Source organism: Phycisphaerae bacterium (assembly GCA_035275405.1).
Taxonomy (GTDB): domain Bacteria; phylum Planctomycetota; class Phycisphaerae; order UBA1845; family UTPLA1; genus DATEMU01.
This window is the reverse complement of the sequence record DATEMU010000005.1, coordinates 1-57,671: the sequence shown is the minus strand read 5'-3', so window position 1 is coordinate 57,671 and position 57,671 is coordinate 1. Positions and strand designations below refer to the sequence as shown.

The 57,671-nt window shown below is 62.2% G+C and carries 48 protein-coding genes and 1 pseudogene (1 of these 49 running past the window's edge); 23 read left to right on the top strand and 26 right to left on the bottom strand.

What is annotated here, in order from left to right; genetic code table 11:
• Positions 1–206: the beginning of a nucleoside hydrolase gene (locus tag VJZ71_08070; protein ID HKQ48008.1), read on the bottom strand. 721 nt of this gene lie to the left of the window's left edge; the window shows 206 of its 927 coding nt (coding positions 1–206); the start codon lies at positions 204–206; its stop codon lies beyond the left edge, outside the window.
• A 91-nt stretch (positions 207–297) separates the two neighbouring features.
• Here VJZ71_08070 and galK point away from each other — a divergent pair, with 91 nt between their 5' ends.
• From galK to VJZ71_08035, 7 genes are all read left to right on the top strand, one after another.
• Positions 298–1,488, top strand: a complete 1,191-nt coding sequence (gene galK, locus VJZ71_08065) for a galactokinase (protein HKQ48007.1) — start codon at positions 298–300, stop codon at positions 1,486–1,488.
• A complete protein-coding gene (gene trpD / locus VJZ71_08060) occupies positions 1,485–2,510 on the top strand; it encodes an anthranilate phosphoribosyltransferase (protein ID HKQ48006.1) in 1,026 nt (341 codons plus the stop codon). The genes galK and trpD overlap by 4 nt, the downstream gene beginning before the upstream one ends.
• Complete coding sequence (locus tag VJZ71_08055; GenBank protein HKQ48005.1) at positions 2,507–2,797, top strand: hypothetical protein; 291 nt, start codon at positions 2,507–2,509, stop codon at positions 2,795–2,797. The genes trpD and VJZ71_08055 overlap by 4 nt, the downstream gene beginning before the upstream one ends.
• Before the next feature lie 100 nt (positions 2,798–2,897).
• On the top strand, positions 2,898–3,365 hold the full coding sequence (locus tag VJZ71_08050; protein HKQ48004.1) for a hypothetical protein: 468 nt from the start codon (positions 2,898–2,900) through the stop codon (positions 3,363–3,365).
• A 158-nt stretch (positions 3,366–3,523) separates the two neighbouring features.
• Positions 3,524–4,564, top strand: coding sequence for an ornithine carbamoyltransferase (locus VJZ71_08045; GenBank protein ID HKQ48003.1), 1,041 nt, complete (start codon positions 3,524–3,526; stop codon positions 4,562–4,564).
• A gap of 27 nt (positions 4,565–4,591) precedes the next feature.
• Complete coding sequence (locus VJZ71_08040; protein ID HKQ48002.1) at positions 4,592–5,536, top strand: carbamate kinase; 945 nt, start codon at positions 4,592–4,594, stop codon at positions 5,534–5,536.
• 288 nt (positions 5,537–5,824) lie between these two features.
• Positions 5,825–6,379 carry a hypothetical protein gene (locus VJZ71_08035; protein HKQ48001.1) on the top strand — a complete coding sequence of 185 codons (555 nt, stop codon included), beginning with the start codon at positions 5,825–5,827 and terminating at the stop codon, positions 6,377–6,379.
• Here VJZ71_08035 and VJZ71_08030 read toward each other — a convergent pair.
• On the bottom strand, positions 6,346–8,493 hold the full coding sequence (locus VJZ71_08030; protein HKQ48000.1) for a serine/threonine-protein kinase: 2,148 nt from the start codon (positions 8,491–8,493) through the stop codon (positions 6,346–6,348). The genes VJZ71_08035 and VJZ71_08030 overlap by 34 nt on opposite strands.
• 61 nt (positions 8,494–8,554) lie before the next feature.
• On the bottom strand, positions 8,555–9,166 hold the full coding sequence (locus tag VJZ71_08025) for an RNA polymerase sigma factor (protein ID HKQ47999.1): 612 nt from the start codon (positions 9,164–9,166) through the stop codon (positions 8,555–8,557).
• A 906-nt stretch (positions 9,167–10,072) separates the two neighbouring features.
• Here VJZ71_08025 and VJZ71_08020 point away from each other — a divergent pair.
• A complete protein-coding gene (locus VJZ71_08020) occupies positions 10,073–11,479 on the top strand; it encodes a tetratricopeptide repeat protein (GenBank protein ID HKQ47998.1) in 1,407 nt (468 codons plus the stop codon).
• On the opposite strand, the gene VJZ71_08015 is transcribed toward VJZ71_08020, so the two are convergent.
• On the bottom strand, positions 11,480–13,579 hold the full coding sequence (locus VJZ71_08015; protein ID HKQ47997.1) for a tetratricopeptide repeat protein: 2,100 nt from the start codon (positions 13,577–13,579) through the stop codon (positions 11,480–11,482).
• Positions 13,580–13,938: 359 nt separating this feature from the next.
• Between VJZ71_08015 and VJZ71_08010 the strand changes: the two genes are divergently transcribed.
• Positions 13,939–15,777: a hypothetical protein gene (locus VJZ71_08010; protein HKQ47996.1), complete on the top strand. Its 1,839-nt coding sequence runs from the start codon at positions 13,939–13,941 to the stop codon at positions 15,775–15,777.
• Between the two features lie 127 nt (positions 15,778–15,904).
• The gene (gene metG, locus VJZ71_08005) at positions 15,905–16,258 is read left to right on the top strand and encodes a methionine--tRNA ligase subunit beta (protein ID HKQ47995.1); all 354 of its coding nucleotides are present in this window, start codon (positions 15,905–15,907) and stop codon (positions 16,256–16,258) included.
• A gap of 34 nt (positions 16,259–16,292) precedes the next feature.
• Here metG and rmuC read toward each other — a convergent pair whose 3' ends face one another.
• Positions 16,293–17,594: a DNA recombination protein RmuC gene (gene rmuC, locus VJZ71_08000; protein ID HKQ47994.1), complete on the bottom strand. Its 1,302-nt coding sequence runs from the start codon at positions 17,592–17,594 to the stop codon at positions 16,293–16,295.
• A 541-nt stretch (positions 17,595–18,135) separates the two neighbouring features.
• On the opposite strand from rmuC, the gene VJZ71_07995 reads away from it, so the two are divergent.
• Together VJZ71_07995 and VJZ71_07990 are read left to right on the top strand one after the other, a co-directional pair.
• A complete protein-coding gene (locus VJZ71_07995) occupies positions 18,136–20,778 on the top strand; it encodes a vitamin B12-dependent ribonucleotide reductase (GenBank protein ID HKQ47993.1) in 2,643 nt (880 codons plus the stop codon).
• Between the two features lie 165 nt (positions 20,779–20,943).
• Positions 20,944–22,950, top strand: a complete 2,007-nt coding sequence (locus VJZ71_07990) for a hypothetical protein (GenBank protein HKQ47992.1) — start codon at positions 20,944–20,946, stop codon at positions 22,948–22,950.
• On the opposite strand, the gene VJZ71_07985 is transcribed toward VJZ71_07990, so the two are convergent.
• Complete coding sequence (locus VJZ71_07985; GenBank protein ID HKQ47991.1) at positions 22,947–23,768, bottom strand: alpha/beta hydrolase; 822 nt, start codon at positions 23,766–23,768, stop codon at positions 22,947–22,949. The genes VJZ71_07990 and VJZ71_07985 overlap by 4 nt on opposite strands.
• A gap of 151 nt (positions 23,769–23,919) precedes the next feature.
• Here VJZ71_07985 and ligA point away from each other — a divergent pair, with 151 nt between their 5' ends.
• Positions 23,920–25,938 (top strand): NAD-dependent DNA ligase LigA, encoded by a 2,019-nt coding sequence (ligA, locus tag VJZ71_07980; GenBank protein HKQ47990.1) that lies wholly within the window; start codon positions 23,920–23,922, stop codon positions 25,936–25,938.
• Between the two features lie 4 nt (positions 25,939–25,942).
• On the opposite strand, the gene VJZ71_07975 is transcribed toward ligA, so the two are convergent.
• The 4 genes from VJZ71_07975 to galE all read right to left on the bottom strand — a co-directional run bounded on the left by VJZ71_07975 (position 25,943) and on the right by galE (position 28,695).
• Positions 25,943–26,152 carry a type II toxin-antitoxin system HicB family antitoxin gene (locus tag VJZ71_07975; GenBank protein HKQ47989.1) on the bottom strand — a complete coding sequence of 70 codons (210 nt, stop codon included), beginning with the start codon at positions 26,150–26,152 and terminating at the stop codon, positions 25,943–25,945.
• Positions 26,149–26,343 carry a type II toxin-antitoxin system HicA family toxin gene (locus tag VJZ71_07970; protein HKQ47988.1) on the bottom strand — a complete coding sequence of 65 codons (195 nt, stop codon included), beginning with the start codon at positions 26,341–26,343 and terminating at the stop codon, positions 26,149–26,151. Before VJZ71_07970 ends, VJZ71_07975 begins: the two co-directional genes overlap by 4 nt.
• 98 nt (positions 26,344–26,441) lie before the next feature.
• On the bottom strand, positions 26,442–27,353 hold the full coding sequence (locus VJZ71_07965; GenBank protein HKQ47987.1) for a hypothetical protein: 912 nt from the start codon (positions 27,351–27,353) through the stop codon (positions 26,442–26,444).
• 343 nt (positions 27,354–27,696) lie between these two features.
• Positions 27,697–28,695, bottom strand: a complete 999-nt coding sequence (galE, locus tag VJZ71_07960) for a UDP-glucose 4-epimerase GalE (GenBank protein ID HKQ47986.1) — start codon at positions 28,693–28,695, stop codon at positions 27,697–27,699.
• A 224-nt stretch (positions 28,696–28,919) separates the two neighbouring features.
• Here galE and VJZ71_07955 point away from each other — a divergent pair, with 224 nt between their 5' ends.
• Positions 28,920–29,072: a hypothetical protein gene (locus tag VJZ71_07955; protein HKQ47985.1), complete on the top strand. Its 153-nt coding sequence runs from the start codon at positions 28,920–28,922 to the stop codon at positions 29,070–29,072.
• 54 nt (positions 29,073–29,126) lie between these two features.
• On the opposite strand, the gene VJZ71_07950 is transcribed toward VJZ71_07955, so the two are convergent.
• Positions 29,127–29,690 (bottom strand): hypothetical protein, encoded by a 564-nt coding sequence (locus VJZ71_07950; protein HKQ47984.1) that lies wholly within the window; start codon positions 29,688–29,690, stop codon positions 29,127–29,129.
• Between the two features lie 198 nt (positions 29,691–29,888).
• On the opposite strand from VJZ71_07950, the gene VJZ71_07945 reads away from it, so the two are divergent.
• Complete coding sequence (locus VJZ71_07945) at positions 29,889–30,947, top strand: PilT/PilU family type 4a pilus ATPase (GenBank protein HKQ47983.1); 1,059 nt, start codon at positions 29,889–29,891, stop codon at positions 30,945–30,947.
• Between the two features lie 26 nt (positions 30,948–30,973).
• Here VJZ71_07945 and VJZ71_07940 read toward each other — a convergent pair whose 3' ends face one another.
• From VJZ71_07940 to VJZ71_07890, 11 genes and pseudogenes are all read right to left on the bottom strand, one after another.
• Entirely contained in the window at positions 30,974–33,790 is a 2,817-nt protein-coding gene (locus tag VJZ71_07940; protein HKQ47982.1) for a pitrilysin family protein, read from the bottom strand.
• Positions 33,791–33,854: 64 nt separating this feature from the next.
• On the bottom strand, positions 33,855–34,232 hold the full coding sequence (locus tag VJZ71_07935) for a transposase (protein HKQ47981.1): 378 nt from the start codon (positions 34,230–34,232) through the stop codon (positions 33,855–33,857).
• A gap of 200 nt (positions 34,233–34,432) precedes the next feature.
• Positions 34,433–36,148 (bottom strand): glutamine--tRNA ligase/YqeY domain fusion protein, encoded by a 1,716-nt coding sequence (locus VJZ71_07930; protein ID HKQ47980.1) that lies wholly within the window; start codon positions 36,146–36,148, stop codon positions 34,433–34,435.
• Positions 36,149–36,219: 71 nt separating this feature from the next.
• Positions 36,220–36,945, bottom strand: coding sequence for a hypothetical protein (locus tag VJZ71_07925; GenBank protein ID HKQ47979.1), 726 nt, complete (start codon positions 36,943–36,945; stop codon positions 36,220–36,222).
• 33 nt (positions 36,946–36,978) lie between these two features.
• Positions 36,979–37,356 (bottom strand): annotated as a pseudogene (locus VJZ71_07920) (deiodinase-like protein).
• A gap of 12 nt (positions 37,357–37,368) precedes the next feature.
• Complete coding sequence (locus VJZ71_07915; GenBank protein ID HKQ47978.1) at positions 37,369–37,659, bottom strand: hypothetical protein; 291 nt, start codon at positions 37,657–37,659, stop codon at positions 37,369–37,371.
• 14 nt (positions 37,660–37,673) lie between these two features.
• A complete protein-coding gene (gene gltX / locus VJZ71_07910; GenBank protein HKQ47977.1) occupies positions 37,674–39,332 on the bottom strand; it encodes a glutamate--tRNA ligase in 1,659 nt (552 codons plus the stop codon).
• 51 nt (positions 39,333–39,383) lie between these two features.
• On the bottom strand, positions 39,384–39,836 hold the full coding sequence (locus VJZ71_07905) for an Rrf2 family transcriptional regulator (GenBank protein HKQ47976.1): 453 nt from the start codon (positions 39,834–39,836) through the stop codon (positions 39,384–39,386).
• A gap of 82 nt (positions 39,837–39,918) precedes the next feature.
• Positions 39,919–41,469, bottom strand: coding sequence for a glutamine-hydrolyzing GMP synthase (gene guaA, locus VJZ71_07900; GenBank protein ID HKQ47975.1), 1,551 nt, complete (start codon positions 41,467–41,469; stop codon positions 39,919–39,921).
• Between the two features lie 172 nt (positions 41,470–41,641).
• Positions 41,642–44,428, bottom strand: a complete 2,787-nt coding sequence (locus VJZ71_07895; protein HKQ47974.1) for a CHRD domain-containing protein — start codon at positions 44,426–44,428, stop codon at positions 41,642–41,644.
• A 407-nt stretch (positions 44,429–44,835) separates the two neighbouring features.
• A complete protein-coding gene (locus VJZ71_07890; GenBank protein ID HKQ47973.1) occupies positions 44,836–45,195 on the bottom strand; it encodes a hypothetical protein in 360 nt (119 codons plus the stop codon).
• Positions 45,196–45,476: 281 nt separating this feature from the next.
• Between VJZ71_07890 and VJZ71_07885 the strand changes: the two genes are divergently transcribed.
• The 4 genes from VJZ71_07885 (at position 45,477) to VJZ71_07870 (ending at position 50,433) form a co-directional block, all read left to right on the top strand.
• A complete protein-coding gene (locus VJZ71_07885; protein ID HKQ47972.1) occupies positions 45,477–46,382 on the top strand; it encodes a DMT family transporter in 906 nt (301 codons plus the stop codon).
• Positions 46,383–46,565: 183 nt separating this feature from the next.
• Positions 46,566–48,791: a S8 family serine peptidase gene (locus tag VJZ71_07880; GenBank protein ID HKQ47971.1), complete on the top strand. Its 2,226-nt coding sequence runs from the start codon at positions 46,566–46,568 to the stop codon at positions 48,789–48,791.
• Between the two features lie 146 nt (positions 48,792–48,937).
• Positions 48,938–49,621 (top strand): PAS domain S-box protein, encoded by a 684-nt coding sequence (locus VJZ71_07875; protein ID HKQ47970.1) that lies wholly within the window; start codon positions 48,938–48,940, stop codon positions 49,619–49,621.
• The gene (locus VJZ71_07870; GenBank protein HKQ47969.1) at positions 49,618–50,433 is read left to right on the top strand and encodes a site-specific DNA-methyltransferase; all 816 of its coding nucleotides are present in this window, start codon (positions 49,618–49,620) and stop codon (positions 50,431–50,433) included. Before VJZ71_07875 ends, VJZ71_07870 begins: the two co-directional genes overlap by 4 nt.
• Positions 50,434–50,622: 189 nt before the next feature.
• On the opposite strand, the gene VJZ71_07865 is transcribed toward VJZ71_07870, so the two are convergent.
• Complete coding sequence (locus tag VJZ71_07865; protein HKQ47968.1) at positions 50,623–51,168, bottom strand: hypothetical protein; 546 nt, start codon at positions 51,166–51,168, stop codon at positions 50,623–50,625.
• Between the two features lie 377 nt (positions 51,169–51,545).
• On the opposite strand from VJZ71_07865, the gene VJZ71_07860 reads away from it, so the two are divergent.
• On the top strand, positions 51,546–52,367 hold the full coding sequence (locus tag VJZ71_07860; GenBank protein HKQ47967.1) for a CPBP family intramembrane glutamic endopeptidase: 822 nt from the start codon (positions 51,546–51,548) through the stop codon (positions 52,365–52,367).
• 483 nt (positions 52,368–52,850) lie between these two features.
• A complete protein-coding gene (locus VJZ71_07855; protein HKQ47966.1) occupies positions 52,851–53,318 on the top strand; it encodes a hypothetical protein in 468 nt (155 codons plus the stop codon).
• Positions 53,319–53,431: 113 nt separating this feature from the next.
• Here VJZ71_07855 and VJZ71_07850 read toward each other — a convergent pair whose 3' ends face one another.
• The 3 genes from VJZ71_07850 to VJZ71_07840 all read right to left on the bottom strand — a co-directional run bounded on the left by VJZ71_07850 (position 53,432) and on the right by VJZ71_07840 (position 54,731).
• Entirely contained in the window at positions 53,432–53,641 is a 210-nt protein-coding gene (locus tag VJZ71_07850) for a hypothetical protein (protein HKQ47965.1), read from the bottom strand.
• Positions 53,642–53,730: 89 nt separating this feature from the next.
• Positions 53,731–54,261 (bottom strand): YkgJ family cysteine cluster protein, encoded by a 531-nt coding sequence (locus VJZ71_07845; protein HKQ47964.1) that lies wholly within the window; start codon positions 54,259–54,261, stop codon positions 53,731–53,733.
• Entirely contained in the window at positions 54,258–54,731 is a 474-nt protein-coding gene (locus VJZ71_07840) for a YkgJ family cysteine cluster protein (GenBank protein HKQ47963.1), read from the bottom strand. Before VJZ71_07840 ends, VJZ71_07845 begins: the two co-directional genes overlap by 4 nt.
• An 11-nt stretch (positions 54,732–54,742) precedes the next feature.
• Here VJZ71_07840 and VJZ71_07835 point away from each other — a divergent pair, with 11 nt between their 5' ends.
• Positions 54,743–55,438 (top strand): biotin--[acetyl-CoA-carboxylase] ligase, encoded by a 696-nt coding sequence (locus VJZ71_07835; GenBank protein HKQ47962.1) that lies wholly within the window; start codon positions 54,743–54,745, stop codon positions 55,436–55,438.
• A gap of 144 nt (positions 55,439–55,582) precedes the next feature.
• Positions 55,583–57,671, top strand: a 2,089-nt coding sequence (locus tag VJZ71_07830; protein HKQ47961.1) for a hypothetical protein, incomplete at its 3' end; no start/stop codon positions are given.

The following is a 57,671-nucleotide window of genomic DNA, read 5'->3' as shown; positions in this document are numbered from 1 at the left end:
TCGAGGCCGACGCCCACGATCGGCGCGGTGGGCGGCGAAAGCGCCTTAAGAAGCCGGCCGATGTTCTTGACCACCTGTGCGACCGGGGTGTTTCCGCCGACGGCGACGAGGGCGCGAACATCGAGGGCTTTGGATGCCAGCGCGAGGCTGACGGCGACGGCGTCGTCGATGCCCATGTCCGTGTCAATGAGAACGGGCGTCGCCATGGTCACTCCGTACGCCGCGGCGCGGCTGATTCGGCGAAATGCCGTACAATGAAGTCGGACTGTTCGCGGCTCGCGACGATGGAAGGAAATTATGACGCGGCAATCTGCGGGGGTCAACGAATCGCCGGCAATTGCGGCGTTTTGCCGCCGGTTTCCGGGGGTTGCGCCAACAGCTTCGATCGTGGTGCCGGGCCGCGTCAATCTGATCGGCGAGCATGTGGACTATTGCGGCGGGATTGTGCTGCCGATGGCCATTGAGTCCTCCCTGCGCATTCTGACGGCACCCGCGTCAAAGTCATACCTGAGCGTTTTCAGTGAGACCCACGACGAGTTCTTTGAGTGTTACCTCAGTGATCTCGAACGGCCGGTCAATGGATGGCCCGCCTACGTCGTCGGCGTGGCGCGCGAACTACGCCGCCGAGACGTTATGTTGGGCGGCATCGCGCTAGCCATCGGCGGCGACATTCCGATCGGTGCGGGGCTCTCGAGCAGCGCGGCGCTCTGCGCGGGCATCGCCATGGCGATACTGAACGTCGCCGGCGTCACGTTGCCGTCCTTTGAGCTGGCGATTCTTTGCCAAGATGCCGAGCACTTTTCGGTCGGAGTGCCCTGCGGCATTATGGACCCGCTGGTTTGTCTCTCCGCCCGCCGAGACAATGCCTTGCGCATCGACTGTCGCACGGGCGAGAGCCGGCATGTCCCGTGGCCCAGCCGCGACCTCGTCGCCATCGTCGTCGACAGCCGCATCCGCCGCGAACTGGCGGAGGCTGAGTATGCGGTGCGCGAGAGTCAATGCCGCGTGGCGGAAACGAGCCTGATGCAGCTTGATCCCCGCGTCGGCAGTCTTCGCGATCTCGCGGCGGCGGCGCTGATTTCGTATCAGGATCGCCTCGACCCCGTCGAATTCCGCCGTGCTCGCCATGTCGTGACGGAGATAAACCGGGCAGATCGGGCTACTGACGCGTTGGTAGTCGGCGATGCCGACTTGTTTGGCCGCTTGATGAATGAAAGTCATGCCTCGCTGCGCGACGATTTTGAATGCTGCCCGCCGCAGATTGACGATCTGGCTACGGTGGTTCGAGACTGCAGCGGCGTCTATGGTGCGCGGATGACTGGCGGGGGTTTTGGCGGGTGCGTCGTTGCACTGGCCCGGCGCGCGGCGATGCCGTCGGTCGAACAGGCGGTCCGCGAGCGCTACGATCGGAGGTACGGCGTGACGGCCCAAGCGTGGTGCTGCACGCCCTGCCAGGGAGCGACGTTGACGCCGCTTGACCATCCATGACGACCAACCCGGACAGTTTGGTCGACGCCGTCCTCGGCGGCCGCACGCTTTCGGAGGGCGAGAGTGCGGCGGTCTTTGAGGCGATCATGGGCGGGGCGCTTTCCGACGAGCGGATCGAGCAGCTTCTACTCAAGATGGCCGATCGCGGCGAGACGATCGACGAGATCGTCGGCGCGGCCCGGGTCCTGCGGTCGCACGCGACGCCGATCGCCTGCGACGCGCCCAACGCCATCGACACTTGCGGGACCGGTGGCGACGGAATCAACACGTTCAACGTCTCGACGGCCGCGGCGCTGGTCGCGGCCGGGGCGGGGGCCGTCGTGGCCAAGCACGGCAATCGCAGCAACTCGCGGGCGAGCGGCTCGGCCGAGGTGATGGCGGCGCTCGGTGTGAATGTCGAGGCCCCCCCGCCGGTCGTCGAGCGATGTCTGCGCGAGATCGGCTTCGGCTTTCTCCACGCTGCACGGTTGCATCCGGCGATGGGCCGTGTCGCCGCTATTCGCAAAAAGATCGGCCGACCGACGATCTTCAATCTGCTCGGGCCGCTGGCCAATCCGGCGCGGGTGCGACGGCAGGTGGTCGGCGTGCCGCGGAGCGAACTTCTGCGGAAGATCGCGACGGCTTTGCAAAGGCTTGGCGCGATCCACGTTTTTGTCGTGCATGGCGAAGACGGTCTTTGCGATCTGACGATCACGGGTCCGACTCAAATCATGGAACTTTCCGACGATCAATTGCGCGAATCCACGGTTCGGCCGCAAGATGTGGGATTGGCGCCCGCCCCCCTGGATGTTTTGCGGGTGACCAGCGCGCACGAAAGCGCGGATGCCATCCGCGCGATCCTGGGCGGCGAGAAGGGGCCGCGGCGCGACCACACACTGCTGAACGCCGCTGCCGCGCTCGTCGTCGCGGGGGTTGCGGAGAAGTTTGGCGACGGCGTCCGCCGTGCGGGCGAGGCGATCGACTCGGGCGCGGCCGCGAAGGTACTCGACCGGCTGGTCGAACTCACGAGGGACGCACGATGATCCGCTATCGCTGCGACGGCTGCAGTCAGGACCTCGCCCCGGACGGGTCCAACCACTACATCGTGAAGATCGAGGCCTTCGCCGCCGCCGGGCGGCTCGAATTCACGCGCGAGGACCTGGAAAAGGACCACGAGGCGGAGATGCGCAAGCTCTTGGCGCAGGCGGAGCGTCGGTCGCCGGATGAATTGGAGGATCAGGTGTATCGGAGTTTTCGGTATGATCTGTGCCCGGCGTGTCATCATAGGTTCTTGAAGAACCCAATGGGTTTCGGCCATAACAGTGCTTAGCGATAATACCAGGAGGATCAGCGTTGTGGGGATCAGACTGCCGATCTTTGTCTTGGTAGTTTACATGAGCATGGCCTCGGTAGCGTGTCGAACAGCTTCCGTGCACAGAATTGAATCGTCTTTGGAGGGTGTGTGGATCCCGGAAAGCGAGGCACGGCGCCGGGGATCACTAGATGGGCATCAACATGACGAAATCGCGCGTAACGATGCCATAGTTCGAATCGAACGTGACGGAACGATGGATTTGTCGGGAACCATGTTTGGTGTCATCCTTGGGAAGCTAAAACGCGAAGGGGACCAATTTGAATCGCATCCCTATCGGTATGAAATTGTGTGGACCAAGTTCTTGCCGTCGCGCAGCATCGTCGCCCTAAAGGTCACGGATAGGAACGATGAAAACTCGAATCTCGTCCTGATTGTCGCTAAACTTATGGCCAACGGGTTGATGAACTATTGCGAGTGCTTCGTCGATCCCGACCCTGAAGGAGTCGGAAAGGCCGGAGATTCGAATCGAAAGTACCTACTCTGCGGAGATAGCAATCTGATGTATCGAACAAGCCGTAACTAGGATCACGCCGAGCTAAATCTCGCCTCCTCTGACGCGACTTCTTCCCGCCCGCTGTTTTGTTTATAGTACCCGTGAATTGGGGCTAGTCCTGCACCGGCTAAGAGCCGGTGCCACAAGGGGCGAGCAGCCCAGCGCAATTAGTCGGGAGTATCGAGATCATGACCATGCTGACCGGACGGGATTACATTGAGACGCAGGATCTGACGACGGAGGAGATCAACTTTCTCCTGGAGACGGCCAAGGACCTCAAGGCGAAGTATCATCGCGGGGAGCCGACGCGGCTACTGACGGACCAGACCGTGTTCCTGCTGTTCTTCGACAACAGCACGCGGACGCGAAATGCCTTTGAGGCCGGGGCGACGCAGCTTGGGGCGCACGCCCATTTTCTGGACAGCAAGGTCACGCAGATCTCGCACGGCGAGACGGCCAAGGACACCGGCATCATTCTCGGCTCGATGGGCCACGGCATCGCCATCCGCCACGACCTGATCCTCGACGAGGGGAACAAGTACATGCGCCAGGTCGCCGCGGCGACGGATGTGCCGGTCATCAACATGCAGTGCGACATCGACCATCCGACGCAGACGTTGGCGGATTTGATGACGATCCGCGAGGTGTTCGGCGACGATCTGCGCGGGCGAAAGATCGCCGTGTCGTGGGCGTATTCGCCGTCGTATGCCAAGCCGCTCTCCGTGCCGCAGGGGCTGATCACGCTGATGACGCGGTTCGGGATGGATGTCACGCTGGCCCATCCGCCGGAGTACAAGCTGATGGACAAGTGCATGCGCACCGCGCGGGAGAACGCCAAGGCGGCGGGGACGAAGTTCGAGGTCGTGGACAGCATGGACGCGGCGTTCAAGAACGCGGACATCGTCTACCCCAAGAGCTGGGGACCGTACGATCTGATGCTCAAGCGGCGCGACGCCAAGGGCGACGTCGAGATGAAGGGGATCGAGGAGCAGATGCTGGCCATGAACGCCCGGTACAAGCCGTGGATCTGCAACGCCGAGCGGATGCGGCTGGCCAAGACCAAGACGGCGATCTACATGCACTGCCTGCCCGCCGACCGCAACGCGGAGGTGACGGACGACGTCATCGACGGGCCGCAGTCGGTCGTGTTCCAGGAGGCGGAGAACCGGCTGCACACGGCGAAGGCGATCATGGCATCGACGATGCGGCAGCGGCCGTTTGCGAAGTAGGCCTACGGCACGGAGGCCCGCGATTCCATGAAAGTCGTCGTCGCTATCGGCGGGAATGCGCTGGTCACGCCCGGGGGGCCGGGCGATGTGGCCGATCAGTTTGCCCACAGCCGCCAGATGGTTCGGCCGCTGGCCGATCTCGTTGAGCGCGGCTGGCAGGTGACCGTGACGCACGGCAACGGGCCGCAGGTCGGCAACGTCATGCGGCGTGTCGAGCTTTCGTCGCATGTGGTCTATCCGATCGACCTGGGGCTGGCGGTCGCCGATACGCAGGCGGGCATGGGGTACATGATTGCCCAGACGCTGATGAATGAGCTGCTGCAACGGGGCATCGGGCGGCTTTGCGTTGCGCTGGTCACCAGCGTCATCGTGAATGACGACGATCCGGCATTTGCGAAGCCGACGAAGCCCATCGGACCGTTTCTCGATGCCGAATCGGCGCGGCGGCATCGCGAGAAGGACGGCTGGATCATTATCGAGGACGCGGGGCGGGGTTATCGCCGCGTCGTACCGTCGCCGCCGCCGCAACATATCGTGGAGATCGACGCTATTCGCCAGATCGTCGACGCGGGGTGGCTGCTCGTGGCGGGGGGCGGCGGGGGAATTCCGGTCATCGTGAACAAGAAGGGCGAGCTTCACGGCGTTGAGGCGGTCATCGACAAGGATCTGACCAGCGCGATGATCGCGGCCGAGGTCAAGGCCGATGTGCTGGTGCTGCTGACGGGCGTGGCGAGCGTTTTTGTGAATTTCGGAAAGCCCGATCAGAAGCCGCTGCACCGGGCAACGATCAGCGAGGTCGAAAAGCTCGTCGCCCAGAAGCAGTTCCCCGAGGGCTCGATGCTTCCCAAGATCCGCGCGGCCGTTCAATTCCTGCAAGACCGCGACGATACCGAGGCCCGGGCTATCATCACCGACTGGTCTGACCTGCCGGCGGCGCTCGAAGGCCGAACGGGAACGACGATCACGCGCTAGGCCGCAAATCGGTTTTTCACCTCCCCACTCGCGCGCACAAAAAGTTCTCCAAAAAACATGAGCGCCGCGCGCGCCGTTGTCTATATGTAAATAGAGGAGTCGGGTTTCGCCTCATGACAGGAGCGGGGCACCCCGGACACCGTCGAGCGGTCCATTGGAGAGTCGCCCCTTCTCGGCTCTCTTTCCGCCCTCACATCGCGACCAAGGGAAATCGCGTCTCGCGGTGAGACGCCAACCGTGCTTGCGCGCGGGCCGGCCGGTCCGCGCGCCCAGATAAGGGAGAATTTTATGAAAACCAGGAGTCTTGCATGGATCGTGTCGGCTGCTTTTCCGGTCCTGACCGGAGGCGCCGTGGCGCAGGCCGATCTGCCTGCCGATCGCGACGTGGTGTATTCCATCCGGGCGACGCCGGGCGACCCGCAGAGCCCGGTGACGTTCACGGTGACGCTGCACCTGGTCGCGGATCATGCCGATGGGGATTTTGTTTCCTGGACCATCGAGACCGCGACGTTTGACCGGCTCGGATCTTCGCCGAAGCAGTGGGTGAAAGACCACCCGCCGATCGCCGAGAGTCCGGACGACTATTGGACGATCGAACATGCCGATCCGATGAATCCGGCGCTCATGGAGTTCGCGGTCCCGCCGCAGATCATCGGCACCGCAATAGCCCAGAGTTCGGCGTATGACGATCTGGACTATGCGTTCGACACCGTTTATGACGCGGAACTCATCGCGCAGGGACAGACCGCGGCGGCGTATCATTTTCAGATGGTGGCTGCGCCCGAGCCGGAGGAAGAGTCGGAAGAGAATCACGAGCCGGTGGATTTTGAAGAGTCGGCCTGATCGCTTCGGTCGATCGGCGTCATTTGGGGGCCGGATTTTGCGGCACGGCGATCGAGTACCGCCAAATCCTCGCGCGTGTACTTAAGGACATTGAAAATTTCAAACGCGCGGCTGTTCTCCCTCGCGTCCGCCTCGTACTTCTCGAAGCGCGCCTTGATCTTCTCCAGAAGCTCGCGCGCTTCGAGATCGTACGGGTGGCCCTTTTGGACCATGTACCAGCCCGCGAGACCTCGTTCGGCAATCCCCAGACTGATCCCCAGCTCGAGGGATTGGGGATCGGCCTCAAAAAGCGCGCGATGGATGTCGAGGGAAGCCTGGTAATGGCGGCGGGACTGCTCCTGACGCTTCAGTCTTCGATAGCAATGTCCGAGATTTCGCTCTGCGGCGGCCCAACTCGATTTCAAGTTGACGTTGGTCGGGTTTTCCCTAGCCAAGGCTTCGCGAATCGTCTGGGCTTCCTTGAAACTCTTCAGGGCCTCGTCATACTTTTCCTCATCCATTTGCAATCTGCCTTGGATGATATAGGCCGACCCCAGCAGCCGCCGCCATTCCGGATCTTCAGGATGAGCATCCGACCCGCGGCGCGCGTAATCCAGAGCCGACCCGATGTGAGACCAGGCGGCGGGCATGTCCTTAAACCCCTGGCATAGCTCTGCCAGGTGGTAGTGGGCGTCGGCGGTCAATTTGAGAATCGAATCGTCCTTCACGGGGGCCAGCTTCGACATCTCGATCACCTGTCGACAAAGGGCGGCCGCGTCATCCAGGCGGCCCGCATCGCGATCAACCGCGCCCAGCCGCAGGTACGATCCCATCTGCAGCCCCGCCAGGTAAGTCGAGGCCAGTTGGTCCGCCCGCCGCCACATGAAGAACATCCCCGCCAGCGCTACCACGAGAACGAAAACAAACGCCCCCGCGACGGCGAACTGCACGCGATATCGGCGGATCGTCTTGCGCAAGATGTACATCGCGCTGTCGGCCTTGGCGCCGACCGGCTGGCCGGCAAGGAATCGCTCCAGATCCTCGGCCAGGGCGTCGGCCGACTGGTAGCGGCGGGCCTTGTCCTTGGCTAGGGCCTTGCGCACGATCTGTTCGAGGTCGTCGGGCAACTTCACCTCGCCGTCGTAGGGCGTGGAAACGGCGTCGGCGAGCGCCTTACGAAAACTGGTCGGATCGTCGCGGGCGATCCGGCCGCGGATCGTGTCCGACGTGCCATCCAGCGGATAGGGCATGGCCCCGGTGAGCATCTGGTAGAGGATCACGCCGAGCGAATAGACATCCGAGCGGGTGTCGACGTCATCGGCTCGTCCGAGGGCTTGTTCGGGGCTGAGGTAGGGGAGCGTCCCCACGACCTGGCCCGGCAAGGAGAGGTTCAAATCATCGCGGGTCTCCAGGGTTCCGTCGAAGCACTTGGCGAGGCCGAAGTCCAGGACGTGCGGCTTGCCGTCGAGATCGACAAGGATGTTGGGGCTCTTCAAGTCGCGGTGGATGACGCCGCGCTGATGGGCGTGGCTGACGGCGCGGCACACCTCCACAAACAGCCGGACGCGATCCTCGACCGAGGGCCTTTGACGAAGGATGAAGTCGTCGATGGGATCGCCGTCGACAAATTCCATGGCGAAGTAGGGGCGGCCGAGGACGAATCCGCCGTCGAAGACGCGAACGATGTTCTCGTGCTGAAGTTGCGAGGCAATCTCGACTTCGCGGGCGAAACGATGGGTGTGGTTGGTGGAGGTCAGCCGGCTGCCCAGGAGGATCTTCAGCGCGACGGTTCGATGCGTGGACTTCTGGACAGCCTTGTAAACCGCGCCCTGACCGCCCGAGCCCAGGGTGTCGAGAATTTCGTATCCCGAGAGCGCCTGCTGCAGAAGGGAGAAGTCTTCCTGGTTTTCGAACTCCGGCGGGGAATCGTCGTAGGCCTGTCGGGCGCGCTCCGCGGCGGCGGCGATGGCCCGCGCATCGTGAACCGCCTGAAGCAAGGCCGGACAGTCATCCGGATACCGTCGTCGAAGCTCTTCGTCGGACAGGGGGATGCCGGCGCGCTCCTCTTCGAGGATGCGCGCAACCAGATCGTCCAGGGATGGAGAAGCGCACGGCGCGGAAGCGAATGGTTCCAATGGAATACCCGACGTCTTTCTCCTGACAGCACGGCTCGCCACCGGGAGGTTTCCGCGAACCTCACGGCAGGACATCGCTAAAGAACCGGTCTCCGCTCGAACCGAGCTTTTTCCTCAGCCGCTGCAATCCGTGGTAGATCAGCGAGCCCACGGCGGACTCGGACTTTTGCATGACCCGGGCGATGTCCGGGCGTTGGAATCCTTCGATGTACTTGAGCCGAATGGCCTCGCGCATCGACTCCGGGAGCGTTTCCAGCGCGTCGTTTATCGCGTGGGCCGCTTCAGAGGAGGCGGCCACACGGCTGGGCGTCTTCTCGGGAGAGATGACCATCGCCGCCAGGTTGGCGATGGAAGAGGCATCGGCGTCCGCATTCGCCATGATGTGGTGATCGCCCTTGCGTTTCTGCCGGTTGACGTATTTCAGCTTGTCAATCAGCGCTCGATTGACGATGCTGGTCAGCCAGCGGTCGAGCGAATCGCTTCTCTCTCCTCGAAAGGAACGATAGGTTCGAAAAGCGGTCATCCAGACATCCTGGAGGATGTCGTCCGGGGAAATCTGCGCGCGCAGCGCGCGGGGGATTTGCGCTTCCAGTGTGTCCCGCATCTGAGGCGCACGGGTCCGCAGGCGTTCTTGAAGGGTTTTCTCGTCCAGAACCGTGACAACCTGGTTCATAGTCTGATTTCCCATCGACAATCGCGTTCCGCCCCGACTGAGATTCGCTTCCTGCAGGAGGATTCTGTCATTATCCCAGATTTTTCGTTGCGAGAGTAGATGGGGAGCAGTTTTCTTTTATAACATATTATCAATCATATATTTACGATTTATATGGCGCTGTTTGACACCACACAGCGAGGAGGCCGTTGCCGCGTTCAAAAAAATAATTTTCAAAAAGTCCGAGCGCGGCGCGCGCATTTGTCTATATGACCCTAGAGCGACGCGCTTTTGGGAGGCTGCGCGTTGGGGTGATGAGATAGTGTCCGAGCCGCCGGTCGAAACCCGGCATGTCTCCGACTCTCTTGGTATGCGCCCCCAGTCAGACGGGATTTTCCCGATCGGGCAGTAGATCGGCTGGCTTGAAAGTTGAGGTATGAGGCTCTCATTAGACGCAGGAGATTGCTGCGTCGCTAGTTGGACCTGACATCGCACGCGACCCGCGCCCGGGAATCCGGAGCCCGGGGCGGTCGCGTGACGGTACGGGAAACGGCGCGGTTTCAAAGGCTCCCCCTCCTTTGCAGCCGCGCCCTCCATTTTCTGAAGAAAGTGCCGCGGGCCCGCCCCAGTTTCCCCCATGTCCATTTCCGCTGGCCATGACCTCGGGCAGGGCCCCGGCCTGCGCATCGCATCAATCCCAAGTGCAGTATTCCGCACAACCGCAATTCCGACGGTTGGTGTTACAATAGCCCCTCGGCGGATGGGGCCAGCCCGCCCTGAGGCTTCGCGATGGAGCACGGCATCCTCAACGCATCTGGAAAAAACACCGGCCTCAGTCTAGTTCGATGGGCAACGGTACGGGTAATCCCCAGAACGGCCTTTAGAGCCCTTTCGGCGGCGTTGGCGGCCTTTTTGACCTTGCCCACGATGTCATCGTCGGCGGGTCCGCCGCTCGAGACGCTGAAGGTCGGCCGACCTCATCCGCCCCTTGCCCTGTGGACGATCGAGCGCGACCGGCCGGTTTCGCTGGACGCGCTGCGCGGGCAGAAGGTGCTGTTGGTCCATTTTGCTTCGTGGTGCGAGGCGAGCCGGGAACCGGTTTCGGCGTGGTTCGAGCGGACCAGGACGCACGTCGCCGCGAAAAAAGTGGTCGTTCTAGGAGTTGATCATGAACAGCATGCCGACCGGGGCCGGCTCTTTGCGCAATGGCGGGGGCTGACCGGGCCGATTCTTCACGATCCGCTCGATCTGTCGCTCGTTACCGAATTGCCGATGGTGGTGGCGATCGACGAGGAGGGCGTGGTGCGCGCGATTCAGCCGTCGCTCGACAAGATTGAAAAGACCTTCATTAACAAGAAGTCGAAGAAGAAAAACATCCCCAAACCGGAAGAGGCGGAGCTTCCGGACCCGCGGGTGACGCGGCGTACGGCGGAAGAGGCGCGGGAGCCGTCGGCGTCGCGGGCGCATGCCGACGCGTTAGTCCTGTCGGGCCTTCCGCCCCAGATCGACGAAGCCATCAAGGTGTATCGCGAGGTGATCGCGATCGATCCCAAGGAGGCGTGGTCGCTCTTTCGACTCGGCGTCGCCTACCGCATCCGGTACGAGCGGGAGGAGCGTCAACCGGATGATTTTCAGGCGGCGGTCGATGCCTGGTCCCAGGCCGTTCGCTTTGCACCGACGAACGCGATCTTTCGACAGCGATTGCAGCAATACGGCCCGGCCATCGAGGACAGCCGCCCCTCTTATGAATGGATACTGGCGGCGCGACAAGACCTGGCGCGGCGCGGTCAGCAACCCATCGCACTGGAGAACGAGCCGCTGGCGATGGAGTTGAGCGCCGGCCCGGTACGAGGCTCGAAAAACGCAGCGCCCACAAAGGGCAAACACCCCTCGGACCACGGTGGCCAGATGATGATCGAGACGACCGTGGTGCGCGCCGCGGACGCCAAGCACGCGAACAAGGCAGAGGTTCATGTGACGCTTCGGCCCAGCGGCGTGCAGTGGGAGGACGGGAAGGCTCCCCTTCGCATCTGGTTTGAAAAATCCAAGTCGGCGCGGCCCGAGCGAGCGTACCTGGAGTTTCCCAAGGCGAATCCGGCGTCGGGCAGCGAGGCGCGGACCATCAGCTTCTTGGTCGAACTGACAAGCAAATCGAAGACGCCGCGCGGGACGCTGAAAGGCGAAGCCGTTTATAGTTTTCGTTCAGGCGATGAGGTGAAGACGGTTCGCCAGGAGTTCAAAGTGTCCATCGGGGGCAAGCCGGAGGGGACGTTGGCCGGTACGGATGCGCCGACGGCGGCCAATGGTGGAAACGACGGCGCCCGAGGTCGATAGTCATTTCGGGGGCGCCGGGGCGCGGAGGTTTCGCCAGTCGTCGGTGTCCTTCAACGAATCAAATGCGCGGTTCTTCTCGGCTTGTTCCAGGAGCTCAGGCTTTTCTTGCAGGGCGAGCCGGAGGTTTTCCATCGCGGCGGGGAGATCGCCGACGATCGCCAGGGCCCCGGCCAGCGTGTAGCGCGCATCGGCCAGGTTGGACGCTTGTGCGGCCTGACGATCGTCGGATAGGTGGATCACGAGCGACGCGCGCACCGCGATAACGTCCTGCAGAATTTTGATCGCGCCCTGCGCATCGCCGACGGCAATCCGCGCGACGGCCCAGTTCTGCCGGCCGTCCAGGTCGGCGGGGTTCAGTTCGTACAAGCGTTGGTAATGGGGAAGGGCCTCGGCGGCACGTCCCGTGCGGAGCAGGGCATTGGCGAGGTTGCGGTGGACTTCGATCCACGAAGCGCGCTGGGCGAGACACGCCTGGTAGTGCGGGATGGATTCCGCATACGCTCCGACATGGGTGTAGGCGAGGGCGAGGAAAAAGTGTCCCTCGGGGTCGGCGCGCGGCAGACTCAGGCCCTTTTTGATCACGTCGATGCCTTCGGCGGTATGCCCCTGAACGATCAGGATATGCCCGACGCGATAATAAGATCGCGCGTACAAGGGATCGATCGCGACGGCCTTCCGGTGCGCTTGCAGCGCCTGGTCGATCCAATCCCGCCCGTCGGCGCCTTCCGTGCCGGCGCGGGGGCTGAGCGATTCATCGTATTTGTCGAGATAAGCATTGCCCAGACCGTAGTATCCGCCGGGCGAGTCGGGAAAGCGGGCAATGACGGCCTGGTAAAAGGAAGCACTGTTTTGCCAGACGGCCTGCTGTCGCCAGGTCGCCGCCGCGAACACGACGAGGACGACGATCGCGCACGCGAAAATAAACCGTTGCACCTCTCTTGCGCACCGCGCGGCGAGGTGGCCCGCCAGGATCAGCACGGCGATCATGGGGAGATAGACGAAACGATCGGCGGCGATGGTGCCGGTGAAGCGGACCGGACCGAGCGTGGGTCCGAGGAGGAGGACAAACGCAACGAGCATGGTCCATACGGCGTCATGGCGTCTTCGATAGGCAAAGTAGCCGATCAGCGCCAAGGCGGTGGTGAAAACGAGGCCCGCGGCAAAAGGCCAGTTCAGCGCGGTAATTTCATATTCCGGCGGCAGGATGTATTGCGGGCAGAGCCGAATCGGCAGGACGATCTTGGCCAGATAAAAGACAAGGTTGTGACCGGCGATCAGGGCGGTCAGTAAGAGGCCGCGATGGTGTCCGGCGTCCGTGAGATCGACGGTGGACGTTTGGGATTCGTAGGCGATCCAACCGCCCACCATTGCAAGGCCAAGGAGCGGGAGTTTTTCCAAGACGGCTCGGCGTGACCAGCGGCGCAGCGGCCAGACGTCGAGCAGCAGAAGCACCAGCGGCAGCAAAAGCCCTGTCGGCTTGGAAAGCAGGCCGAAAATGAAGGACAGAATTGTGAGAACATACCAAACCGATCGATGCGTCGCAGCGTACCTCAGGTAAGCCAGCAACATGCACAGGGCGAACAGCGTGGAGAGCAACGCCTTGCGCTGGCTGATCCAGGCGACGACTTCGACGTTCAGGGGATGAACGGCGAAGACGAGCCCGCAAAGGAATGCCGCCCATCGATGGGTCGTTACTTCGAGTACAAGAACAAACACCAGGCCGGCGCAGAGGCTGTGCAGCAGGACATTGGTGAGATGAAATACCGACGGATCGATTCGTGACGCCAAAGCGCCCGCCAGCCGGGCCTCTATGACGCGATCCAGCATCAGGGAGGCCATGGTGAGAGGCTGGTAGTAACCCGCCACCACTGACGGCTTGAGGACTTCGGTGAAAAAAGCAGCCAGATTCCGCCAACTTGGATAGAGGATGTAGGGATGGCCGGTCACGTACGACGAATCGTCGAGAATAAGAAACTCAGCGCGGAGGGCAGGGAGATAAACGACAACGGCCGCGAGCAGGACCAGAAGAAAAAAAGGGAGTCGTGTCAGGCGTCGCGAAGAAGCCGCTGGGAGACGAGATGCGGATAAGAATGGTTGCATAGCCTCGGTTCCCGGGGACCCTGCCTCTTATAAAAAGAGCTTAACGGGATTTTTGAGCGATATGGGCGGCTGGTATTGCGACGGAAAAAGTTCTATAATTTCGGGGTTGGACAGGCCCGGACAACGGGCCATCCCTCGCCCCATAAGCGCGGCCGCGGGATTTTTTTTGGGGTCAACGGTCCGGGAAAAACCCCCTGGATGTTCGGATTGCCTTATTGGCAGCCTGTTGTTTGCTCATACCGGCGCAAGATGGTACATCCTGACCCGGCCATGGATCATACGTTCATATTGACGGCGGAGCCGATAGATCAGGAGAAAGACCTGTTAACGTGGGGCGGACTTTTCGGACCAGATTTCTGATGCACAAGACCGGATTTTTCGTGCTCGCGCTGGTGGGATCGGGCCTGGGACTTTCGTCCGGCTGCGCCGTCCCCCAGCCCCGGGGCGAAGGTCTTTATTCGCACGTTCAGGAACCCACGACGAAGGCATGGTACCACCTCTACCTGCCGGTCGATTACGTCAAGAACAACGGGCGCCATCCGGACCCGCGAATGGAGCGCTGGCCGCTGGTGATGACTTTTCACGGGATGAAGCCCTACGACAACGCGCGGCCGCAGGAGCGGGAATGGGAGAAGCAGGCCGACATCTACGGATACATCGTTTGCGCACCGGAGCTGGAAACGTGCGATTCATTTATGGAGTATCCGCTGACGCGCGAGCACGGTTATGTTCTGGAAGATAAGAAAAGCGTCATCGCCATCATGGATCACGTCTTTGCGACGACGTTGGCAGATCCTCGGCGAGTGTTGGCCACGAGCTGGTCGTGCGGCGGATATTTCGCCCACTATTTCCCGAACCGCTTCCCGGACCGGTTCTCATGCATCGCGACGCGCCTGTCGAACTTTTCGGCCAAGCTGCTGGCGGAGGAAACGGTCCCGTTCTATCGCAACCGGATGCCGGTGGCCATTTTCATCGGCGACGGCGACTTCCCGGCGTGCAAGTCGGAGAGCGAGGAAGCGGTCGCGTGGTACACGGCGCGGGGCTTCCGAACGGTGCGCGGCAAGATGATCGATGCCATGGGGCATCGGCGCATCCCGCAGACTGCCGCCGCTTTCTTTGCCGAGCAGGAGGGCATCGAGCCCTTGCGCCCGCTGGAGGCGGCGCAGACGGTGGCGCAGGTGCAGATGACCGAATATTATCCGGCGCAGGAGATGATCGCGAGGTTCTCACCGCCCATCTCGCCGGAGGTGATGGGAACGGCGATGGTGCGGACGGACCGGACCTCGCGCCGAAACTCGCCGCCGCTCACCCCCGCGGTAGTGCCGCCGACACGCGGCGAAACCGTCGCCCGTTCGCCGACCAGCCCGCCCGCGCGAACGACAGCATATGCCAACTCCTCAGCGGGAAAGCGGTATCCGTTCGATCGCCGGCCTGCGTACGATCCCCTCCCCGGCGGGGAAGGGCTCCCCGAATCGGCTTCGGTACCGCCATCGCAGCAAAAGGCTCCGTCCAATCAACGTGGAAACTGGTTGAGCCAGACTCAAGCGCCGCCGGCCGTCAAGGAGGCGGCACCTGGATCCCGCCCACCCTCCAAGACACCGTCGCCGCGCAATCCCGCGGATCGGGGGCTCGCCTCGTCGAGTCGCCCACCGTCAGAGGGATCGAAATCCACCGGTCAGCCGGCGGCCAGTGATGAAAAGGCGAATCCTCGTCCCGGCATGGCGTCCCCCTCGCCGACACTGGCATCGAACACCCCGCGCAAGTCGTTCTCGCCGAGCAGCGCGGGCGGCCGTTCGTACGTTTCTCCGGTGGCCGCCAAATCGCCGGCCAGCGCGGCAAAGTCCATTGGGCGACCCCCAGCGGCAAATGATCCGACCCTGGATGGCGGTTCACCGGCGCGAGCGCAAGCGCCGCGGGCACGGCGGGTCAACGTCCGACTTGGCGGGCCGGCCATCGGAACCAGCCCGCATTACCTGGCCTACAGCGCCGACCTTCCCGCGGACCTGACCAACGGCGCCGATTTCCTGTGGATGGACAACGGCGTGTGGATCGGCGATGAGCAGCGCGGCGTAAAGATTCTGGAGTCCCCGGGGCTGCATCGCATTTCGGTGCTTATCGTAACGCCTGACAACATCGAGTATCGCGGCAGTGCGACCGTGCAGGTGCTCGACCGCGGGCCAACGGCTTCCGCCAACTGATTCCCCGTTCACGGGCTAGCCCTTAAGATTGAGATTATTGTACGAACAAGGGGCGGTGGATCGCGCGCCGCCCGATTGTCATGACGCCGGTCCTGCCATAAGGTTTAGCGTTCGCGGAGGATGAACCATGAGCGACACGCCAACGACAACAGATACGATTACCTTTGATGATTTCTGCAAGATCGATCTCCGGGTGGCGAGAATCCTGGAAGCCCGACCGCACCCGAACGCGGACAAGCTGCTCGTGCTGCAGATCGACCTGGGGACGGAGCAGCGGCAGATCGTCGCGGGGATCCGCGGCTATTACGAGCCGGAACAACTGGTCGGCAGGTCGATCGTCGTGGTCAAGAATCTCGCCCCCCGGACCATGCGCGGCGAGACGAGCCAGGGCATGCTGCTCGCCGCGTCCAATGAGGATCGGTCGCAGGTGATTTTGCTGACGCCGATGGCGGAGATTGGCCCAGGGGCAAAGGTGAGCTAAGGATAGGAGGCTCCCGCCGAGCCTTGGCCGCTGATTAACCGACCAAGCGGGCCTGATTTTCTTCGTGCTCTTCGATCCGGGGGACTGCACGAAGAGAAACATCGATGAGATCAGCCTCGGGGATTTCCTTCCCCGTCTCCGTCGCGCCGAGGTCCTTGAGTTTCTTCGCGCTCGGAAGCGTGCGGCCCGACCAGTTGCCGACGGCCTTGTTGTAGGAGTCGGCGGCCTTCTGAATCCCCCCGCGAACATCGTCGAGATAACCGGCGAATCCGCACAGCCGGTCGTACAATTCGCGCCCGGCATCGGCGATTCGCTGGGCATTGTCGGCGACTTGCTGCTGCTGCCAGCCGTGTCGGACGGCCATGAGCAGGGCGATGAGCGTCGTCGGCGACGCGAGCAGGACGCCGCTCGAAATCCCCTGCACGAGCAAGTCCGGGTCGGCCGACAGCGCCGCCGCAAAAAACGCCTCGCCGGGCATGAACATCACCACAAATTCCGGCGAAGGTGTGAACTGCTTCCAGTATTCCTTGCCGGAGAGGCAGCGCAGCGTCGTGCGCACCTCGGTCGTGAACCGCGTGAGGTGCGCGCGCCGACCGGCCTCGTCCGCGTGGTTGATGGCATCGAGGTATGCGGAGGTATTGACCTTGGCGTCGATCGCCAGCATCCGACCGCCGGGCAGCTTGACGACGAGATCGGGCCGGCGGCCGCTGTCGGTCGAGACCTGCGTGGCGAAATCACAGTGCTCGGTGAGGCCGGCGAGTTCGACGATCCGCTGGAGTGTGACTTCGCCCCATTTGCCCTTGGCTCCGGGTGAGCGGAGCGCGGCGACAAGCTGCGTCGCCTGCGACTTGAGCGCCTCGGCCCCCTGCTTCATGTCATCCAGCCGCTCGGAGAGACCGCCGTACGCCTTGGCCCGTGCCTCTTCCAGGTCTTTGATCTGCTTTTCGTAGCGCTCCATCAATTCGCGGACCGGCTTGAGCCGCGTCTCGGCGAGCGTCAGGAACTGCTCATTGTTGCTCTTGAGCGCGGTCGCCGACAGGGCCCCAAAGGTCTCCTTGACCCTGGTCTGCATCTCGTCGATTTGTCTGCGCTGCTCTGCGAAATGTTCGCGGGCCGATTCCAGCCGCGCCCGCGATTCCGCACCGGCGACTTTTTCGATTTCGAGCGTCCGGCGAATGGCCGCCAGCTCCGCGTCCTTGGCGGCGATCTGGCCGCGCACTTCGTTGAGCGCCGCCGCCTCACCCGCGACCGCCGAGCGGCCGCGCAAGACGCCGATGTACCAGCCCAAGGCCAAGCCCCCGCCCAGGCATGCCAACATCAGTAGAGCTTGAGTCAACCTGTGCCCTCCATGCCGCTGCGGAACCAGCGACGAATGCTCTCGATCGTAATCACTTTTGTCCCGCAGAGGGTGATGCCGGCCCCTCTCTTGGACACCAAGGGGGAAAAAATTGCGCTTTTTTTGAGGCCGATGCACCCGCTTTCGCCGCAAGCTGATGAGCCGTCGAGGGTTGCACAAATTGATGCTATGGATGCTCGAAAACTCGGGTTTTTCATGCTAAGAGAATAGCCTCCCGAAGGTTAGGGAACTACAATATTTTGTGAAGAATTTGTTGACACACACAAGATGTTGGGGTATTAAAGCAATTGTCCTCAAGACTCAGTTGAGGACGACCCGAAATTGCTAACGGATCGAACCCGGCAGCGGGGCCGCCAATGGACTAGGCAGTAAGGCCTCCGCTCGGGGCTTCGTTTTGCGATTCGGACCGGTCTGGCTCGAACCCGTTCTCGCGGCAGGGATCGAGCCTCGTGGCGCATCGCCGCGAGTTGGCGCAGCCGACCCGCCTCGGGCGGACGGCGAACAGGAGTCTGGTGGAGCCATGGCCACGGCGTTGACGGATCGAATGGTTGGATTCGACACGGATGTCGAAGTCTCTGCCCGCCGCGACGCGCAGGGACTGACGGATAACGCCCTGCGGGTTCTGCGCGCGCGTTATTTGGAAAAGGATGAATCCGGCCGTCCGACCGAGACGCCGGACGACCTTTTCGAGCGCGTGGCCCGTGTGATTGCCGATGTCGAGATTTCTTATGGGGGCACTCCGGGTTGCCGCAACGAGTGGAAGGCGAAGTTTAAGCGGTTGATGACCTCGCGCGAGTTCGTCCCCAATAGCCCGACCCTAATGAACGCCGGTCGATCGATGGGGATGCTGAGCGCCTGTTTTGTTCTGCCGGTGCCGGATTCGATCGAGGGGATTTTCGATTCGATCAAGCACACGGCCCTGATTCAAAAGGCCGGCGGGGGCACGGGTTTTGCGTTCGACGCGCTGCGTCCGACCGGGGATTACATCAAGTCGAGCGGCGGGACGACGAGCGGGCCGATCTCGTTCTGGCGGGCTTTCAGCGAGGCGACGAACGCCATTCAGCAAGGGGCGTTTCGCCGCGGGGCGAACATGGGTATGATGTATGTCCATCATCCCGACATCGTGAAGTTCCTTTACGCCAAGCAGGACCTCGGCCAGTTCACGAATTACAACATCTCCGTGAAGATCACCGACGAGTGGATGGAGGGTTTCCTCCGCGAACCGGACGCCCCGCACGTGACGCGCAACCCGCGCAACGGGCAGGAATTTCTCGTCCCCAAGGACGTCACCATCGGCACGTACACGGTGAAGGATCTGATCGTCGCGTCGCGTTACGACGGCAAGACGCCGGTTTACACGCGCCGCGACATCTGGGACATCATCATCAAGCACGCCTGGCAGACGGGCGAACCCGGCGTCGTGTTTATCGACCGGATTAACGAGGCCAACCCGACGCCGCACGTGGGGCGGATCGAGGCGACGAACCCGTGCGGCGAGCAGCCGTTGCTGCCGTACGAGGCGTGCAACCTCGGCAGCATCAACCTCGGGCTGTTCGTCAAGGATGAATGCACCCCGCAGGCGGAGGTGGATTGGGACGCGCTCCGCAATTGCGTGCACGACTCGACCCGCTTCCTCGACAACGTCATCGACGCGAACAACTACCCCTTGCCGCAGATCGACGACGTCTGCAAGGCGAACCGCAAGATCGGCCTCGGCGTCATGGGGTTCGCCGACGCGCTCTACAAGCTGGGCGTCCCCTACAACAGTGACGAGGGCGTGGCCTGGGGCGAGCGGTTCATGAAGTTCCTCAACGATGAGTCCCACAACTATTCGGAGAAGCTGGCCCTGGAGCGCGGCAACTTCCCGAACTGGGCCAACAGCATCTGGGACACGCAGTATCACCGGCCGATGCGAAACAGTTGCGCGACGACGGTCGCCCCGACCGGGACGATCAGCATCATCGCGGACTGTTCCGGGGGCGTGGAGCCGATGTTCAGCCTGGCCTTTTTCCGCAACGTCCTCAAGGGGCAGGACGAAGGCAAGGCGCCGATGATCGAAATTAACGAGACGTTTGAGCGCGTGGCAAAGCGCCGCGGCTTTTACAGCGAGGGACTGATGGAACAGATTGCCAAGGAAGGCACCCTCGCTCATATTGAGTCCGTCCCCGAGGATGTAAAGCGCGTGTTCGTCAGCGCGCACGACATTGAGCCGGCCTGGCACATCCAAATGCAGGCGGCCTTCCAGAAGCACTGCGATTCGTCGATCAGCAAGACGATCAATTTTCCGACCGGAGCGACGCCGGCGGACGTTGAAACCATTTATCGGTTGGGCTATACCCTGCGGTGCAAGGGGGTGACGGTGTATCGAGACGGCTGCCGGGCGAGTCAGCCGATGGCGCTTTCGACGTCCGAGCAGAAGCACGAAGCCATGACGTCGCCGCCGCCCCAGGAGGAAGTCGTCGTGAAGAGCGAGATCCCGCAACGGATTACCACGCAGACGAATTTGTTCGGCGAGCGGGTCACCGAGGTGAAGCCGACGCAGTCGATCCTGGAACCGCGAGAATTGCCCGCGATCACCAGCGGCATCCGCGTCCGTCAGCAAACGCCTTTCGGCAACATGCACATCCAGATTACCGTCGATCCGCGGGAACACCGCGAGATGGAAGTCTTCGCGCAACTCGGCAAGGGCGGCGATCTGGCCAACAGTGATCTGGAGGCGATCTGCCGGATGATCAGCCTGTGGCTGCGGGCCGGCGGTACGCTGAACCACGTCATCAAGCAGCTTTCGGGCATCGGCTCGACGCTGCAAATCCCCACACGCGACGGGAAGATCATGTCGCTGGGCGACGGCCTGGCGAAGGCCCTGAAGCGTTACGTTCGCGCCAAGGAGCGGCATGGCCTGAAGGCGCTGCTCCTCGGCGAGATCGATCCCAGCGAAATAGAAAACGAAGCCGGGGCCGGCGGAAACGGCCATGGTAAGAACGGAAATGGCGGCGACAGCGGCGATATCACACTGGCGGCCAGCAGCCGCCTGGCGGAGCTCGGTCTGCGAACGCGCGACATGGGCTCGACCTACCGCCTGAAGTGCCCCGAGTGCAGCAGCGACCTCGATATGGGCGAGGGTTGTATGAAGTGTCACGGCTGCGGATACGCGCAGTGCTAAAGGGAGATTGTTTGCCGGATCCATAGCAGGCTATTAAGCCTGATGTCGCGAAGGAGACGGGTTTGAGGCATGGCTTCTTTCCCCTCCGGAAAGCGTCGAGTTACCCTAGCGGTGCCCGGCGCTTTCTTTTTTGTTGCGCGCGGCCCCTTCGGGTAAGTTGCGCGGATGTCATCCTCCATTGAACCCCGCGCCGCATTCTTCCGTCCCTGGCTCGGATGGTTGGCGGCGCTGGCTATCGCCGGGGTGGGGGTGGGGTTGGAATGGCGGCGCGCCCCGGCGATCTTCACTCCCAGCGGCGTACTGTTCGTCGACCCGGACGATTTTATGCGCCTGGTCCGCGTGCGCTCGATCCTGGAAGGCGGGCCAAGGATCATTCGACACGATTCGCAGGTCAACTGGCCGCACGGCGTCGACCCGCACTGGACTGCGCCAATGGACTACCTCCTCGTCGCGGCGAATTCGCTGTTTGGCGGGCTTTCACAGACGAGCGATCGACTCGCGGGCACCGCCGCATGGGTTCCCGTCTGGCTGGGAATGGCCTACAGCCTGGTGATGATGGCGATGATTCGTCGAGCCTGCGGCTGGGGTCCGGCGCTGCTTGCCGGGTGCATGATCGTTTTTTCACCGGCGTATCATCGCGTCTTTCAACTTGGTCATCCTGATCATCATTGCCTGTTGGAATTGCTTTTTGCAGTCAGCGTTGCAGCGTGGGTCCCCCGGCTTGGAATCAACGGCGAACAGCGGGTTCCTTCGCATGCGGCTGTGGTGATGGGTGGGATAGCGATCGGACTGGCGATCTGGGTCGCGGCGCAGGCCCTGGCGGTCTGGGCCGCTATCCTGGCCGGCGCGACCTTTGCCAGCTTTCACGCATCGCCGGAGGATCGGCCGATTTGGGCGGCGCGCCGGCGGCAGTGGAGCCTCGCCGTTCTGGGTGTGGTGTTTTGCGGACACGTCGTCGAGAACGCGGGCCAAATTGGAGCGGCGGCAGTTGACAAGATCGGACTTTTTCACGTTGCGCTGGCCGTGCTCGCATTGCTCGTGCCGACGGGTTCGGGTAAAGCACCGCGCGATGAGACCAAGGATCTCGTAAGGAGATGGGGCCCCTTTGCACTCGTCGCAGTCGCGTTCGTCGCATGGGTCGCTCTTGATCGAGCGAGGATCTTCCGCTATTCCCAACGAGACGAACTGCGGCGATGGTGGGAAGTCGTGGCGGAACTTCTGCCGCTCTACACTCACGCCGGCGGTCAATGGTCGCTGTTTCCCCTTCATGTTCATCTCGGCTACGCCGTTTATGCCCTGCCCTTGACGTTGGTGTTCTTCGTTCGCAGCAAGGCGCTGCCGTGTGGGGCGAAGCTCACGCTCGCGCTGCTCGCGTTAGGAATGACCGCGCTGGCGATCTATCAACGCCGCTGGCTGGATCATGTGAACATCGGGCTGATTTCGGTGACCGTGATCGGGATTTGGGAATTTGCCGGCGCGATTTTGACGGCGAGAAAGGTGGACCGCAATGCGCGGGCGAACGGCGGGCGGAGCCCGCCCTACGTTAGGCTCGCCGTGGCCGCGGTTCTACTGGGCATGGTTAGTTTCCCCTACGCGTGGGCGGTGATGACGCAGGAAATACCGAGTCCCAGAGCCGAGGCGGTCAGAACGGCCTACCTCGCGGACCGGATCAATGCCTACGAGTCTGCACATGCGCCTGACGTCGCTCCGGGTCGGGCGATCCTGTGCGATGAAGGGGCGGGGCCGATGCTGCTGTATCGCACGCGCCTGCCGGTGGTTGCGGCGCCCTATCATCGGGCGATCGACGGCATCGTCGCGGCGGCGCGGTTTTACGCCGAACGCGACCCAATCGAGGCGCGGCGGATGTTGGACGAATTAGGCGTGAAGTACGTTGTCGTGCCATTTCGGCCGCACGAGCAGCTCATCAATTTCGAGCGCGTGGCGTTCGGGGAGCTGCGCTCCTATGACCCGCCGGAGCAAAGCGTCGACGCCGAGGGCAATATTCAGGAGCGGCTCAACTTCCGACCAGGGTTTAACCAGACCGCCATCTACCGGCTGACGCTGCAAGGCGGCGGAGGCATCCCGGGACTGGAACTCGTCGAGTCGATCAAGGAGGGGGCGACGACGCCCGACGGCAAGTCCGGCCTGCTGTACGTGGTCAGGGACAACTAAGCCTCCAAGAAGTCCAGCAAATCCGCATTTACACGGTCCTTGTCGGTCGAGCAGATTCCATGACTGCCGCCGGGGTAGACCTTGAGCTGGGCGTTCTTGATCAGCTTCGCCGAGAGCGGCGCCGAGTTGGCGAAGGGCACGATCTGGTCGTCGTCTCCGTGGATGATCAGTGTCGGAACGTCGAACTTTTTCAGGTCTGCGGTAAAGTCGGTCTCGGAGAACGCCTTGATGCAATCGAAGATGCCCTTGAAGCCGCCTTGCATCCCCTGGCGCCAGAACGCATCGCGCAGGCCGTCCGTGAACTTTGATCCCGACCGATTCCCGCCGTAGAAGGGCGTCGGCAAGTCCTTGAAAAATTGCGAACGGTCGGCCAGGACGCCGGCGCGTATTTTGTCGAAGGTCTCCTTTGGAAGGCCACCCGGATTGGCCGGAGTCTTGAGCATCAGCGGCGGAACCGCGCCGATCAGCACGGCCTTGGCCACGCGCTTCGTGCCGTGACGCCCAATGTAGCGGGCCACTTCGCCACCGCCGGTGCTGTGGCCGATGTGGACCACGCTTGTCAGGTTCAGCACCTCCACAAGGGCGGCGAGATCGTCGGCGTAGGTGTCCATGTCATTGCCGTCCCAGGGTTGACTGGACCGGCCGTGGCCGCGGCGATCGTGGGCAATGACGCGAAAGCCGCGCTGGCCCAGGAAGAACATCTGGTCCTCCCAGGCGTCGGCGGTGAGGGGCCAGCCGTGGCTGAAGACGACCGGCGAACCCTTGCCCCAATCCTTGTAGAAGATTTGCGTGCCATCACTTGTGTTGATCGTCGGCATGGTTTCTCCCTCAGCGTACGACCGGCGGCGGCCCCCGTGGAAGAGCTTACCAGAATGAAAATGCGAAGATATTGGGATCATTGGCGGGCCACAGGGGGATATCCATGCATTGAGTCGGGTCGCTATATACTGCCTGATCGGGAGTTGCGCCGTGAGTCCTGCCAAAGAGATTGACCAGCTTCGCGAGCAGATTCGGCGCCACGATTACCTCTATTTCGTCGATGCCACACCGGAGATCTCGGATCGCGAGTACGACCGGATTTTTGCGCGGTTGAAGGAGCTGGAGGCGGCGCATCCGGAGCTCGTGACGCCCGATTCGCCGACGCAGCGGGTGGGCGGCGAGCCGCTGGAGGGCTTCGCGCATGTCCGGCACGCACTGCCCATGATGTCGATCGACAACACCTACTCGGAAGAGGAGGTGCGCGAGTTCGATCGGCGCGTCGCGAAGGGGCTGGAGGGGCGGCCCTACGAGTACGTCGTCGAGCCGAAGGTAGATGGCGTCTCGGCGTCGTTGCGCTACGAGAAGGGTCGACTCGTCCTGGCGGCCACGCGGGGCGACGGCCGCACCGGCGACGATATCACGGCGAACATCCGCACGATTCGCGCGGTGCCGCTCAGCCTGCGCGATCGCGGCTGGCCGGAGGTGCTCGAGGCCCGCGGAGAGGTCTATTGGCCGCGCAAGGCCTTCGACGCCTACAACGAGCGGCGCAAGAAGGAGGGCGAGGAGCCCTTTGCCAATCCGCGGAACGCCACGACCGGGACACTCAAATCGCTGGATTCGCGGGCCATCGCCGACCGGCGGCTGGCGTTTGTGACGCACGGGGCGGGCGAGATCGTGGGCCGGGAGTTCAAGACGGGGGATGAGATGTTCAAGGCGTTTCGCGGCTGGGGCCTGCCGGTCAATCCGCACCATCGCGTTTGCAAGGAGATTGAAGCGGTCATCGCGTTCATCGAGGAGTGGGAGCCGCGGCGGCACGAATTGGAGTATGAGACGGACGGGCTGGTCATCAAGGTCAATCGTATCGATCAGCGGGCGATTCTGGGAGTCACCAGCCGCTATCCCCGGTGGTGCATCGCGTACAAGTACGCCGCCGAGCAGGCGGAAAGCCAATTGCTCGCCGTTGATTTCCAGGTGGGCAAGCTGGGGACGATCACCCCGCGGGCGGTCATGGAGCCGATGCAGCTTTCGGGGACGATTGTGCGGCACGCGAGCCTGCACAACTTCGACCAGGTCGAACGGCTGGGCGAGGGGCACGACGGTCTGCGGATCGGGGATACGGTGCTGGTCGAAAAGGCGGGGGAGATCATCCCGCAGGTGCTGAAGATCATGAAGGAGGGCAAGCCGCGGGGCGCGCGGATCAAGCCGCCGACAAAGTGCCCAGTGTGCAAGGGCGACGTCGCCAAGGACGAGGGCGGCGTCTATGTCCGCTGCATCAATCCCGCCTGCGAGGCGCAGCTCAAGGAGCGGCTGCGGTATTTCTGCGGGCGGGACCAGATGGATATCGAAGGGGGCGGGGAGGTGCTGGTGAATCAACTCGTTGATGCCGGGTTGGTGCATCAATATGCGGACCTGTATGGTCTTGCGAAGAAACGCGACAAGTTGCTGGAATTAGAGCGAATGGGGGAGAAGTCAGCAGACAACTTGCTGGCCGGAATCGAGGAGAGCAAAAAGCGGCCACTATCGCGCGTCTTGGCGGCAATGAACATCCGCCACGTCGGTTCGAGTACGGCGGACCTGCTCGCCGAACATTTCGGGGACATGGAGAAGATCGCCAGCGCGACAGTGGACGAATTGGATGAAATCGAGGGCGTCGGTCCGGAGCTGGCGGCATCGATCCATCAATTCTTTAACAGCGAGTCTGGGCGAAAGTCATGGCAGGCCCTGCGCGACGCCGGCGTCAACATAAAAGAGCCGAAGCGACGGACCAGCGGCGCACAGCCGCTCGCCGGTAAGACGGTCGTCGTGACCGGGACGCTGGAGAAGTACAGCCGCGGCGACATTGAGAAGCTGATCAAGGAACTGGGCGGAAAGGCGGCGGGCAGCGTGAGCAAGAAGACGGATTTTCTCGTGTGCGGGGAGGATGCGGGGAGCAAGTTGGACAAGGCGAAGGAGCTGGGGGTGAAGGTCTTGAGCGAGAACGAGTTTTTAGGATTGGTTGGACGCCAATAGCTTCCTACGCGTCGATGTACTCGCATAGGCTGGTCGGCTCCGGGATGGCGACGCCATCCTCTTCGAGCCCTTCGAGATGAAATCGCACGGCTTCGGCGATCTCAGCTTCCACTTCTTCGATCGAATTGCCGGTGGCTACACATCCAGGCAGATCCGGAACGTACGCCGAATAGTTGTTTGGGCCTTTTTCGATCACGATCCCGTAGCGCTTCATGGCGGTCCCTTGAGTTGTGCCTGCTTCAGAATGCTGTTGAGAGATCCCTTCATTATATCATCCCCGGGCTTGCCGGGAACGGTCACTCGACCGGGCTTTGTCGCATGTTTGTACTGCCTGTGACTGCCTCGCGTGGCGACGAGATACCAGCCATCAGCTTCGATCATACGTATGACTTCTCTGACTTTCATTTATCGGGCACTATAACCAAAACCGACTAATGAAAAGGAAAGAGGCCCGCCGAATGGGGCGGGCCTCTCAAAGTGATTCAAAAAAACGATCCAGCGACTTACATCGCCGCGACCATCTTCTCCGCCGCCTTCTTCGCGGCTTCGAATTGCGCCCGGGCCAGCGTCACGCGGGCCGAGGTCTCGCAGTTCAGCTTCTCGCTGCCCACGACGTACTGCACCTTGCCGGCCTTCTTGGCCATCGGGCAGACGTCCTCGGACGAGCCGACTTCCTTGCCGTCCACGACGTACTTCATGTGGACGGTCTTGATCGCGGCGAGGGCCTCGTCGCGGGCCTTGGAGGCCTCCTTCGGGCAGTCAAACGTCTTGCCGAGGACCATGTACTTCACGACCTTGGCGGTCTTCACTTCGGCGTCGATCTGCGCCTGAGTCATGGTCTGGGCCTTGGACTTGCAGCAGGCAGAGGCCGAGGCGCCCGCGGACTGGCAGCAGCCCTTTCCGGAGGCCTTGGCGAGCGTCAACTCCTTCGACTTGCTGCAACCGCCGCTCTTGGCCGCGACGGTGGTCTCTTTCGATTTGCAGCCGTCGGTCTTGGTCGCGACGACCGTCCCCTTGCTGCTGCAGGTGCTCTTGCAGTCCTTGTCGCTGGCAAAGATCACCCGGCCGTCGACCACGGTCGCGACGGTCGTGAACTTCTTGATGTAGCATTCCGACGCACAGGCCAGGGCCTCGGTGGCCTTGTCCTTGCAGTCGAACTTCTCGCCGGCGACGGCATAGACGATCTTGGCGTCGTGCGATTTCGCGGCCTTGTCCGCGGCCGACGGGCACTCGTAGGTCTCGTCGCCGACCATCATGACGATCTTCGGAAAATCGCCGATCATGCTGCTGCATGACGACGCGGAGGCCGTCTTGGCTTCCTTGTGTGCGCCGCAGCCCGGTCCGGCCCATGCGGCCGACACGCCCAAGCCACACGCGACGATTAACGCCAACGCCACGATTCCTGCTCGTTTCATACTTCGCTCCCTGTTAAAAAAAGACCTACTGACGGCTCACCGAAGGCCAAGGCCCGCGCTACTTAGAACGGGACGCCCGGACCCTTTGTACGCATGATGGCAGTGAAAGTTCCTCGCCGGCGTATTTCCCTCGTTCCCGCCGGTTTCGGCCATTATAGACCGCCAGCGTTTTTGATGCACCCCGGGCGGTCGGGTTTCGCCGAATTCTGCCATTTTGCTGATAGTCGCGTTCCTAAGTTGGAGCCCGTCATGACCGTGTAACATTCCACGGCGAGGGAAATCGCGCCTTGACAATAGGTTACGATTCGAGGCCGGCAGTTGCCTGGCGATATTGGCAACCGTCTCACCGCGTCGGCCGGTCGTCGAACCCTCTGGGGTGCTCGCGATGCCATTCCCACGCACTCGCCACGATGGGTTCGAGCGTCTCAAACCGGGGGACCCAGCCTAGTTCCCGGCGAATCTTGGTCGAATCCGCACACAAGACCGGCACATCGCCCTCGCGGCGCGGAGATTCTTCGACCGGGATGGCATGTCCCGTGATCTTGCGGGCGACCTCCACCACCTCGCGGACGGTCGCTCCCTGCCCCGTGCCCGCGTTGTAGGCGCGGGCCTCGCCGGTCTGGACGACCTCGATCGCCTTCAGGTGCGCCGCCGCCAGGTCCTCGACGTGGACGTAGTCGCGGACGCAGGTGCCGTCGGGGGTCGGGTAGTCCGTCCCGAAGATCTTCACGTGCGGCCGCTGGCCCAAGGCGACCATCAGCACATTAGGGATCAGATGCGTCTCGGGGTGGTGGTCCTCGCCGATCGTGCCATCCGCCGCGGCGCCGGCCGCATTGAAATAGCGCAGGGCGACGTAGCCGAGACCCCACGCTGCCGCCGAGTCCGCCAGGGCCCACTCGACCGCGAGCTTCGCCCGGGCGTAGGGGCTGGCCGGCCGCTGCGGCATGTCCTCGGTGATCGGCATCCGCTCGGGCACGCCGTAGGTCGCGCACGTGGAGCTGAAGACCATCCGCTTAACGCCGTGCTGCTCCATGGCGGAGAGGAGTTTGACCGAATTGCCGACGTTGTTTTCGTAGAAGCGCAGCGGGTGCAGGACCGACTCGCCGACTTCGATGAACGCCGCGAAGTGCATGACCGCGTCGAAGCGGCCGAGCGAGAAAAGGCCCTCGAGCAGATCGATGTCCTCCAGCTCGCCGACGACGAGCCGTGCGTCACTGGGCACGGCGGCGGCGTGACCGGCGGAGAGGTTGTCGAGGACGGTGACGTCATGTTTGGCGGCCAGGAGGGCGCGGACGCAGTGGCTGCCAACGTAACCCGCTCCGCCTGTGACGAGGACTTTCATCCGGAATTCCAATTCCCACGATGCTGCCGCTGATCGCGCTCGCAGGCGGCAACTCTTGCGCGGAGCGCCTATCTTGGCGGAAAAGAGAGAGTTACGGAAGAGCCGTTACCCGCGCCGACATGGATCGCGCTGGGCTTTTATGAATGACGGGCGAATGCCGATATTTTCAGTGAACAAGCCGTGAGGGCGCACCCTCACATCCACTCGCACAGGAGAGCAAAATCATGGATGCAAACATCATCTGCTCGGCGGTCAGCCCGATCCTCGGTTTCTATCAGGGCTTCCTCGATTTCTTCTTCGGGTTCATCAGCTTCGTCGGCATCCCCGCGCCGAGCATCTCCTCGCTCGTCGGTGGCATTTTTGGCTGCGCGGCCTGACGCTCGAAGAAGTCTGTACCGACTATTGGGTGGCCCCCGCGCCCATCGTCCCGCTCATTTCTTAGCGGCGAGATGCGGCGCCCACGGTCGGCCATCGGGCAGCTTGAGCGAGTTGATCAGGGCCTGATACTTGGGCGCGCTGATGAATTCGACGTGGCCGTCTTGGAACAGTGCATGGCCGCCATTGTCTCCACGATGGAGGGGGTATTCGTATGCGATCACTTGACGGGGGTCGGATTCGATTCCATACCCGGGAACATAGAAGTACGATGTCTGCCCTGCGGCTGCGAGGGGGCAAACAAACTGTTTCGGTACCGTCGTGCCGGCATCATCAAGGGTCTTTTGCCAATCCAAACCCGCATCTGGAAACATCGCTCCCGAGGATTTTTCTTGGGCATAGATGTACAATGCTTGTCCGATCCCTCTTAGTTGTGCGCTGCAATATGTTCGTGGGGATACACACTTCGTTTGAGTTGGAAACGCGAGGAGCACGATCCCCAAGCTGCTCGCACCCAGCAGCGTGATGACGATCCAACCCAAAAGGGTCAATGAACTGCGCTTTCTAATTAGGGCCGGGGCGTAGCTCAACAATTCCGGATCACGGGGTTCCTCAACCATAATAGAGAATATACCACGCGCACTCGAATGGCGAGCGACTGCCTCAGGTCGCGCCTATGGCTCGGATCGCCGCATTTTCCGGATTCAGAGAGGGTTTCTAAAAAAATCCTGCGACCCTATCTTTCGTAGTAGGTATCATACGGGAGGCCTTTCGACAGCGTCCTCCTCGCTGTCAAAGCTGCAAAAAGTACGATGGAAATGAATCTTACTCAGCTTCTAACGAACATGCATGGGATGCAGGCGTCCGACCTGCATCTGGTCGCCGGGTATCCGCCGATGTATCGCATCCATGGCGAACTGGCGGCGGCGGACGGGGCCGCGATCCCGAAAGGCGGCGTTTTGCCGCTCGTCGCCGCGATCGCGCCGCCGGAAGTCAAATCGCGGCTCGATGGGCAGACCGACCTCGACTTTGCCATGCAGATCGGCGAGGGACCGGGGGCGCAGCGGTTTCGCGTTAACGTCTTTTCGGCGCGCGGGGAGAGCGGGGCTTGCATCCGCGCGATCCCCGGCGAGATTCCGGGCCTCACCGATCTGGGCTTTCCCGCTGAACTGGCCGAGCGGATCGTCGTCCTCAAGAACGGCCTCGTCCTCGTGACCGGCATCACCGGCAGCGGCAAGACGACGAGCATCGCGGCGCTGATCCAGCTTCTCAACGCGCGCGGCGGTTGTCGCATCATCACCATCGAGGAGCCGATCGAATACCTCTACCCGCCGACGACCGGCAGCCTCGTTACCCAGCGCGAGGTCGGCACCGACGTGCCCAGCTTCTACGACGGCCTGCGTTACGGTCTGCGGCAGGACCCGGACGTCCTGCTCGTCGGGGAGATTCGTGACCGCGAGACGGCGCAGCTTGCCCTGTCCGCGGCGGAGACGGGGCACCTGATCTTCGCGACGCTGCACACGCCGGACGCCAAGGGGGCGGTCTCGCGGCTCATCGACCTGTTTCCGCCGGAGCAGCACGACGACATCCGCACGCAGCTTTCGATGAGCCTGCGGTACGTCATCGCCCAGCATCTGCTGCCCACGGACGCGGGCGGGCGACGGGTGCTGGGGCTGGAGGTAATGGTCGCGAACTTCGCGGTGCGAAGCGCGATTCGCGCGGGCAAGATCGAGGGCCTGGACTCGGCGATTCAGAGCGGCCGGCGCGACGGCATGTGGCCGCTGGACGCGGACCTCAAGCGGCTGCTGCTCGAAGGGAAGATCAGCATCGACACGGCACGGTCGTTCGCGAAGGACCCGGAAGAGTTCGGGCGATGATCACAACCGCATTCGCGGCCGATGCATTATCCCGCGCTTCCTGATGGCGCCGGCTCGGCGGCGGGCGGCGTTACTTCCTGCAAATCGCCCGCCTGGATGTTGATGAACTTGTCCGCATTTATGTGTTTTCGCGCGGCGGAGTTCACGTCGTCCACGCTCAGGGCGTCGATCTTGTCCATCTGCTCCTGCATGAACTTCATCGTGCGGCCGATGTAGGTCTGCCGCGCGAGCATTCCCGCCAGGGCGCCATCCTGCGATAATTGAACCTTGACCTGCTGAGCGTAGCCCTTCTTGGCGTCGTCCAGTTCCTTTTGCGTGATGCCATCCTTGAGGAATTTTTGCAATTCTTCCTGGGCGGCCTTCATCGCCGGGCCCGCGTTTTCCGGATTGCAGTTGGCGAAGATCATCAGGCTCCCCGCCCGGTCTTGCGACGGAACGCTCAGCGCGGAACTGACCGAATAGGAGAAGCCTTCCTTCTGCCGCAGACGATTGAGCAGCCGCGAGTCGCCGCCCTGGCCGAGGATCATGTTGCCCATCTGCGCGGCGGGGTATTCGGGCTCGTCGTCGCGCAGCTCCAGCGTGGTGCCCAGCAGGATCAGGGCCATGGCCTTGTCGGGCGTCTTGAGGATGACGTCCTCTGGCGTGATCTCGTGATACGCCATCGCCACGCGCTCGAAGGGCTTCGGGCTCTTCCAGCCGGCGAGGATCTTGTCGAACTGACCGGTCAAGTCGCCCGGCTCAAATGCGCCGACGGCGGCCAGTTCGCCGAAACTCGCGCCGACCAGATCGGAATAGACCTTTTTCACGTCTTCCAGCTTGACCGCCTTGGTCCGTTCGATCTCTTCGTCAATGGTGGGCACGTAGCGGATATCGTCGGACGAGTAAGGCGACGTTTTTCGCCGCAGGGCGTTCATCGCCTGCATCGTAGGCTCCGAGCGGCGCTGCTCGATGCCGCTGACCCGCTGCTTCTTGAGCTTGTCGAACTCGTCCTGCGGGAAGGCGGGCTCGCGGAGCATCTCGCCGACCAGGGCGATGACCTTGGGCAGGTTCTCGCGCGTGGCTTCGATCGATACGGAGAGCGTTCCCAGCGCCCCGCCGCCCGCGCCGAACATGCGACCGCCGCGCCGGCCCCCTCCGCCGCCGCCGCTGCCGATGCGAACGTTGGCCTTGAGCTTGTCCAATTCGTCCGCGACCTCACGCCGCGTGTGCTTGGTCGTGCCGCGTTCCAGCATGGGGGCGATGAACTCGGCGGCGTCGGTGCGGCCCTTCAGCGTCGATTCGCTGCCGTAATGCAGGACCAATTCCACAAAGGCACGATCGCCGCGGCTCTTCTTCGCAAGCAGGGCCGTCTTGATCCCGTTGGCCAACTGACCGCGCTGTGTCCGCGCTTCAATTGCCATCGGCGTCGCTTCGATCGCCTCGCCTGCGGCGACGGCCGTCTCGCCCTTGTAGTCCTTGAGCATGGTGATGACGTCCGGCGGCGGCGGGACCGTGGTCCGCTCGGGCTCCTTCGTTGGCAGGAAGACGCCGACGGTGCGATTGCTCGGCTTGAGGTAGTGCGCCGCGACGCGCTGGACATCCTCCGGCGTCACCTTCTTCATGCGGTCGCGGTACAGGAACATCAGCCGCCAGTCGCCCTGCGCCGCCCAATTTGAGATCGTGACGCCGACGCGGCCGCTGTCACCCATGAGCATTTCGAACTGCTTGAGGTATGAGTTCTTGGCCCGCTCGACTTCTTCGCGCGTCACATCCTCCGTTGTCATCTTGTCGATCGTGGCCAGCAGCGTCTTGCGGACCGGCTCCAGGGGCTTGTCGGCCTCCACCTGGGCGGAAAACGAGATCAAACCGGGGTCAAAGAGCGACTCAGCGGAGGCCCGGACCTGCGTGGCCATCTGGGTTTCGATGAGGGCCTTGTACAAACGGCCTGTCTGGGTGGTATCCATGATGTTGGCCAGAACATCCAGCGCCGGCATGTCCTCGTGTGTCCCGGAGCAGATGTGATACGCCGCGCCGATGGCCTGGATGTCGCCCACGCGCTGCAGCGTCACTTCGCGCTCGCCGTCCTGCGCGGGTTCGACGGTGTACGTCGCGTCGAGGACTCGCGTCGGCTTGGGGATGGCCCCGTAGATTTCGTTGATGCGGGCCAGCGTCTTGGCCTCGTCGAACTGACCGGCGACGACGAGCATCGCGTTGTCCGGCTGGTAGAATTTCTTGTAGAACGCCTGGAGCCGGTCGATGGGCACGCGCTCGATGTCCTCGCGCGAGCCGATCGTGCTCTTGCCGTAGTTGTGCCAGAGATACGCCGTGGACCAGATGCGCTCTTCGAGGACGGCCAGCGGATTGTTCTCGCCCATCTCGAACTCGTTGCGAACGACGCTGAACTCGGACTCGAGGTCTTTCTTGGCGATGTGGCTGTTGACCATGCGGTCAGCCTCAAGCTTCAGGCCGAATTCCAGGTTCTCCGGCGTCGCGGCCATCGTCTCGAAGTAGTTCGTGCGGTCGAAGGAGGTCGTGCCGTTAAAACTCGCCCCATGGTCCTCGAGCGACTTCCAGACCTGCGGGTGATTCGGCGTGCCCTTGAAGACCATGTGTTCCAGCAGGTGGGCCATTCCCGTCTCGCCATAGCCCTCGTGCCGCGAGCCGACGAAGTAGGTAATGTTGACCGTCACGGTCGGCTTGGACGGGTCAGAGAAGAGCAGCACCTTGAGACCGTTGGCGAGGCGGTACTCGGTGATGCCCTCGACGGTGGTGATCTTTTCCGGCTTGTTCGCGGCGAAAATGGCCGGCGTCGAATAGGCAGCGACGACCAAGGCGACGACGAACGAACGCAGGAACGATTTCATGGTTTTTCCTCCGGGGTTAGTTGAGGGCTGAATTGTAACGCTTAAGGCGAAAATATGCGAAGGGCTAGTGGGGCGGGCGTCCCTGCCCGCCCGACCGATCGACAAATAGGTCTTTGAACATCTCATGAACGCCCATCCACGAGTAATCCGTCAACTCCGGCCATCGCTTGAATGGATTGTTCAGCATGTAATAGAGCTTTTGGTAGAACTCCGCTTCATCGCGAACAATCCGGTCGAACGACTCATCTTGCCAAACGCGTCCCTTTCTATTGTGCGAGCGTTGTGCGCGGTTCGCTGTGAAGGACTTCCAAGAATGGGTAATGGCCTCGAGTAAATTATCACCGCAGGGCTGCACCAAGACATGGACGTGGTCATTCATGACAACATAGGCCATGAGTTGGTAGCGCTCGTCAGCGAAATGTTCCAACGCAGAGACGACCAAGCTCCTCTCGTCTGGACGAAGCTCTGGCTGGCCGGGGAACAAGCGCCATGTCACAAAGTATGTTGCCCCCGTTAGTCTCCAATGAGGCAGGCAGCGTTCGTATCCATCAAACACCGACCGCTTAAGGCCTGGAGCGGGTATGCCCGCAGAATGGGCGGGCAGGGACGCCGGCCCCACTTCATCCTGGCCCTGATCTCGATTCACTTCTTCTTTTCCAACTTCGCCCACGTATCCTTGAGCGAAACGGTGCGGTTGAAGATGAGCGTGCCGGGCTTGGAATCCGGGTCCACGCAGAAGTAACCGTGCCGCTCGAACTGGCAGCGGTGGCCGGGCTGGGCGGACGCGATGCTCGGCTCCAGCTTGCAGCCGGTCAGCGTTTCCAGCGAGTTGGGGTTGAGGTTCGTTTTGTAATCGACGCCCTCGGGCACGTCCGTCGGATCGGGAACGCTGAAGAGGTGATCGTACAGCCGCACCTCCGCGTCGATCGCGTGCGCGGCCGAGACCCAGTGCAGCGTCGCCTTTACTTTGCGACCGTCCGGCGAGTCGCCGCCGCGAGTGGCGGGGTCGTAGGTGCAGCGAAGCTCCGTCACCTCGCCGGTCGCCGGGTCCTTCACGACGCCGGTGCACTTGACGTAGTACGCATACCGCAGCCGCACCTCGTTGCCGGGGAATAACCGGAAGAAGCCCTTCGGCGGCTCCTCGCGGAAGTCGTCGCGCTCGACGTAGAGCACGCGGGAGAACGGAACCTTGCGCGTGCCGGCGGAGGCATCCTCGGGGTTGTTGACCGCGTCGAGATCCTCCGATGCGCACTCAGGATAATTCTCGATCACGAGCTTGAGCGGGCGGAGGACGCCCATCACCCGCGGGGCGGTCTTGTTCAACTCGTCGCGGGCGGCGTTTTCCAGGCGGACGACTTCAATCATGCTGTTGAACTTCGCCACGCCAATGTCGGCGCAGAAGGCGCGGATGATCTCCGGTGTGTACCCGCGCCGCCGCAGACCGCAGATCGTCGGCAGGCGCGGGTCATCCCAGCCGCGGACGTAGTTGCCCTTGACCAGCTCCAGCAGCTTCCGTTTGCTCATCAGAGTATGCGTCAGCGAGAGCCGGGCGAACTCGATCTGCTGCGGGTGGGGAATCTTTTTGCCCCACGGCCCGCTGCCGTCGTCGGTCCGGCCCTCGTTGATCGCGTCCAGGAACCAGTCGTAGAGCGGTCGGTGGTTCTCGAACTCCAGCGTGCAGATCGAGTGCGTGATCCCCTCGATCGCGTCTTCGTTGCCGTGCGCCCAGTCGTACATTGGGTAGATGCACCACTTGTTGCCCTGGCGATGGTGCTCGGCGTGGACGATGCGGTACATGATCGGATCGCGCAGATTGAAATTCGCGCTGGCCATGTCGATCTTCGCGCGGAGCGTCCGTGAGCCGTCAGGGAATTCGCCCTTGCGCATGCGGTCGAAGAGGTCGAGATTCTCATCGGCGGGTCGATCACGGAAAGGGCTGTTCCTGCCCGGCTTGGTCAGCGGGCCGCGATACTCCTTTGCTTGTTCGCCGGTCAGGTCGCAGACATAGGCCTTGCCCTTCTTGATCAACTCGACCGCCCAGTCATACATCTGCTGAAAGTAGTCGCTGGCGTATAGCAGCCGGTCGCCCCAATCCGCCCCCAGCCAGCGGGCATCCTCGATGATCGCCTGGACGTACTCGTGCTCCTCCTTCTCCGGGTTCGTGTCGTCGAAGCGCAGGTTGAACTTCCCGCCGAACTCCTTGGCCAGCCCGTAGTTCAAGTTGATGCTCTTGGCATGGCCGATGTGCAGGTACCCGTTCGGCTCCGGCGGAAAGCGCGTGTGGACCCGACCGCCCCATTTTCCGGTGCGGTTGTCCTCGGCGATGATGTCCTGGATGAAGTGGGTTGATTCGCTCACGTCATGTCCTCGCCTATGAGGCAGACATGATAAGGAGGCGAAGAGAGGAATGCACGTCAAAGAGCAGCTACTCAACGATCATAGCGCTGCGGGACCAAGTGCCGAAGCTCGCCATCGATAATTGCTCGGGCAAGTTCGCGTTCGCGAGGCTCAAGGAATATCCAATCTTGGCCTTCAATTCCCCAAGGGTTGCGTGGGGAATTCAGAATTCTCTCTAGCTTCCTCCAATATTGGGTAGCCACGACGGGACGGTTGGGGGATAGGTAACAGACATTCCGATTTGATTCCGAACCGAGCGCAAATCGTTGACGATAGACATGAAACGACGCGACCTCTGAAGGAGGATAATAGCCCGAAATCAGGGGAATGATGCGCACCTGTTCGAGTGGAACGACTATGGGGAGAGGTATGACCCAAAACGGTACTGCCGCAAGTGTGTACAGTGGATTGCTCCCTAACGCGGCGAGGCCGTATCCCCAAGCAATCTCGTTCGGAACAAGCCACAAGATCGAAAGATTCCACTCTTCCGGCAAAGTGGCCTTTCCATTGGCCACATGGACAAGTCGGCAAGAGACTTCGTCTGTTGAAAAACCATGCCAGTCCCATGCCTTGGATCGGCAGACAATCGCCCACCCCGAGCATTTTAGTTTTTCTGACTGCTTGTCGCGGAATTCAATTGTATCGCCGCTACCGATGCCGCGAACCGGAAGCACGGCGATAGGGACGGGAATGATGCAACCCGCGCTGAACAGCGCAAGAATGAACAGCAGCGCGATCGACAGACATTTGAGGATCATTCGGCGGGCCTCGGCCAATCGGTAGAGCCGTCATCATCGTAGATTCTTCTTCAACCACGCCTCGGCCTCGGCGGGTTTGAAGCCGAACGGCCCTTGACCGCCGGCGTAGGCGATGCGGCCTTCGCGATCGACGATGAAGATTCGCTCCGGCCAGGCGGCGTACAATCCGTCCACCCGGTTATCGATCGAATCGACGACCGTCGGCATTGTGAGTGAGAGCTTGTTGCAGCACTGCCGGGCCACATCATGACGCGCCTCGAGCGTCTTCGGCTGCGCGAACAGGACGCCCTCCTCTTCATTGACCGGCATCCGCCATTCGTCTGTCGGGTGCGCCTCGCGGACATACACGAAGAGGAACGCGGCGCGGTCGCGATAGCTTTGGTACATTTTCTCGAGGGCGCCAGACTGGCGCCGGAAGGGCGGTCAGGTGAAGCTGCCGAAGATCAGCACCAGCGGGTGCTCGCCGCGATGCCGGCTCATTGTGAGCGACTGATTGCCGTCGACGCTCGGCAAGCTGAAGTCGGGCGCGACCGCGCCGACGATCGGCGCGGGCCGGGCCATCAGCTGCTTGACTTCCTCCCAATTCGGCGGGCGCTCGGAGGCCGGGGCGCTGTCCATCTTCTTGACGAACATCGCCATCGGATCTTCGCGCTTGCAACCCAAAATCAAGGTCAACGCCAGGACAAACGAAAGTGTGATCGTGCGTTTCGCCATAATACACTGCTACTCTATTGCGATGGGTTTCGGGTTTCCAGGCAACGCCGAATTCGCCGCAGCGTTCGCTCCTTGCTGAGCAGCGCCAGCGTCTCCCCGATCGCCGGGCTGATCGTTCGGCCGGTCAGGGCGACACGGAGGGGTTGGGCGACGTCGTTGGTCTTCGCGCCGGTTTGTTCGCAGATCTCCTTGACCAGCGCGTCGATCCGCTCAGCGGTCCATGGCTCCAACGATTCGAGCGGTGGCAGCAGGCGTTCCAACATCGCGTAGCCCGCGCCTTCTTTCTTCTCCAGCACGTCCTTGACTGCCTTGGGGTCGTATTGCACGGACTCGTCCGGGGCGAAGAGGATGCCGACCTTAAGGTCGATATCGTGAAACGTGCGGAAGCCCTTGCACACGCGGAGCACGTCGGCAAGCGTCTTGTCGTCGAGCGACGCGAGCGGCGATCCGCCCGCTTGCGCGTAATCGCGAAAGCCCGCCAACAGCCGCTCCGGCGCCGCCTCCGCGCAATAGACCGTATTCATCGCCAGGAGCTTCTCGCGATCGAACCGGCCCGCTGTTTTATTGATCCGGTCGAGGCTGAACTCGGCGGTCATCTCCTCGCGCGTGAGCATTTCGCGATCGCCGCCGGGCGACCAGCCGATCAGGGCGACGAAGTTCGCCAGCGCCTCAGGTAGATAACCACTCGCGCGGAAATCGTGGACGTCAATCTCAGGAATTTCGACTCCGGCAGCCGTCGCGAGCCGCCCGACCTGCGTCATGTCCAATTCGGTCTCGGCCTTGTCGAGCCACGCTGTCGCCGCCGCTGCTTTGCATTCAGCGATCCGCGCCACGTCGTCCGCCGTCCATTTGCCCTGTTTGATCAGGTTCTTCGTCGCCGTTCGTACAACCTTGTGCTTGTCACGCTTGGACATCTTCGTCCCGTCGATGTTGAACACGAGCGGCAGATGCGCGTAACGCGGCGGCGCGTAGCCGAGGGCTCGCTGCATGAACACGTGTTTGGGCGTGTTCATCAGGTGCTCCTGCGCCCGCAGAACGTGCGTGATCTGCATCGCCGCGTCATCCACCACGACCGCGAAGTGATACGTCGGCCACCCGTTGGATTTCACGATGACGAGGTCTTCGATTTCCCCCGCGGCAAAAGTCACGTCGCCGAGGATTTCATCGTGGACGGTGATGGGCTCAAGGGGCGTCTTGAAACGGATGACAACGGGCCGGCCCTCGGACCGCGCCCGCGCCGCGTCCGCCTCGGTAGGCAACACCTTCGGCCGTGGATACTTGAACGACTGCTTCAGCGCCGTCGCCTCCCGGCGCATCGCCTCCAACTCCTCCGCTGTGTCGAAGGCATAGTAGGCATCGCCGGAGGCCAGCAGTTTCTTTGCCGCGGCGTCGTACAAATCCCGCCGCTCACTCTGCCGATACGGTCCCAGCGGCCCACCGATGTCCGGTCCCTCGTCATAATCGATTCCGAGCCACCGCAAATCGTCGATCAGCTTCTGCTCGGCCCCCTCGATGTTACGCAGGATGTCCGTATCCTCGATGCGCAGGATAAATCGCCCGCCATGCTGCCGGCAGAACAACCAGTTGAACAGCGCGGTCCGTGCCCCGCCCACGTGCAGATACCCCGTCGGCGAGGGAGCAAAGCGCGCACGGATCGTGTTATCTCCGGACATACCGGCATGATGCTCCGACCGTCATCATAGTTCAAGCGGGGGAGAATTCGGTCATTTTCGGCGAGCGACCGGGCGGCCGGAGCGGGCGCGTTTGCGATCCTGCGACCGGACGAGATCGGCCAGCGTCGTGTGATCCAGCATGCGCTCAATGTGCTGCCGGACCTCGACCCATTCGTCGTGTTGCGGGCAATGCTGGGTATCGTCGCAGGACGAAAAGCCGAGAATGCATTGCTGAATCCGCTGAGGGCCGTCCACCGCATCGACGATCTGACGAAGGGTGATCTTCTCCGGCGGGCGCTCCAGGGCAAAGCCGCCCCCGCGTCCCTTGGCGGAGATGAGAATCTTCTCGCGAACGAGCGTTTGGAGGATCTTCCCCACGAAGTGCGCCGGCAATTCGTCGCCCCCCACGACCTTGCGCAGGAGCAGGAATCTCCCGTCCGGCGCCTGGCGGGCCATATTCATCAACGCACGAATGCCATATTCGCAACCGGTCGAGTAGATCATCGGTCAGCCCGAACCTCCGGCCAAAGATCGGAGTCAGTCTAACAGCCGCGGCCCGCGCATGCAACGGTTCGTGAGGGGACGACTACTCCCACTCGATCGTGCCGGGCGGCTTGCTGGTGATATCGTAGACCACGCGATTGATGCCGGGCACTTCGTTCGTGATCCGCGTCGAGATCCGCGAGAGGATGCCGGGGTCAATGTGCACCCAGTCGGCGGTCATGAAATCCGTCGATTCCACGAGGCGCACCGCGACAGCCTGCTGTCCGGCGTAGGCCCGTCCATCGCCCATGACGCCGACGCTGGAGACCGGCATGAGCACGCCGAAGGCCTGCGCGACCTTGCGCTGCCAGCCGGAGGCGGCGATCTCCTCGGTGATGATCCGGTCGGCCTGGCGCAGGAGGTCGCAGCGCTCGCGCGTTACGTCGCCGATGATCCGCACGGCCAGTCCGGGGCCGGGGAAGGGGTGCCGCCAGATCATTTCCTCGGGCAGGCCCAGGACTTCGCCGATGACTCGGGCCTCGTCCTTGAAAAGGTCGCGGAGCGGCTCGATCAGCTCGAAGCCGAGTTCCGCCGGCAGGCCGCCGACGTTGTGATGCAATTTGATGTTCGCGGTCGTCCCGGCGGTGGAGTGGCCGGACTCGATCACGTCCGGGTAGAGCGTCCCCTGCGCCAGATAATGCGCGTTGGGGATGCGCCGGGCCTCTTCCTTGAAGACCTCGATGAATTCGTGGCCGATCCGAATCCGTTTTTCCTGCGGGTCCGTCACGCCCGCCAGCCTCTTCAAAAACCGCTCGGCGGCGTCGACGACGCGAAGCTCCAGTTTGAAGTGACCGCGGAAGATCGCCTCTACGCGATCGCGCTCGTTGGCTCGGAGCAGGCCGTTGTCGACGAAAATGCACGTCAGTCGATCGGGGACGGCCTTGTGGACCAGCGCCGCCGTAACCGCCGAGTCTACTCCGCCGGAGAGTCCGCAGATCACTTGCGATCCGGGCCGCACCTTGGCGCGGATCGCCTCGACCGACTGGTCGATGATCGAGCCCGCGTTCCACGAGCCGTCGGCCTTGCAGATGTCATAGAGAAAATTGCGAAGAATCTGACCACCCTCGGGTGTGTGTGTCACCTCCGGATGAAACTGCACGCCCCACAGGGGTCGATCGCGGTGGCGAACCACTGCATGGGGACACGTGGGCGTCCGCGCGAGCGTGACAAACTCCGCACCGAAACTGGTCACGATATCGCCGTGCGACATCCAGACCGTCGTCGCCTTCGGGATGTGCGCGAGCAGCGAATCTCCCGCGACGACTTCCAGCTTGGTCCGCCCGAACTCCCGCTGCGATGACGCCACCACCTTCGCCCCCAATTGCTGGCAGGCGACCTGCATCCCGTAACAAATCCCCAGCACCGGCAGGCCGAGGTCAAAGATTCCAGGTTGCGGTTTGGGGGCCTTGGCGGCGTAGGTGCTGGCCGGCCCGCCACTAAGAATGATGCCGATGACGTTGTTCTTCCTGAGCTGTTCCGGCGATACATCCGGCGCGAAGACCAGCGAATGGACCTGATTCTCGCGGACCCGCCGGGCGATGAGCTGCACGTACTGCGCCCCGAAGTCGAGAATGGCGATAGTCTGTTGGGCCATGCCAAGAGTTTACGGCGCGCGGGGAGGATTGCCATATCGTTGTGTTCTGTCGTCTTGGAGTTTCACAATTAAGTGCCGAATCCCCGGCGCACGAAAAGGCCCCCGGCCTTAAGCCGGGGGCCTTTTGCTGCTTATCCCCTCGGAGGCCCGATGGGCCTCAAATAAACGGTCCCTAGGGGCACAGTATCGGCGGGCAGGTCGCCTTCGGGTTCTGCAACATCTGGTTCACGAACAGGCCCAAGTCCGTAAAGTCAATGTCCTCATCGTCATCCATGTCCGCGCAATCGCACGGGCACCCCAGCGGCGGCGGCAACTGAAGCAGCATGCAGTTCACGAAGAGCTGGATGTCCCCGCCGTTCAGCAGGCTGTCCGCATTCATGTCGCCGAGGCACGTACACTCCATCGGCGAGTTTCGCCAATCCACGTCGCTGTGAATGTCGATGCCGCCGCGATAGTTCACGCGGTGGCTGACGAAGTGCAGCCGACCGACCGGCTGCCCGGGGTTGCTTCGATCGTAGAGCAACTCCGGCCCAAACTGCGGACCCTGATAGTCCGCCATCGACGGCGGAACCTCGTGGATACCGCCGAGCGCGTTGACCCGCACCGGGTTCTGCGTGATCAGGTTTTGAAGGCCTGGAGGCGCCCCCGGCAACTGAACCTCAACGAACACGTCGAAGAAGCTCTGCGCCGGGAAGTCGACGCCAGGGACGGCTTGCCCGATGGCCTGGCCGGGACTATGGGCGTCGGGCCGCTCGATCACCGTAGCCGGCCCGAACGGGGAATTCCCCGTCAGGGACATTGAGATGATCTCGATGGGGACGGTATTCGGAATACCGGGCAACGGGTTGCTCCGCTGAATCCGCGTGGGACCCTGGGCGTTCACGTTCCCCGTGCCGAAGCCGAAGATCTCGATCTGGGCGATCGCCGTGGTATTGACCAGTTCATCAACTCCACCGATCGGCGGGAACTTGCGCGTCGGCGGCGGCGGTCCCGGAGGCGGCGGGCCGGGATTGACCGGCTGGCACCACACGACCGCCCCATTGCTCAGCAGGTAATACGCCATGTCGATCGACTTGGTGGGATCGTCGGCACAGGGGAAGTAGGGCGGCTGACTCCAGTGCAGGTGATTCATCCAGTTATAGAGCCACTCCATGCGGCAGCCCATGGACAACATGCCCATGAAGGCGTCGTCCTTGTTGTGATAGCCGGGCGGCGTGGTATGCCAGCCCCAGAAATCGCGGTCGACGGTCTGGCCGGTGGGGACCTCCGTACAGGGCTCCGGCGGCGCAGCGGGTCCGGGTGGACTGCAGGTCGCCACGTTGCAGCTCGCTCCCGCCTGGGGAATGCCGTTGTTGGCGAGACAGTCCGCGTGGGTCAGCATCTGACACCCGCCACCTGGGACGCAACACGGTTGTGGCGATTGCACGATCTTGTGACCCACCTCCGCCTGTATGCTCAGCCAATAGACTTCGCCGGGCCGAGGATTGAAGACGCCGGGATTCAGCGGGTTGATTTCATCCGCACCGGCGCAATTGTGAAGCAGACAGCCTCGATAAAGCGGGACCGGTCCCCAACAGAAAATATTGTGCTGATCGCAGCCGACCTTGCCGGCGTTGACCCACGGAACGACCGGTTCATCGAAGGCCCATTGCGCGATGAGTTCGCGAGGTCGGCTGATGCCGGAGTCACAGGGCAGGAATTGCAACACGCAAAGGGCGCCCGGCGCCGGCGAGCAACCGCTCGTGCAGTTGGGCAGGTAGCGCGCACAGATCCGCCAATACCCCGCGGGGGGAATCACACATCCCGCAACTCCGCAGGCGGGAGTCGCAAGTGGAATCGGCGTCGCCGAACCGTCCGGCGTGAAGGTCGGACAAGGGGCGGTCGGATCGACGATTCCGCAGGCGTCATAATCAGCGCCGGTCGGGCAGGGCTGCGGCGGGATGTCGCGATGCAGGGCGACGAGCCAGCCGTCGACCATCCGCGGCGGAACGGTGATCTTGGGATCGAAGTTCGGATCGAGCCAGGAGCCGTACCACTGAAGATCCGTGATCGGCGGCGGAGGCGGGGGAGTAACCGTTGGACAACACACGTTGGGGGGGTTGTTATTCGCCAAACAGACCCAGATATTCTGGTCGACCGCGTCCACCTGCCCGTCGCAGTTCAGGTCGGCGAATTCGCAGCCGGGGACGACGGGGCCGAAGCAGTTCTGCATCATCTGAAAGTCGCCAAACGTGGTGCAAACGCCGTCACCGTCGAAATCGCATTGGCATTCGGGGCACTCGGGCGTGAAGCAGAAATCGTCGGCAATGACCCAGTTCTTGTATTCGCAGGCGTCGTCGATCTGGTTGCCGTTGGCGTCGCCCTGGCAGGCGGAGCCCGGACCTCTGGAGAATCCCCCGAGACACACGCAGGTATCCGCCGGGGTGTCCATGCACATGTTGTTGGGCAGACAACACGCCTCGGTCGGCCCGGCGGGAACGATTTGTCCGCGGATCGCGCCGGAGGCGCAGGGCGGAGGAATATGGATATTGGTGTAGTGCAGGCTGTTCTGCATGTCCACCTGTTGCACCGCCGTGAGGTTGTAAGTCCCGATCTTGATCAACCCGACCGGCAACGGTTTGAGGATGCCCGCCGTCGCCGGACAAAGGCCCGCCGGTCCGTGGACATGCGCCGCGGTTTCGCCGGCCTGGTTGTGGACGATGTAGAAGCGAACGTCGCCCGTCGCCGTGTCGAGCGTAAATGCGCCGCAGCCCGTTCCATTCGCCGAGGTACACGCCGGACATTCGTTGGCGGAGTTAATGGGATCGGCGACGAAGTGCAGCAGGACCGCCGGCGCATTGGATGGCCACGCGGCAATCAAGCCGATGGCCAGAAACCAAACCTCCGCACGGATGCGCCGGGCTCGCGGACTTCGAGATCGACTGGATGGTCGCTTCGCACAGGAATAACGCATCTTCATGGGAGTTCCTCCTGAAAAAGGTGGCGGAGAAGGCACCCAACCGGGCGCGCTGCGCGGGTCGGATGGAAAAGTCGTAATACCTATGTGCCAATCAATAGGCGCGGTCTCCATTGGACCACCATGGAAGGCTGAGTATCGCCCTAAGGAAGAAACACCGCGCTGAATTCTGACCGATACTCGGGGCGCCACGCGATGGAGAAGGATTAATCGAAGGAGATGGGGTGGCGCCTCACCCTCACACTTACTGAGGATTATTGTGCGGTTTCACAGGCGCGAAGTCAATCAAAACCGCGCTAAGATTGAATTGAGTATTTTCCCTAACCCAAACGTTGATAACCTGTGAATTATGTCCGGCGGCACAGGTTTCGATGAATTCACACGGTCGACCGCTCCAGTAACACTACTTTTCATATCGCCGATCGGGTGACCAGAGCGCCCGCCGCAGGTCGCCCCGTCCCGCAAACGAGACGGAGTTTTCCATGGACTCTCAAGGCGAAGTCCACAAGGAGTGATTCGACGAGCGTCCATTGTTCGCCAACGATGCGTGCCCCGCTGAAATCGATCTTGATGACTTTCGGATATTCGGGATCACACCCGCGCGCCAATAGCGCCAACAGGCCCGCCAATTCCTCGGGACTGATCGTGACAGCCAGAGGCTCAATCCATAAGAGTCCCGTTACGGATACGGAAATCCGCCACCGCTCGAGAAGGTAGTTGGTCTCCCCAAGAATGGAGTCAATTTCACTTTCCTCACACGTCTCCGGCACTCGGCACCTCCACGGGTTGCGCGAACTGAGTCCGCAGTTCAAGACGGCGAGCCCCCACTTTGGTAATGACACGATCCATGCCAGCAAGGTAGACGAGGACGCAAGGGACCCGGCATCCTGGTCTTAGTTGTGCGCGCAAAGCAAGTTACGGCGGAACTTCCTCCTGCGTTCTTGACCACGAGGGGGTCGATAATCGGTGTTCATGGGGAATATTGCCCTCATAAAATGTGCGAAATTGGGACATTAGACCGGACCTTCGAGTTATGAAAGAATCGGACTCCGTGAATCGGCCTTGGCATCTTCCGCTTCTCCTGACGCTGGGCGTTTTCGCCATCTCTTCGGCCGCCATTTTCATCAAGCTCTCTGACGATGCCCCGCCGCTCATCATCGCCGCCGCGCGGATGACGATCGCCACATTCGCCCTCCTGCCGGTCATGGCCTGGACGCGCGGCGGCCGCCTTTTGCGCATCCCCAAGGAATGTTGGATACCGGTCGGGCTGGCCGGGGCGATGATTGCCGCGCACTTTGCGTTCTGGATCACGTCGCTCAAACACACCTCGGTGCTCAGCTCGGTCGTGCTCGTTACGACGAACCCGCTCTTCGTCGGCATCGGTTCCTATGTGTTCTTCAGGGAGCGAATCGCCACGGGGCTGGTCGTTGGGATCCTGTTGGGAGTTGCGGGCGGAATTTTAATCACGCTTTCCGACGCCAAAGGCGCGGCCGGCTCCGTGTATGGAAACTTCCTCTCCCTCGGCGGCGCGGTCATGATGTCGGGTTACCTGATGATCGGGAGGAAGATCCGCCGGGACGTGGACGCGTTTTCTTATCTGCTCGCCGTCAACGGATTGGCGGCGGTCATTCTGTGCGCGGCCGTGGTGATCGTCGGCGATTCACCGAGGGGCCTTCGGTCCTCCACCTATGTTTACTTTTTCCTTCTCGGCATCGTTCCGCAGCTCATCGGCCACGGCGCGCTCAACTACGCCCTCAAGCACGTCACCGCGACGTTCATCGCCGTGTGCATCCTCGGCGAGCCGGTCGGCGCGAGCCTCTTCGCGTTCTTTTTCCTGGGAGAAACCGTTACCGTGCTGCAGGGGCTTGGGGGTTTGTTGATTCTCGCGGGCATCTTCTCGGCATCCAGGACGGGAAATCGAGTCGGCGCGGCCGAAAACACCTCGCAAAGTGTGTGAGCGTGAACGGAAAATGGGCGGAACGCACAGTACGCCGTTTCCGCTTTCGGCTGGGTTCAGCATTGATCGGGCGGCAGCCGATTGATAAAATTAGACTTCATCAGGGTGTTCCGACCGCTATTCGATAAACGTACGCCGCCGACCCGGGGTTGGCGGTTCGACGTCCTTTCTGGAGTGGGGTTCATGTTTCATCTACCAGGCTTCGGCCAGGCGGGTCGTTATCCATCACGGTTATCGTCCCTTGCCGGCATACTGTGCACCTCACTGTTTCTCGCAGATGCGGCCAGCGCCGGCCAGCCCGATCCGGCGCCCATCGATGCCGGGAGGGCCGCGCTCAAGATCGACGTTGCCGAGTTGGGCATCCAACTCCTTCCCCAGCCCATCGATCTGGGCGGTGGTGTTCGGTTTCTGGGGACCGGGCCGAGTCCGGACGAGATCCGCGCCACAATCGCCTGCAACTTAAGTGCCGCGGATACCACGAATGCCAACCAACTGTGGACCGGCGGAGGATTGGGCCTTTCATTGACCGGCGCGGGATTGACCGTCGGGATTTGGGACGAAGGCCAGGTCCGATCGACCCATCAGGAACTGACCGGCCGGGTAACCTTGGTCGATGCCATCGGCTTGAGTTCCCATTCGACCCACGTTGCGGGCACGATCGGCGCGACCGGAGTGAGCCCGAGCGCGCGGGGCATGGCCGGTAGCATTCTCATTCGCAGCCGCGATTGGGACAACGATACCAGCGAGATGACGACGGACGCGGCCCTTATTCAAATCTCGAATCACTCGTACGGGTTCGTTACCGGCTGGTCGACGGCGCTCGATTGGGGAATCGGGAACATCGATACCTGGCTGGCTGACCGAGCGCTCTATGCCGTTGAATCCCCGTCCTTCGGAAAATACGACTCCAACTCCCGCGCGCTGGACATTGTGCTGAACGGCAATCCCAATCTGTTGTGCTGCTGGGCCGCGGGAAACGACCGGGATGAGCCGTTCTTCAACGTCCATGGCGATAATACATACGTCGCTTTTTTTTCCACTCCGCCGGCCGGTGGAACCGACCTGGGGGACGGCTACTACCAGGTGACGAACGCCGGCGCGACGGCCGCTCCCCCGTCGGACGGAAGTCCTTCGGGCTATGACAGCATCTCGGGAAAGGGACTGGCGAAGAACTGCCTCACCGTCGGCGGCATCGCCGACCAAACGGCTGATCCTTATGCGTCCATCTCGTTTTATTCGTCGTCCGGACATGGGCCCGTCGACGACGGCCGCGTGAAGCCGGACGTCGTGGGCAACGCGATCGGCTTGAATTCATGCACGGCCGGGAGCAACTCCTCTTACGCTTCTTTTACGGGGACCTCGATGTCCACTCCCAACATCGCCGGCACGTCGGCCCTGATCATCGAGCATTACAAGAACCTCAACGCCGCCGCATTACCCCGAAGCGCCACCACCAAGGCCCTCCTGATCCACAACGCCTTCGACGGCGGCACTGCCGGCCCCGACTATCGCTATGGATGGGGATTGGTCGACGCCGCCAAGACCGTACTGTTTCTGAACGACTCGGAAAGCGTTTCACCGGTCTCCAATTATCTTTACGAAACCAGCTACGCCGGCACGACGGAGGATCGCGTCTTCACCTACAGCGGCCCCGGGCCGATGAAGGCGACGCTCGTCTGGACCGATCCTCCGCCCAACATCGGCATGTTGCCCGGCGCCAGCGTGGACGTCACGACGAAAGTGCTGCTGCGCGACCTGGACTTGTCCATCATTGGCCCGCCGGGCTCCACGACGTACTGGCCGTGGACGCTCGACCCCGCAAATCCCACCGCCGCCGCCGTACAGACCGTTCGCAACGCCGTCGACAACGTCGAGCAAGTGGTGATCGCCGCGCCGACCGCCGGGACTTACACGGTACGGGTCAGCCACACGGGGACGGTCACGTCTCTGAATTACTCGCTTCTCGTCACGAACGTCTCGGCCGGCGTCGCGCCCATCATCGACCCCGTCGCGGACGACTCGACGGCCTGCGGGTCGGCGTATGCATCCTCCGCTCCGACCCTGAGCCAGGGGACGGCGCCGATTACCTGGTCGCTCGACGCCGCCCCGGCGCTGATGACGGTCAACCCCGGGACCGGTGAAGTCGCCTGGCCGAACCCCACTCCCTCCTTCACGCCGCACACGGTGACCGTCCGCGCGACCAACGGTATCGGCAACGACACAGAAACGTGGCAGCTCACGGTCGCCCCCGGCGACTTCAACGGCGATGGCGTCCTCGATGTGCTGGATATCCCCGAATTCGTTGATCACCTGCTCGACGTTTCCAACACCCGCCCCTGCGCCGCCGATGTCAACCTCGACACGTTCATCGATGGTCTCGACGCGCAGGCCTTCGTGGATGGGATCTAAGCGGCGAGCGAGCGCCCGAAAGGCACATCGGATCATCGAGTCGCCCCGTTGTGAGGGAGGGGGAGTTTCACGCCGAAGCGCCAAATGCCTCTACCCATTGCGCTCGCAATTGATACAATAGGTCTGGCGAGTAACCGATCGCGCGCTTGAGCCATCGGCGCGCGGAGGTGCGTTGGGGAGTCATCATGGCCGTGGAGTCCATCGCCGGAACCCTCTCACTGGATAAGCTGCTGCGCCACGCGCTGGACGGCGTTTTCGTCGTCGATCGCCAGCGGCGCTATGTCGTCTTCAACGAGGGGTGTGAACGGATAACGGGCTTTCGCGGCGAGGAGATTGTCGGTCAGGTTTGCCAATGCGGCGACGTCGTAAAGTGTCGCGACGATCACGGCCGACCGCTCTGGGGTTTTCTCTGTCCGGCCACGACGCTGTTTGAATCGTCGGCCCTCTCCGCGCGGCAGCGGATGCAAATCTGCCGAAAGGATGGCGCGAAGCTCTGGGTGGAGACCGTCTATACGCCGGTCCGCGATTGGTCGGGCCGCGTCGAATACGTCCTCGGAGTGATTCGCGATGTCAGCGAGACGAAGGGCACCGAGGACGATCTGCGCGAAGAAATGTCGCGGCTGCGCAAACGGGCGGAAGGCCAGGGCGGAAATTCGGAACCCGAGGACCTCGACGGCGTCCTGGCCCGCGTCGAGCGCGAGTGCATTCTCCGGGCGTTGAAAACGGCGGACGGTCAGCGGAATAAGGCGGCGGAGATCATGAACATCTCGCGCAGCCGGCTTTATCGGCGTATGGAGGCGTTGGGGATCAGGCCCGACGCGGGGGCATGAGGCGCCGGAAGCGTGGCGTATCCTCCGATCTTCATCAGGGGGACAACCTGCCGTACATGCAGCGGCTGCCGGACGGTTGTTGCGATTTGATCTCCATCGATCCGCCGTTTTGCACCGGGCGAACGCCGCGGCGCGGGCCGGCCGGCTACAGCGATCAATGGACCGGGGGAATCAAATCCTACCTGGCGTTCCTTCACCCGCGACTCGTCGAATGCCATCGACTGTTGGCGGCCCACGGCACGCTCTACGCGCATCTGGACTGGCGGGCGGCGCACTACGTCCGCATCCAACTCGATACCCTTTTCGGCGCGGAGAACTTCCTGAACGAGATCATCTGGCACTACCGCACCGGCGGCGTCGCGCGGCAGTGGTTCTCACGCAAGCACGACACGATCCTGGTTTTTGCGAAGAAGCTCGGCCGCCATCGCTTCCACCAAATCCGCGAAGGCCGCTTTCGCACGGACGGGCTCAACTACGACGAAACCGGCCGGCCTTACAAATCGACCAAAAAGGGGCGGCTCTATTTCCATGCCGATGGTCCGGCGCTGACCGACGTGTGGGATTTGCCATTCCTTTCAACGGTGGCGCTGGAGCGCGTCGGCTGGCCGACGCAAAAGCCCCTGGCGCTGGCCCGGCGGATCATTACGGCGAGCAGCCGCCCGGGCGATCTCGTCGCGGATTTTTTCTGCGGGAGCGGAACGACGCTTGTCGCCGCCAAAGAAATGGGCCGGCGCTATCTGGGCTGCGACACATCGCGGCAGGCGACGGCCATCGCGCGAAAGCGGCTTGCGAAAACGGCCAGTCGTCCCTGATCGCATTTCGCAACGTGGAACCGGGTAGGAGGGCGTCGTGAGGCGCCCTCCTACCCGATTACGTAGGTCCCAACCGTCCGAGGCCAAATCCCGGTGCGCTTTCGGGTGAAGACCCGCCAAAAAAAAGCGGGCGAGCCGGATTTCCCGGCTCGCCCGTAATAAGCACGCCAAAAATGTTGCGCGACGGGATTACTGATCCTGCGTCACGGTGATGGTGTACAGGCGGCCCGCCGCGTTGGGAGCACACTCGCGCACCCTTACCTGGAAGTTGTTTGACGCGGGGGGGAAACCATCGGTGCTCGCCGAGGGACCGGGGATACCGACAGCAGAGCTTTGGGCAATTATCGTTGTTCCATCCGTGATAAAGATTTGCGGGCGCGACTGCGCGGTAGCGCACGTCACCGTCGCATGGAGCTGCTTACCAGCAGTGCCATTGGAGATGTTGGTGGTGTTCACGCCCCCGGTACCGCATTGGCCGGTAAGGGCCGGCGCGACAGCATTAGCTCCGGTAAGGGTTTCCGAGCGAAGCGTGACTTGGGTCGTCGCCGCTGTACACACGCCGTTTACCAACGTCTGGCCAGCCGGGCATTGACAAACGCCGTTGACCAACACCTGACCCGAACCCGCCGGACATGTGTTGCCGGTGTTCGGGCAAGTAGCAGCTATGCAAAGCGGAACAAAAAATACCGCCAAGCTGATACGCGCAAGGGTCTTGACTCGGGAACCATTCCACATGATCCATACTCCTTAAAAAAGGTAACTGCGAAACCATCCCTTAGAAAGGGCGCAAGTTACAGAACACCCGAACTCCCCTCGGCACTTTCCAGTCGCCATTCCGCGATAAACCGCGAATAGGGTGACCGAAACGGCCGAGGACGTGGCAAAGTGTGTTGAGATGAGCCAATTTTGTCAAGTGTAGTTCCGCCCCAAAAACCGGCACCGAAAAAGATAATCAAGAATGTGCTTATCATTCGGAGCACAACAGGTTTATGATCCCATCCGCGCAGCTGGTACGATGCCTCTCGCAGCCTAGGTTCCAAGGATTCCGGATGATGCGGGGCCGCCCCAAAACAGCCATACCTGCAACCCCTACGCTTCGCCCGGTTAGAAAGATGATTGTAACCGGTTTGATTTTCACCGTTGGCCTGATTTACGTCAGTGTCTTCTGGAGCAGGCTACCGAACCTGCTCCCCGCCCCCTTTGACGGCTACTTATTCCTGCACGAGAGACTGATCGGCGCCTGGTGGCGGCGACACGTCCATGTTTCCGGGCCGGCGTACCGTAGCGAATACGTCTTTTGGGCCGCCAGCAACGTGGTCATCGGATTGGTGATTCCCCTCGCGGTCTTGGTGCTGGCCCGAAGACGATGGTCGGACATGGGCCTGGGTTGGCCGAACCGCCTGGGGCGGCGACTTACCGCCGCGGGGATCGCCCTGTCGATCCCATTTGGCCTGTGGGTTCTCGCCGACAACCCCCAGGGTATCGAAGAGGTTTGGAACGACTTTCGCTACATCGGCCTTTGCGGCGGAATCGCAATGATCCCCGAGCACTTCTTGATATGTGGCTTTCTTCTAGCCCTGTTGTTGCCGGAGCGTAAGCTTCCCGAAATCGTCCCCCTTCTGCCTGCGGAGGGAGGGATGATTCGCCGCTGCCTGCGGTGGCTGGGACTTGCGCCATCGCTGTCAGGCGTTGGAAGGCACGCCGCGCTCGCCTGGTTCGGGCTTACGCCGGCTTCACTATTTGCCATCCTGGCGTCCGGCGTGCTGTTCCTGGTCGTCCACGTCGGCGAGCCCGCGCTGGAGTTGGCGCTGGCCATGCCCGGCGGTGTCGCCGTGGCCTATATGACTCTGCGTTCTCACTCTATCTGGCCGGGCCTCCTGGCCCACTACGCCCTGAATCTCGTACCCCTCGGACTCTGGCTCCTGCTGCGATGAGCAGAAACGCGACCGGCCGCGGAGCAGAATTGGACGAGAGTCCTTTTAAGTGCGATGCGCTGCGGTGTGAATGGAAATTTGCGCGTTGGCGATCCAGAAACGCCATCGTAATGCTTAGCACGTCCAGCCTGACCAAGGGGGTAACTAATCAATAACCCATCGCGACGTGGGGGCCGCTCGGTTGGTCTGGGTCAATACTCCCAGGTCGTCCACCAACATTCGCCCATCGTACTCCGCGACGCGCCGGATCGTACGATTGTTCTCGGCGTGGGTCGAACATGTAAAACAGCTTGACTTCATGACTGGCCGAAGACATCTCCACACAGTATATTTCGTTGTTGGCAGTTTCCCATCGCATTCTCCGCAATTCAAGAGGGTTCCGTAGTGGCGAGCCGATCGGATCGAAGCGAGTCCGGCGGCTCCGAATAGCGTTCCGTTTTCTCAAACGTGAGTCTTGCAGTCTTTTTTTTAGGAGTTTTGAACATGTTAAATTGGCCCCAATACAGAACCCTCGCCCGAATCAGTTTGGCGATCCTCTGCGTACCGATTTGTGTGGCGGCTACCTGCCCGGGCACAACGCCGACGCCGCCAGGGAACACGATACTCCTTGATGAAGCGATCGCAACCAGCGCCGGGACCGCCATCCCCGCCGACGTCGCCTGTCCGCCGCCCGAGGGTGGGGCTCGAGGTCTTGCTACGGTGTTCAACGCCGTGGAGGGCAAACTCGTCACCATCACGGTCGAGGGGCCGACGGCCAACAGCCGACCTCAGATCCGGGTGCAACATATTTTGAATTTCGAGTTGGCGAATTCCGGCACCACACCCACCACACAAATCAACACAATTACCTTTACGCCGTTGGCATCCACTATCTTTGGGCTAACCGTGAATGAATGCGCCAATGTCACCATTGGAAGCTTTTACGCTGTTCAGGTCAGCCAAGCGCCGTAGCGACGACGCCGTGATTCGATTCTGATGAAAAAACCGGCGGGTGAGTTCCGAAAGGGGCTCACCCGCCGTCTTTTGTGTGGGAGAACGCGAATTCAGTTAAACGCGGGATCGCGTTAATCGATGACCCATCGCGATGTATGGGCCGGTCGGTTGGTCTGGGTCAATAGTCCCAGATCGTCCGTCATCATCCGCGCGTCATATTCCGCGACACGACGGATCGTGCGGTTGTTCTCCGCCTGAGTCGTGCCGACGCCGCAGCCGAGGAGAGGAGCCGCGAGGAAAAGGCCGAGGACGAAAACAAGTGCTTTCTTTGGGCGATTCATGATCGATCTTCCTTCGTCTGGTCGTGTTCAGGCGGGCGGTCGCCGCGGCGACCGGGACCCCTCGTCAAGGCAGGACAACCCGTATTATGTTATCCAATCCGTTGGGGGCTGGTCAATAGGGGTGACGGCGAATGTGCGACCACCTCGGCCATCCCGTGGGTCAGCGCCGATAACCACTCGCGATAGCGATAGGGAATGTCGAAACCACGTCCGATTTCCTTGAGCCGCTCCAGGTGCCGTTCGTACTCGGGCCCCTGCCAATCGCGGGCATTCTCGTCGCAAAAAAAGATCCGGCATCCCAGTGGCCGGTGCTCGCGTGCCGTGCAGCGGCCCGCTTCCTGATAGGGACAGGCCCCGGCATTGGGATCGACCAGTCGGGCCGGCTCGCCGCGAACGAAATACGCCAGCTCCACGTCGGTCACGTAGAGCCGATGGCCGAATGCGGCGAACTTGCAGCAGTCCCCGCGGTTGATGCAGACCGGCTGTTGCGCGGCGATCGAAGCATCGACCGCTTCATAGAATTCACGCATCGCGGCGGTGAACGCATCGTTCGAATTCGGCCTGTGCGCAGCGGGCGCAGGGTTCGGCTGCAAAATCCGGTCGGCGAGGGAAAGCGTCACGTCGAAACGTCCTCCCATTGCTGCGCCGTTCGGCGAACTTCGATCTGCACGTACTCGTAGTGCGAGCCCTGGTTCATGCCGGGGCAACCCTCCGCGGCCTCAGCCCAATCCCCGGGCGAGTGGAGATTCGAGTCCCAGAACGGCCACGTTCGGCATTGCAGCGGCCGCACGGGATAGATCGAACAAATCCGCTTGCCGCCCACGGTCTTCAAGAAACAGCAGTCGCCGTTCTTCTTGTCCTCCGTCAGCGAGAATCGCCGGCCAACGCGGCGCAGGTGTTCGGGGCCCAACCCCTGCCCCGGCCGGCCGAGAAACGCGGCAATCTTCTCGATCTCCTCCTGGTTCAGGAAGACCCATCCGGGCGCTCCCGTGCAACAGTTTCCGCACTGCGTACAGGTAAATCGAAGCCCCCGCTGATACCAGGGGCCTCGCGGGGATGGTTGATTTACAGCGGCGCTCGATCCGGGCATGACGGCATTATATGGCACTTCCCTTTGAGATTATCATCTGGCGTATGCAGGAGTTTCACTTCGACAGCGTGGACTCGACCAACGACGCCGCCAGACGGCTCATCGCTGAGGGCCGTCTGTGCGGCCGAGGCCATGTTCTGGCCCGCGAGCAGACCGCCGGCCGCGGCACGCACGGTCGAACCTGGGTTTCGCCAAGGGACGCCGGGATCTATCTGTCGGTCGTTTATACGCAGGCCGGGCCCGCGTCCGCCGACCTACGAGGCGTAACCACTGCCGCTGGGCTTGCGTGCGCCGAGGCCTTACGGAAGATCACCGGGCTCACGGCGATTCGGCTTAGGCCCATCAATGACCTGATCGTTCACTGCCGGAAACTCGGGGGAATCCTCACGGAATGCGAAATCGAGTCCGGCGAGTTGAAATCACTGATTGTCGGCGTTGGGATCAATACGCGAATCGCCGACCGTCCGCTGCCGCCCGGGGCGATGGCCCCGATCTGCCTGGAAGAGTGCCTGGGGCTTGGATCCGTCAGCGAAGCCCTGACAGCCCGAATCGTGAATGAACTTATAGGAACGTTGCAGAATTCGGTCGCGAAGGAGCTTTTGGGCGGGGGCGGGCCTGCCGAGCGGTTTCCGGGGGTCGAAGGGGGTCTTTCCGCAATGTCGACGGGCAAAAACGGCCCGCCCCGCTTGGTGTCCCCCCAAAAATAGTCTAAAAATATTTGCCTGTTTCGGGTATCATATTTGATAATTATCGGCGGGATGATTTTACAGGGAGCGAAGGCAGTCATTATCCCAGGCCGTTAACAGTTCGCGCGTTCGCGCGGTGGGGACGGATTGCCTCCAAAGGATGATATGAAACGATTATTCGCCATGCTGTCCGCGCTGGGGTGCGCCGTTGCCCTGGTGGGCGCATTCGGGGGCCTGACCTGCGACGTCCCACCGGGTGGGGTGGAGATTCCGGATAACGCCGGCCTGGTGAAGCTGCAGGTCAACAATCTCTCCGGCCTTCCGGTGGCGGTCGAGGAGACCTATGTCCTCGTCGACGATCAGGTCCGTCATACGCAGCGCTTTTTGCCGCCGGCCGGACCGGCGTCGAGCGCGGTAGGCATCGTAACGCTGGCCGACACCATCATCGTTCGGGCTCAAGTCGCCAACGAATCCGATTTGAATTCGCTCGCGGTCGTCGGCGACCTGTTGGCGGCCCGCGTGTTTCGCTTTGGAGAGGACTTCCAAAACGGCGATACGCTGGTCTTCGACATTCCGCCGCCCTTTGAGCCCGCGCCCAACATCATCGACTGCAATCGCAACGGCATAAACGACGCGGTCGACATTGCGGGAGGCGAGAGCGACGACTGCGATTCGAATACCGTGCCCGACGAGTGTCAAGCCGACACGGACCACGATGGATTCATCAATCCCTGCGACGGCTGCCCGAACGACGTCAACAAACAGGAGCCGGGAATCTGCGGCTGCGGCAAGCCGGACACCGGTGACGCGGACGAGGACGGCATACTCAACTGCGTCGATACCTGCACCGACACCGACGACGACGGCTTCGGCAATCCCGGGTTCCCCGCGAACACCTGTCCGCAGGACGGCTGTGTAGACGATCCGTTGAAGAGCGCTCCAGGAGTCTGCGGCTGCGGAGTTCCCGATGTCGGCGACGCGGACGAGGATGGCGTCCTGGATTGCGTCGATCCCTGCCCGGAGGACTTTTTCGACGATTCCGATAACGACGGCTCTTGCGACAGTGCAGACGCCTGTCCGCACGACCCCGACAACGATGCGGACAGCGACGGCGTCTGCGGCGACGTCGACGCCTGTCCGGGCACACCTTCCGAAGAGGATGCGGATTCCAACGGGTGCTCGTGCAGCCAGCTCGATGCCGACAGCGACGGGGTCGACAACTGCGAAGACGAATGCCCCGAAACGCCGTTGGATGAAGAGGCGGATGCCGACGGCTGCTCGTGCAGCCAGCGTGATCCCGACAACGACGGCGTGGACGATTGCAACGACGACTGCGCGGACACACCCGCCAAGGAATCGGTCAATGCTCAAGGCTGCGGGTGCAGCCAGGTAAATTGCAACGACGGCGACGCGTGTACGCTCGATACGTGCGAAGCCGGCATCTGCTCGAATGTCTTCCAGGATGCGGACAGCGATGAAGTTTGTGACGCCAATGACCAATGCCCGAATACGCCTCCCAACGAAGAGCCGGACGCCAACGGCTGTTCGTGCAGCCAGCGAGATCCCGACAGTGACGGCGTGGACGATTGCGACGACCAATGTGCGAGCACGCCGGCCGGGCAGCCGGTCAACGCGCAGGGCTGCGCCTGCAGCCAGGTGAATTGCAACGACAGCAACCCGTGCACGCTCGATACCTGCGCGGCGGGCATCTGCTCGAACGTCTTCCAGGACGCGGACAGCGATGGGGTCTGTGACGCCAACGATGAATGCCCCGATACACCGCTCGGCGAGGAAGTCGACAGCGACGGTTGTTCGTGCAGTCAGTTTGACTTCGACAACGACGGCGTTGACGAATGCGACGACGCCTGCGCGGACACGCCGGCCGGGCAGCCGGTCAATGCTCAAGGCTGCGCGTGCAGCCAGGTGAACTGCGACGACGGCAACCCGTGCACGCTCGATACCTGCGCGGCGGGCACCTGCTCGAACGTCTTCCAGGACGCGGACAGCGATGGCGTCTGCAACGTCAACGACGAATGTCCCGGTACGCCTCCCGGCGAGGAGCCGGACGCCGACGGCTGCTCGTGCAGCCAGCGGGATCCCGACGGCGACGGCGTGGACGACTGCGACGACGTGTGTGCGGACACACCGGCGGAGCAGCCGGTCAATGCTGAAGGTTGCGCGTGCAGCCAGGTGAACTGCAACGACGGCGACCCGTGCACGCTCGATACCTGCGCGGCGGGTATCTGCTCAAACG

Bases quoted from the DNA above. Each gene is read 5' to 3' on its own strand.
- galK (HKQ48007.1), top strand. From the start codon at position 298: ATGACGCGGCAATCTGCGGGGGTCAACGAATCGCCGGCAATTGCGGCG.
- trpD (HKQ48006.1), top strand. From the start codon at position 1,485: ATGACGACCAACCCGGACAGTTTGGTCGACGCCGTCCTCGGCGGCCGC.
- VJZ71_08055 (HKQ48005.1), top strand. From the start codon at position 2,507: ATGATCCGCTATCGCTGCGACGGCTGCAGTCAGGACCTCGCCCCGGAC.
- VJZ71_08045 (HKQ48003.1), top strand. From the start codon at position 3,524: ATGACCATGCTGACCGGACGGGATTACATTGAGACGCAGGATCTGACG.
- VJZ71_08040 (HKQ48002.1), top strand. From the start codon at position 4,592: ATGAAAGTCGTCGTCGCTATCGGCGGGAATGCGCTGGTCACGCCCGGG.
- VJZ71_08035 (HKQ48001.1), top strand. From the start codon at position 5,825: ATGAAAACCAGGAGTCTTGCATGGATCGTGTCGGCTGCTTTTCCGGTC.
- VJZ71_08025 (HKQ47999.1), bottom strand. From the start codon at position 9,166: ATGAACCAGGTTGTCACGGTTCTGGACGAGAAAACCCTTCAAGAACGC.
- VJZ71_08020 (HKQ47998.1), top strand. From the start codon at position 10,073: ATGTCATCGTCGGCGGGTCCGCCGCTCGAGACGCTGAAGGTCGGCCGA.
- VJZ71_08015 (HKQ47997.1), bottom strand. From the start codon at position 13,579: ATGCAACCATTCTTATCCGCATCTCGTCTCCCAGCGGCTTCTTCGCGA.
- VJZ71_08010 (HKQ47996.1), top strand. From the start codon at position 13,939: ATGCACAAGACCGGATTTTTCGTGCTCGCGCTGGTGGGATCGGGCCTG.
- metG (HKQ47995.1), top strand. From the start codon at position 15,905: ATGAGCGACACGCCAACGACAACAGATACGATTACCTTTGATGATTTC.
- VJZ71_07995 (HKQ47993.1), top strand. From the start codon at position 18,136: ATGGCCACGGCGTTGACGGATCGAATGGTTGGATTCGACACGGATGTC.
- VJZ71_07990 (HKQ47992.1), top strand. From the start codon at position 20,944: ATGTCATCCTCCATTGAACCCCGCGCCGCATTCTTCCGTCCCTGGCTC.
- VJZ71_07985 (HKQ47991.1), bottom strand. From the start codon at position 23,768: ATGCCGACGATCAACACAAGTGATGGCACGCAAATCTTCTACAAGGAT.
- VJZ71_07975 (HKQ47989.1), bottom strand. From the start codon at position 26,152: ATGAAGCGCTACGGGATCGTGATCGAAAAAGGCCCAAACAACTATTCG.
- VJZ71_07970 (HKQ47988.1), bottom strand. From the start codon at position 26,343: ATGAAAGTCAGAGAAGTCATACGTATGATCGAAGCTGATGGCTGGTAT.
- VJZ71_07965 (HKQ47987.1), bottom strand. From the start codon at position 27,353: ATGAAACGAGCAGGAATCGTGGCGTTGGCGTTAATCGTCGCGTGTGGC.
- galE (HKQ47986.1), bottom strand. From the start codon at position 28,695: ATGAAAGTCCTCGTCACAGGCGGAGCGGGTTACGTTGGCAGCCACTGC.
- VJZ71_07955 (HKQ47985.1), top strand. From the start codon at position 28,920: ATGGATGCAAACATCATCTGCTCGGCGGTCAGCCCGATCCTCGGTTTC.
- VJZ71_07950 (HKQ47984.1), bottom strand. From the start codon at position 29,690: ATGGTTGAGGAACCCCGTGATCCGGAATTGTTGAGCTACGCCCCGGCC.
- VJZ71_07945 (HKQ47983.1), top strand. From the start codon at position 29,889: ATGAATCTTACTCAGCTTCTAACGAACATGCATGGGATGCAGGCGTCC.
- VJZ71_07940 (HKQ47982.1), bottom strand. From the start codon at position 33,790: ATGAAATCGTTCCTGCGTTCGTTCGTCGTCGCCTTGGTCGTCGCTGCC.
- VJZ71_07925 (HKQ47979.1), bottom strand. From the start codon at position 36,945: ATGATCCTCAAATGTCTGTCGATCGCGCTGCTGTTCATTCTTGCGCTG.
- VJZ71_07915 (HKQ47978.1), bottom strand. From the start codon at position 37,659: ATGGCGAAACGCACGATCACACTTTCGTTTGTCCTGGCGTTGACCTTG.
- gltX (HKQ47977.1), bottom strand. From the start codon at position 39,332: ATGTCCGGAGATAACACGATCCGTGCGCGCTTTGCTCCCTCGCCGACG.
- VJZ71_07905 (HKQ47976.1), bottom strand. From the start codon at position 39,836: ATGATCTACTCGACCGGTTGCGAATATGGCATTCGTGCGTTGATGAAT.
- guaA (HKQ47975.1), bottom strand. From the start codon at position 41,469: ATGGCCCAACAGACTATCGCCATTCTCGACTTCGGGGCGCAGTACGTG.
- VJZ71_07895 (HKQ47974.1), bottom strand. From the start codon at position 44,428: ATGAAGATGCGTTATTCCTGTGCGAAGCGACCATCCAGTCGATCTCGA.
- VJZ71_07880 (HKQ47971.1), top strand. From the start codon at position 46,566: ATGTTTCATCTACCAGGCTTCGGCCAGGCGGGTCGTTATCCATCACGG.
- VJZ71_07870 (HKQ47969.1), top strand. From the start codon at position 49,618: ATGAGGCGCCGGAAGCGTGGCGTATCCTCCGATCTTCATCAGGGGGAC.
- VJZ71_07865 (HKQ47968.1), bottom strand. From the start codon at position 51,168: ATGTGGAATGGTTCCCGAGTCAAGACCCTTGCGCGTATCAGCTTGGCG.
- VJZ71_07860 (HKQ47967.1), top strand. From the start codon at position 51,546: ATGATTGTAACCGGTTTGATTTTCACCGTTGGCCTGATTTACGTCAGT.
- VJZ71_07855 (HKQ47966.1), top strand. From the start codon at position 52,851: ATGTTAAATTGGCCCCAATACAGAACCCTCGCCCGAATCAGTTTGGCG.
- VJZ71_07850 (HKQ47965.1), bottom strand. From the start codon at position 53,641: ATGAATCGCCCAAAGAAAGCACTTGTTTTCGTCCTCGGCCTTTTCCTC.
- VJZ71_07840 (HKQ47963.1), bottom strand. From the start codon at position 54,731: ATGCCCGGATCGAGCGCCGCTGTAAATCAACCATCCCCGCGAGGCCCC.
- VJZ71_07835 (HKQ47962.1), top strand. From the start codon at position 54,743: ATGGCACTTCCCTTTGAGATTATCATCTGGCGTATGCAGGAGTTTCAC.